This window comes from Vibrio sp. 1180_3 (genome assembly GCF_029478545.1).
Classification (GTDB): domain Bacteria; phylum Pseudomonadota; class Gammaproteobacteria; order Enterobacterales; family Vibrionaceae; genus Vibrio; species Vibrio aestuarianus.
The window spans coordinates 56,838-113,102 of record NZ_SJFM01000014.1; the positions used below are offsets into that span (position 1 = coordinate 56,838).

A 56,265-nucleotide genomic window follows, 5' to 3' on the forward strand; every position below is an offset into this window, starting at 1 on the left:
GTTCAACAAGGACTTGATGCATTTATTTCTGGTGAAATATCAGAACGAACTACCTATTCAGCAAGAGAGCAGGGTATTCATTATTTTTCAGCCGGGCATCATGCAACAGAGCGTTATGGTGTTAAGGCTTTAGGAGAATGGTTAGCGAGAGAATATGGTTTTGAGGTTGAGTTTATCGATATCGATAATCCTGTGTAGTCAGCTTGTTGCGTGGTTGCATAAAATAAAAAAGAGCGAGTGGATACTCGCTCTTTTCTGACTAGATTTGTTATTCGCGTTCGTGCAATGGTTTGAAATCACGCATTTTTTGACCTGTGTAAAGTTGGCGAGGACGGCCAATTTTATTGTCAGGGTCGCTGTGCATTTCGTTCCAGTGTGCAATCCAACCAATAGTACGAGACATGGCGAAGATAACGGTAAACATAGAAACTGGGATACCGATAGCTTTTAGGATAATGCCTGAGTAGAAATCAACGTTCGGGTAGAGTTTTTTCTCAACAAAATATTCGTCAGAAAGTGCGATGCGTTCAAGCTCCATCGCCACATCCAATAATGGGTCTTGGATGTTCAACTCTTTTAGAACTTCATGACAAGCTTCACGCATTACCGTCGCTCGTGGATCATAGTTTTTATACACTCGGTGACCAAAGCCCATTAAGCGGAATGGATCATCCTTATCTTTTGCTCTCACCACATACTCAGGAATGTTATCTACGCTGCCAATTTCTTCAAGCATGCGCAAACAAGCTTCGTTTGCACCACCATGAGCTGGTCCCCATAAAGAAGCAATACCAGCGGCAATACACGCAAATGGGTTAGCACCTGAAGAACCCGCTAGACGTACGGTCGATGTAGACGCATTTTGCTCGTGATCAGCGTGCAGGGTAAATATTTTATCCATCGCACGAGCCACTACAGGGTTGACTTCATATTCTTCACATGGCGTTGCAAACATCATGTGCAGGAAGTTTTCCGCATAGTTTAGATCATTCCGTGGGTAAATAAACGGTTGACCAGTTGAGTACTTGTAACACATGGCTGCAAGTGTTGGCATTTTAGAAAGCAGGCGGTAAGCCGCTATCTCACGGTGTGTATCATTATTAATGTCGAGTGAATCGTGGTAGAACGCCGCAAGCGCTCCAACCACACCGCACATAACAGCCATTGGGTGAGCGTCACGGCGGAAACCGTGAAAGAAACTCGCAATTTGTTCATGAACCATCGTATGGCGAGTAACGATCTTTTTAAACTCTTCGTATTGTTCACGATTTGGAGCTTCACCATAAAGAAGAATGTAACAAACTTCTAAGTAATCGGCGTTATTGGCTAACTGATCGATAGGGAAACCACGGTGCAATAACACCCCTTTACCACCATCAATATAAGTGATTTGAGATTCACAAGATGCAGTGGCAAGGAAACCAGGATCAAAAGTGAAGTATCCGTTGGACCCCAGTTTACGAACGTCGATTACTTGAGGGCCTACTGTCCCATCCATAATCGGCAGTTCGATTGGCGCTTTGCCTTCGATATGAAGGGTAGCTTTCTTATCTGCCATAACAATCTCCTTTGTTTATTATTTAATCCGTCCAGGATGTTTGTGTGACATTTTTTTACGTGTGTTCGGGGTTAAAGTCAATTTTTCTCCTCTGATGTGTGCACTTGTTTAGATTTTTTGGACATATAAAGTTAAAAATCTGTTCTGTGTAGCAAAAATTGTTACATCAATTGTATTAGAATGTTGCCAGCCGTATAGTGGCACTGCAAATTTTGGTGAAAACCTTATAAATTCAAGGCTAAAAACAATTGTGAGGTAGTGTGTTTAGTCTTGTTGTTAACAATGTTTTTACATTTAACCGCGCTGATTCCGCGGCTTGTTGTTAAATTAATGTTAACTTTTGTGGGTTTGGAACCAAATTTCATCTATAACTATAAATGCTCAATGGAGCTGAGTGAGCAAGCCCGTGAAAGAAAGAAAGTCAAGACCTGTTAATTTAGATTTACAGACCATCCACTTTCCGATCAGCGCAATCGCATCTATCCTACATCGTGTGTCTGGGGTGATCATGTTTGTTGCAGTCGGAATTTTGTTGTGGTTACTCTCCCTCTCGTTAGCCTCCCCTGTAGGTTTTATGGAAGCCAGCAACATTGTTAACGGCTTTTTTGTGAAATTTATCTTGTGGGGAATATTAACTGCACTGTCATACCACATTGCTGGTGGTATTCGCCATTTGCTGATGGACCTCGGCCATTTTGAAGAGCTAGAGTCTGGTGCAATGAGTGCAAAAGTTACGTTTATCGTAACCGCAGTGTTGTCAGTTTTAGCGGGGGTTTTGGTATGGTAAAACACGTTTCTTCAGTTGGTCGCAACGGGGTGCATGATTACCTACTCATCCGTGCTTCTGCGATCATCATGACGCTTTATACTATCTACCTAGTGAGCTTTTGTGCTTTCTCAGGAGATATTTCTTACGTCTCTTGGACGCAGTTCTTTGGTGGTACATTTACTAAAGTCTTCACAATGCTAGCGTTAGTCTCAGTCCTAATTCATGGCTGGATAGGCCTATGGCAAGTACTAACGGATTATATCAAGTGTTCTAAGTTACGCGGTGGTTTGCAGCTTGTGGTTATCGCCGTGCTATTTGGATACTTCTTCTCTGGCTTATTTGTATTGTGGGGTGCGTAAGTGACTATTCCAGTTCGTGAATTTGATGCCGTTGTAATCGGTGCAGGTGGTGCTGGCATGCGTGCTGCACTGCAAATTTCAGAGCAAGGCCTATCATGTGCTTTGCTGTCAAAAGTTTTCCCAACTCGTTCTCATACGGTATCAGCTCAAGGTGGCATTACTGTAGCGCTAGGTAATGCGCATGAAGATCACTGGGAACAACATATGTACGATACAGTGAAAGGCTCGGATTATATCGGAGACCAAGATGCTATCGAATACATGTGTAAAAATGGTCCAGAATCAGTTATCGAACTTGAGAAAATGGGACTACCTTTTTCTCGTTTTGATAATGGTACTATTTATCAACGTCCGTTTGGTGGCCAGTCGAAGAATTTCGGTGGTGAACAAGCGGCTCGTACTGCCGCTGCGGCTGACCGTACTGGTCACGCTTTGCTCCATACTCTATACCAACAAAATATCAAACATAAAACGACCATTTTCTCTGAATGGTACGCCCTTGATTTGGTGAAAAATGAAGATGGTGCAGTGCTTGGCTGTACAGCACTGTGTATGGAAACGGGTGAAGTTTGCTACTTTAAAGCAAAAGCGACAGTTCTTGCGACAGGCGGTGCTGGCCGTATTTATGCGTCAACAACTAACGCGCACATCAACACCGGTGACGGCGTGGGTATGGCGATCCGTGCTGGCGTTCCAATGCAAGATATTGAAATGTGGCAATTCCACCCGACAGGTATCGCAGGCGCAGGTGTGCTTGTAACTGAAGGCTGTCGTGGTGAGGGTGGTTACCTGCTAAATAAAGATGGTGAACGTTTTATGGAACGTTACGCACCAAATGCTAAAGATTTGGCTGGTCGTGATGTTGTTGCTCGTTCAATGATGATTGAGATCCGTGAAGGTCGTGGTTGCGATGGTCCATGGGGACCACATATCAAATTGAAACTCGATCACTTAGGTAAAGAAACGTTAGAGTCTCGCCTACCTGGTGTTTGTGAATTATCACGCACTTTTGCTCACGTTGATCCGGTCAAAGAACCAATCCCAGTCATCCCAACTTGTCATTACATGATGGGGGGGGTTCCGACTCAAGTTTCAGGTCAAGCTATCAAACAAGACGCTAATGGCGCAGATGTAGAAGTTCAAGGTCTGTTTGCGTGTGGCGAGATTGCTTCTGTTTCTGTTCATGGTGCGAACCGTTTAGGTGGTAACTCGTTACTTGATTTAGTGGTCTTTGGTCGAGCGACAGGCTTACATTTGGGTGAAACGCTTAAGAAACAAGCTGACGCAAAACCTGCTACTGAAGCTGATATTCAAAAATCTCTTGAACGCTATAATCGTTGGGAAAATAGTACTGGTGGTGAAGACCCTGCACAAATTCGTAAAGATCTTCAACAATGTATGCAGAATAACTTCTCAGTATTCCGTGAAGGTGAAGCGATGGCAAAAGGTTTAGAAGAGCTTAAAGTCATTCGCGAACGATTAAATAATGCGTACCTTTCTGATAAGTCAACCGAGTTCAACACTCAGCGTATTGAGTGTTTAGAGCTAGAAAACTTAATGGAGACGGCATTCGCTACTGCGGTTGCTGCCAACTATCGTACTGAAAGCCGTGGTGCTCATGCGCGTTTCGATTACCCAGATCGTGATGACCAAAATTGGTTGTGCCATTCAATTTACAATCCTGAGACAGAAACTATGTCGAAGCGTAATGTAAATATGGAACCCATTTACCGTGATGCATTTCCACCTAAAGCACGTACGTACTAAGGAGAGGGCGTTATTATGAAATTGAAATTCTCTATATACCGCTACAATCCAGATGTCGATCAGAAGCCATACATGAAGGATTACGTGCTGGAAGTGGAAGAAGGCTCTGACATGATGGTGTTGGATGCGTTGATCTTACTGAAAGAGCAAGACCCAACCATCGCTTTCCGCCGTTCATGCCGTGAAGGGGTTTGTGGTTCTGATGGTTTGAATATGAATGGTAAAAATGGTTTGGCTTGTATTACTCCGCTGTCGGCGTTGTTAAACAAAGACACCATTGTCATTCGTCCTCTGCCTGGTTTACCAGTAGTACGTGACCTGATTGTCGATATGGCTCAGTTCTATGAGAACTATGAAAAAGTTAAGCCATATTTAGTGACGGATGGAAACTTACCGCCTGCACGCGAGAATCTTCAGTCACCAGACGAACGTGCCCACCTAGATGGTTTGTACGAATGCATCATGTGTGCATGCTGTACAACATCGTGCCCATCTTTTTGGTGGAACCCGGATAAATTTATCGGCCCTGCTGGTTTGCTTGCGGCGTATCGTTGGTTAATTGATAGTCGAGATACTGCAACAGATGAACGTTTATCTAATCTTGATGATGCATTTAGCGTTTTTCGTTGCCATGGCATCATGAATTGTGTAAGTGTTTGTCCTAAGGGATTAAACCCGACGAAAGCAATTGGGCATATCAAATCTATGCTTGTTAATCGCTCGGTTTAAAATGAATAAAATTGCAGGTCTTCGGACCTGCCTTTAATAGCTCGGCATAGACCGAAGCAAACGTGAAAACTACTGGTTAAGGGAAAATATGCACAACGGCGTGATGAAGGCATGGCTCGAGTCTTCACACTTGGCTGGCGCCAATGCAACTTACGTAGAGGACCTCTACGAACTGTATCTAAGTGATCCCGATCTGGTAAGTGAGGAGTGGAAACGTGTTTTTGATGGATTGCCTGCGCAATCTGACAATGTGGTAGAACAACCACATTCACGTGTCCGTGACTACTTCCGACGACTCGCTAAAGAAACAAAGCATTACAATGTCCAAGTTAGTGATCCTGATGTCGATGCAAAGCAAGTAAAAGTCTTGCAGCTAATTAATGCTTACCGCTTCCGCGGTCATGAAGCTGCCCAGCTTGATCCCCTCGGTCTTTGGCAACGTCCACCTGTTGCTGAATTAGACCCGTCATTTCATAATCTCAACGAAGATGATCTCGAAGAAACTTTCAACGTCGGTTCTTTTGCTATTGGGCAAGAAACCATGAAGTTGAAAGATATTCATCAAGCCCTGAATAAAACCTATTGCGGATCTATCGGTGCAGAATATATGCACATGACAGATACTGAGCAAAAACGTTGGATTCAGCAGCGTTTAGAGTCTGTGGTTGGTCAGCCATCCTTTACTCAAGATGAAAAACGAGTATTCCTTGAAGAACTTACAGCGGCTGAAGGGCTTGAGCGTTATCTTGGTGCGAAATTCCCCGGTGCTAAGCGTTTCTCACTCGAAGGTGGTGATGCGTTAATTCCAATGATGAAAGAACTGATTCGACATGCTGGCGGTAATGGCATGAGGGAAGTTGTGATTGGAATGGCTCACCGTGGTCGTTTGAATATGCTAGTCAATGTCCTGGGTAAAAAACCTCAAGATTTATTCGATGAATTTGCTGGTAAGCATGATGAAACGTGGGGGACGGGTGATGTTAAATATCACCAAGGTTTCTCGGCTGATTTTGCCACTCCAGGTGGTGATGTGCATTTAGCACTAGCATTCAACCCATCTCACCTTGAGATCGTTAACCCTGTTGTTATTGGTTCTGTTAGAGCTCGTCAAGATCGCTTAGGTGATGAGGATGGCTCAGCGGTGTTACCGATTTCAATTCATGGAGATTCTGCGGTCGCAGGACAAGGTGTCGTTGCTGAAACCTTTAATATGTCTTTGGCGCGTGGTTACTGCGTTGGTGGTACGGTACGTATCGTCATTAATAACCAAGTTGGTTTTACGACTTCGAACCCTCGTGATACGCGTTCGACTATGTACTGTACTGACATCGCAAAAATGGTCCAAGCACCTATTTTCCATGTGAATGCTGATGACCCTGAAGCCGTTGCTTTTGTTACGCGCATTGCGCTTGATTATCGCAATGAGTTTAAACGTGATGTGGTTATTGACTTAGTCTGTTACCGACGCCATGGCCATAACGAAGCTGATGAACCTAATGCAACGCAGCCTTTGATGTACCAAAAGATCAAGAAGCATCCAACACCACGTAAGCTTTATGCTGATGTGTTAATTGAACGCGGTGAATTCGATATAGAAACGGCTACTCAATTAGTCAATGAATATCGTGATGCTCTTGATCATGGCGAAGTGGTCGTGAAAGAGTGGCGTCCAATGGCGCTGCATTCGGTTGATTGGTCACCGTATATTGGCCATGAATGGGATATGCCTTGGGATAGCCAAATTGACCTGGGGCGTTTAAAAGAGCTAGGCAACAGAATTTGTCAGTATCCAGAAAGCCATAAGCTGCAAAGCCGTGTTGATAAAATATACAACGATCGTCAAGCGATGGTAAACGGTGAAAAGCTGTTGGACTGGGGTATGGCTGAAACACTTGCTTATGCGACATTAGTCGATGATGGCAAGCGCATTCGTATTTCTGGGCAAGACTCTGGGCGTGGTACTTTCTTCCATCGCCATTCGGTATTGCATAATCAAAGCGATGCAAGCACCTATATTCCTTTAGCCAATATTCATGACAAGCAAGGCCCGTTTGAAGTGCTCGATTCTGTTCTTTCTGAAGAAGCTGTATTGGCATTTGAGTATGGCTATGCAACAGCAGAACCAAGCGGCCTAACGATTTGGGAAGCGCAGTTTGGTGACTTTGCTAATGGTGCTCAAGTTGTTATCGACCAGTTTATTTCTTCTGGTGAACAAAAATGGGCGCGCTTGTGTGGCTTAACTATGCTTCTGCCTCATGGTTATGAAGGCCAAGGTCCAGAGCACTCATCAGCCCGTTTAGAACGTTACTTGCAGCTATGTGCAGAACAAAACATGCAGGTTATTGTTCCATCAACGCCAGCTCAGGTTTACCACATGCTACGTCGTCAAGTGGTTCGTCCGATGCGTCGACCGTTGATTGTAATGTCGCCGAAATCTTTGCTACGTCATCCGCTATGTACATCAACGCTTGAAGATTTAGCCGAAGGTTCATTCTTACCAGCAATTGGTGAAATTGATAACCTTGATGCAGCTAAAGTGAAACGTGTGGTGTTCTGTTCAGGTAAAGTTTACTACGACTTACTTGAGCAACGTCGTAACAACGAACAAGATGATGTTGCGATCGTGCGGATAGAACAGTTGTATCCATTCCCTAAAGAGGAAGTGGAAGCAGCCATTGCTCAGTACACTAATGTTGTTGATTACGTATGGTGCCAAGAAGAGCCACAAAACCAAGGTGCTTGGTACAGTAGCCAACATAACTTCCGTTCTGCCATTCCAGCAGGTGCTGATCTGAAATATGCAGGGCGTCCAGCATCTGCTTCACCAGCGGTTGGTTATATGTCAGTACACTTGAAACAACAAAAAGCGTTGGTTGAAGACGCTCTGACCCTAGCTTAAAGAACTAGAAGTAAAAGGAAGATACAGATATGACAATTGAAATTCTGGTTCCAGATCTACCTGAATCAGTTGCAGATGCAACCGTAGCAACATGGCACAAAAAGCCAGGCGAAGCGGTTGAACGTGATGAAGTTATTGTTGAAATTGAAACTGATAAAGTTGTGCTTGAAGTTCCCGCTCCTGAAGCTGGTGTACTTGAAGTCATTGTTGAAGAAGAAGGTGCAACAGTACTTTCTAAGCAGTTGTTAGCTAAGTTGAAACCAGGCGCAGTCGCTGGTGAACCAACAAAAGATACAACGAGTGATACAGAGCCTTCACCTGATAAGCGCCACAAAGCAACGTTAACCGAAGAGAGCAATGACGCTCTAAGCCCTGCAGTTCGCCGCTTGCTTGCTGAGCATGGTTTGGAAGCTAGTCAGGTTAAAGGTAGCGGGGTTGGCGGACGTATCACTCGTGAAGATATTGATGCTCACCTAGCGAATGCGAAAAAGACAGCTCCAATGGTTGAAGTTGCTCCAGTGCAAGCTGCCGCACGTAGCCAAAAACGCGTGCCAATGACTCGTTTGCGTAAGCGTGTTGCTGAGCGCTTATTGGAAGCGAAAAATAGCACCGCGATGTTAACGACATTCAACGAAGTGAACATGAAACCGATCATGGATCTTCGCAAGCAGTATCAAGGCTTGTTTGAAGAGAAGCATGGTATTCGTCTTGGCTTTATGTCGTTTTATGTCAAAGCGGTGACTGAAGCGCTCAAGCGTTACCCTGAAGTGAATGCTTCTATTGATGGTGAAGAAATTGTTTATCATAACTATTTCGATATCAGCATGGCTGTTTCTACACCACGTGGTCTTGTGACGCCAGTCTTAAAAGATTGTGATACATTGAGCCTTGCTGAAATTGAAAAAGGCATCAAAGAGCTTGCAATCAAAGGTCGTGACGGCAAGTTAACGGTTGAAGAATTGACTGGTGGTAATTTTACTATCACGAATGGCGGTGTGTTTGGCTCGTTGATGTCGACGCCAATCATTAACCCGCCACAAGCTGCAATTCTTGGTATGCACAAAATCCAAGATCGTCCTATGGCTGTCGATGGTAAAGTAGAAATTTTGCCAATGATGTACCTAGCTCTATCTTACGATCACCGTCTTATCGATGGACGTGAATCGGTTGGTTTCCTTGTGACAATCAAAGAACTACTTGAAGATCCAGCTCGTCTATTACTAGATGTTTAAGCTGAGTTTTCAACACTGGCGGCTGTAACAGTCGCCAGTAACCTTAAGGCTAAGCATGCTCACGTTTAGCCTTCATTTAAGCAAGAGTACCAATACCTTCGCTTAATTTGAGAAGCACCCTACAGACGTACAGCACAGCAGAGGCTGTCGCTTTATGGAAATAATAAATCCCTTAAGGGATAAACAAACGGAATAACATAATGAATTTGCATGAATATCAAGCCAAACAGCTGTTTGCAGAATTCGGTTTGCCTGTACCAGAAGGTTACGCCTGTGATACGCCACAAGAAGCTTTTGAAGCTGCGGGTCGTATTAGTACAGCCAAAAAAGTCGTCAAATGTCAGGTACACGCTGGTGGTCGCGGTAAAGCGGGCGGCGTTGAGTTGCATGACACCAAAGATGGTGTTAAAGATTTTGCCCAGAAATGGCTAGGCAAGAATCTTGTCACTTACCAAACAGATGCAAATGGTCAGCCTGTATCTAAAATTTTGGTAGAAGAAGCTTCAAACATAGCGAACGAACTTTACCTTGGAGCGGTTGTCGACCGTTCATCTCGTCGTATCGTATTCATGGCATCTACGGAAGGTGGTGTCGAGATTGAAAAAGTGGCAGAAGAGACACCTGAACTGATTCATAAAGCCGCGATTGATCCACTTGTAGGACCGCAGGCTTACCAAGGCCGTGAACTGGCATTCAAACTTGGGCTTGAAGGTGATCAAATCAAGCAATTTGTAAAAATCTTCATGGGTCTTGGCAATATGTTTGCACAATATGACCTTGCCCTGCTTGAGATTAACCCGCTTGTTATTACCGCTGAAGGTAATCTGCTTTGTCTAGATGGTAAAATTAACATCGACTCTAACGCGATGTACCGCCAGCCAAAATTACGTGAAATGCATGATCCATCGCAAGAAGATGAACGTGAAGCTCATGCAGCTCAGTGGGAACTTAACTATGTCGCTCTTGAAGGCAACATTGGTTGTATGGTCAATGGCGCCGGTCTTGCGATGGGAACGATGGACATCGTTAACCTGCATGGCGGCAAACCGGCAAACTTCCTAGATGTTGGTGGTGGCGCAACAAAAGAGCGTGTAACAGAAGCATTTAAGATCATTCTTTCTGATTCAAACGTTAAAGCCGTGCTTGTTAATATCTTCGGTGGCATCGTTCGTTGTGACCTGATTGCTGACGGTATCATTGGCGCTGTAGAAGAAGTGGGTGTTACGGTTCCTGTCGTTGTGCGCCTTGAAGGTAACAACGCGCCGCTAGGCTCTCAAAAGCTGGCGGAAAGTGGTCTAAACATCATTGCTGCGACTTCTCTAACTGAAGCTGCGGAAAAAGTAGTTGCTGCGGCGGAGGGCAAATAATGTCGGTACTAATTAATAAAGATACAAAAGTTATCTGCCAAGGGTTTACTGGTGGACAAGGTACGTTCCACTCAGAACAAGCGATTGCCTACGGCACTCAAATGGTCGGTGGCGTTTCTCCTGGCAAAGGTGGCCAAACCCATTTAGGTCTTCCAGTATTTAATACAGTACGTGAAGCTGTTGAAACAACTGGCGCGACAGCCTCTGTTATCTATGTTCCCGCTGCTTTTTGTAAAGATGCGATCCTAGAAGCGATTGATGCAGGCATCAAACTGATTGTTACTATCACGGAAGGTATCCCAACTCTTGATCTTCTCGATGTAAAAGTACGTCTGGACGAATCTGGCGTACGAATGATCGGCCCTAACTGCCCAGGTGTTATTACACCGGATGAATGTAAAATTGGTATTATGCCAGGCCATATTCATAAGAAAGGTAAAGTCGGTATTGTATCTCGCTCAGGTACTTTGACTTATGAAGCAGTAAAGCAAACCACGGATGAAGGCTTTGGCCAATCAACCTGTGTTGGTATTGGTGGTGACCCAATTCCAGGCTCTAACTTTATTGATATTCTTAAACTGTTTGAAGAAGATCCGGAAACTGAAGCGATTGTTATGATCGGCGAAATTGGTGGTACCGCGGAAGAAGAAGCGGCGGCATTTATTAAAGATAATGTGACTAAACCGGTTGTTTCTTATATCGCTGGTGTAACGGCTCCTCCAGGTAAACGCATGGGCCATGCGGGGGCGATTATTTCTGGTGGTAAAGGTACGGCAGAAGATAAATTTGCGGCTCTTGAAGCGGCTGGCGTTAAAACAGTAAAAAGTTTGGCGGATATCGGTAAAGCACTTCGTGAAGTGACTGGCTGGTAGCTCTCTCACTACTGACTGAGCAATAAACCCCAGATAAAATCTGGGGTTTATTATTTTTATAGGTAAGGGTTTTAGCGTTTTACAAATTGACTACACATAAACATACAGCTTGCACTGATCACAACGGAAGGACCAGCTGGTGTATCAAAATGCCATGAAAGAGTTAAACCACCTAGTACAGCTAATGCTCCAATAACGGAAGCAATGAAAGCCATTTGTTCTGGAGTGGTGGACAAACGTCTGGCGGTTGCTGCAGGTATAATCAGTAGCGATGTCATGATCAAGGCACCAACAAATTTCATACCCAAAGCGATAACAACACCAATCAGCAGCATTAAAATGAGTCGCATCAGATCGACGTTGATGCCTTCGACAAAGGCCAGCTCTTCATTCACTGTGGTTGAAAGTAATGGTCGCCAAAAAATCAATAATAAAATACTGACAGCAATGACACCTGACCAAATAAACATGAGGTCTGTGGTATTAACCGCGAGTAAGTCACCAAATAGATAACTCATTAGATCAATGCGTACATTATCAAGAAAACTCACGGCAATTAAGCCAACAGATAATGAGCTGTGTGCCAAAATACCAAGTAATGTATCAGTGGCCACCAACTGCTGTTTTTGCATAGTAACAAGAATGATGGCAAGACCAAGGCAGCAAGCGAGTAACGCTAGATAAAGGTTTATATCTAATAAAAAGCCAAGCGCCAATCCCATTAAAGAGGCGTGTGCTAGTGTATCGCCAAAGTAGGCCATCTTACGCCAAACAACGAAAGAACCTAGTGGTCCGGCAAGAATAGCAATACCGATGCCTGCAAGTATTGATGGGAGAAGAAATTCAATCATGATGGTGACCGTGTGAATGATTAGGGCAGCAAGTCGCATCGCCCTTTACTGGTTGACCGGCTAAGTCATGGTGATGATGCTCATGCTGATGGTGGTAAAACGCAAGCGTTTCACGGTTACTTGTACCAAACAGAGCTATGTAGCTTGGGTGCTGCGTGATCGCTGCAGGAGAGCCAGAGCAGCAAATATGATGATGTAAGCATATGACATCATCAGTTTTAGCCATCACTAAATGTAAATCGTGTGAAACCATAAACACACTGCAACCAAAGCGGTGGCGTATAGCATCAATGAGGTCATAGAGATCGATCTGGCCTTGAACATCAACGCCTTGGGCTGGTTCATCCAAAATTAGCATATCAGGTCGTTGTAAAAGGGCGCGAGAAATTAAAACTCGCTGAGTTTCTCCCCCGGATAACTTATGCATATCGTTATTTAGTAAATGTTCAGCGCCAACCAGTCTCAGCGCATCTAATAACTCTTGCTTACTGAAATTGCCCGCTAAGCTTAAAAAACGTTTAACTGGTAAGGGTAACGAGTCATTGAGCTTTAGTTTTTGTGGAACATAGCCAATTTTAAGTTTTTTTGCCCGAGTAATCGTACCGCTGTTTTGTTTTTGCAGCCCTAATAAAACTTTGACGAGTGTTGATTTACCTGCACCATTGGGACCGATCAACGTTGTAATTTTGCCTTTTTCCAGACTAATGCTGATATTGTCTAAAACACGACGATCATTAAAGTCTACGCAAATATCTTGCAGTTGAATTAAGCTGGACATGAATGGAACTTATTTGCAATTAGGAAGTGTTATAATGTAACATTTCGCTCTCTTTAACGCTATATACCGAATGGAAAAACCACCATGTTGCGTCAAATCGCCTACTGTTTATGCTTAGCTACCTTATCACCACTGGTTTGGGCTAATACCGTTTTGACAAGTATTAAACCGATTCAAATGATCACCTTTGAACTGACTAAAGGCGTCACAGAACCAACGGTATTACTTGGTTCCAACACATCACCTCATGATTACGCAATGCGCCCGTCTGATGTAAAAAAGATAAGAGCAGCCGATTTAGTGATTTGGTATGGCGAAGATTTAGAGCCATTTTTAAGTAAAACCTTACAAGCACATCATAACGTCTTAACCATTAGTCAAATACCTGAACTAAAGTTAAGAGAATTCTCTGGTGATCACCATGACCATGACCATGATGGACATAACCATGGAACTCATGATCCTCATTTTTGGCTTGGGGTTGAGCAAGCTAAACAGGTCGCTAGTGCAATCACAGAGCGCTTAAAGAGCACTGATGTAGATAATGCGCTGCTATACCAAGCTAACTTAGAAAGTTTCTTAAATGAAATAGCTATCACTAACCGAAATATTGTTCAGCAGTTGAGTTCGGTTAAACATAAAGGTTATTACGTTTTTCATGATGCTTATGGATATTTTGAGCAACAATATCAGTTAAATAATATGGGTCACTTTACCGTTAGCCCAGATCGAAAACCTGGGGCTAAGACCCTGATCAACATTAAAAATTCACTTGCGAAAAATGAAGCTAAATGTGTTTTTTCAGAGCCACAGTTTACTCCAGCTGTTATCGATACCGTGACTCGAGGTAGCCAAGTGAATAGCGGTGTGCTCGACCCGTTGGGTATGGATATAGATGTGAAAAGTGGCAGCTATTTTGAGTTGCTGAACCAGTTGAGTAATAGCATTTATGGCTGCTTGTCTGAATAGATGCACGCTGTATTGTTTGTTGTACATTTACTTGTGGTCATTTTCACTAAATATTATTGTTTTATTTGTTCCTTAACTTCAAAAAATTATAAGTTTAGCTAGAATAGTTGATAATTATCGTCGCAAAAAAACGTTTAATGATTAGGCGTATCATCGATTAAGGCTCTGCTGTTGAAAGGAACATTTTTGTATTCCAAATATTTGAGTCAGGTTTTGTGCTTACTACTTCTGTTATTGGCGTCGTATGCACAAGCCCTGGACAAAGCCCCTTCGATTTTTTACCCCTTGCCAACCCAAGCTCAAGGCAAAGTCTTTGTTGCCCAAAACTTATTCTTGGGTGATGAAGGGGGGATATGGATACACGATGTTCATGGTAAAGTGGTGTTCTTTGATGGACAAAATATCCTTCCTCGTCGCGGTTCAGTACTGGCACAAGACAGCGGTCACATTGCTTATTTCGATAATGCTTTTTGGTCTTACGTTGAGAATGAAGTTTATCGTACTTACCCTGCCCAACACCGAGAGCTTGTTTTCAGCCTCACAGCCGGTTCAGTTATAAAAAATATAGGTGCTTCTAACGGTTTTATTTGGTTAACCGATGACGCACATTTTTACACCTATAATATCCAGACAAAAAGAATTGATACTTATCCGTTGTCGGATATGTATCAATTCAACCAAGTCAGTCAATTGACAATCAATGATGCTAAATTTCTATTGTCAAAGTGGGTGCTAGCAACCAATGCTGGTGTTTATTTATCTGATGGCGAAAGATTTTCTCATGTATTGAGCTCGAAGAAGCATTTTATTGAAAAGCTTTATTTTTCTGCAAAAAACAGAGAGCTTATCGTTGGTACGCTGAACGGAGCGCTCATTATCGATATGAAAAATCCAAATTCCCAACAACCAAAACGGATTGGATATTCACACGTATTATCATTGGCTGAAACCGACAACGAATATTGGGTTGGTACCGAAGATGGTCTATTCGTCTACTCATTTCTGACCAACAACGTAGTTAAATTGGAAAGTAATGATCAAGACAGCAATGGTTTGCCAGGTAATCAAATTTACTCTTTAGTCAATGATTTACAAGGTGGTATTTGGATAGCAACGGATAAAGGAATTCGCTATTTTTCGCTTTTTGGGTTTCGTTTTGAACGCAACCAGCAACCACAGTTAATTCATAATCAAATTAAGAAAATTGTTCCGCGGTTAGATAAAAAAGGCTACTGGGTATTAACCAATCAAGGTCTCTACCAATTCGATAGTAATTGGAACAAGATTAAGCTTTTGTTCAACCTGCCAATAAATGATTTTGTGCAATTGAGTAACACATCGTTATGGCTTGCCACCCATGAAGGTCTTGTTGTCTATAACTTAGAAACCGAGGCGGAGGAATCCTCTCATTTGCCCTTGAATCTACGCACGGCAGGTATCCTACACCTAACCCTTGATAATAACGGTTTATTGTGGGGAGCGAATGAGAACCAACTGTGGTCCTATGATGTTGGTGCTAATACGTTGACTAATTACGGTATCGATTGGTTTGTTGACGCCTTTCTGCCGGCTAAAGTGACCTTATTAAAAGCGACTCAGCGTGGTCTGTTTATCGGGACAGACCATGGTGTTTATACCTTAAATCAAGGTAAGATCGTTTTTCGACGGCCAACAAGTGGTTATGGGCGCAGTGTTAATATACTTGAAGGGAGCAATGGGGATATCTGGTTTGCGAGTAGTTACGGTTTGTTTAACCTTTCTCATGACAGGAATGAATTTAATTCAATCCCTTTGGCCGAGGATAATATCAGCCCTAAATGCTTAGCCGAATCACAAGAAGGAATATGGCTTACTTCATCGAATGGTATCTCTCTTTATAATCGACAAGGTGATATAAAAAAACACTATGCTGCACCTCACGGTCTTATTCATAATGAATTTCAAAGTGGGGTTTGTACATCAAGTATTATTGATAATAAAGCGTGGTTGTTGTCTGGTTCCCGTTTTGGTCTGCTTAGGGTCTCACCGGATAAACTTGTTACGGCTACCCCCCCAAATACGTCGATTATTTTTAGCCAAATAAGTATCGATCATACGCCAGTGATGATTGGTCGTAGCCGTTTTCACCCTCTAGAACTGAAATATGGTAGCTCGATTAGTTTTTTATTTGGTTCTTTACCTGAATCCCGAACCCAATCGCTTGAATTTCGTATTGAAGGCGATGGCCAGTGGCAACCGCTAGAGGGTTCGCAATTAACGCTGGATCATTTACTTCCTGGTGACTACCGAATTTTAGTTAGAGACCACACTCAATATCCACAAAACAGCACAATGAACAGCTTATCATTTGTTGTTGCTAAGCCGTGGTATCTTTCATCATGGGCAATCTTGTTTTACAGCATTATAGTATTGGGCTGTGTTGCTGTAGCCTCTTTATGGCGTTCGCATTGGGTGGCGAAAGCGAACAGAGAATTGAAATCACAAGTGGCATTGAAGACGGAACAATTACGCCATCAAAGTAAAATTGTACTCACTAACAACCACCAATTACGTAAGCAGCTACAAATTCGACATGTTTTTGTGGAACAGATGCTAGATTCAATTTCACCTACTCTAGATCAGTTGATTTATCGTACCCAACTCAATCAACTTGGTCGTTTAGAACGTCTTGCACAAAAAGTGAAACGAGAACTTACGCTATTACGGAATGTGAGAAGTGATAAAGCTTCCACTCAGCAAATTTATGATTTATCGATCATTCTTAACTCATCAATCGACAGTTGGCGAGATGAATTCGATAAAGCCGAAATCACATTAGTCGTAAATAATGAGCTCAAGCAATCTTATATTGAATCTGAAAGCTTTAATTTTGATTTAATTTTCAATACGTTACTGTCTGATGCTGTTAATCGTCTATATCGCAATCAATCATTACAGATCCACTGCTATGAGCGTGAAAGACGTTTATTTGTTGTTATTATTGATAGTGGTGATCAAATGATGAACTCAAGCGTTGACGGCTCTACTTCCGGTTTTGAACAAGAAGAGTTACATCAATTAATGCGATCTTCAGGTGGTGAAATCCATATTTTTTCTTCTTCAGAGCGAAACTTGACAGAGCTTTCTTGGCCTAGTGTGGATTTATTAACAGAAGAGTCTGAAGCCATTGAACTGGAAGATGCCGCAGAGAAGGTAACGATTGAGCCGCTGGAGAAAGAGTGGCTCAAAAAAGTTGAACTGCTGATACAGCAATACTATTCCGACCCTGACTTCAGTACATCATCGGCCGCTAAGCTCTTATTTGTTTCAGAGAGAAGCCTTCAGCGACGTTTTAAAGCTGTTACTGGAAAAACCTTCAAAGAGTATTTGAATGAGGTTCGCTTAGAAAAAGCATGTCAGCGTTTATTAGCTGGTGAAAAAATATCTCAAGTTGCTTTCGACAGCGGCTTTAATGATCCCTCCTACTTTAGCCAAAGATTCAAACATCACTTTGGTTTATCTCCGACTCAGTTTATTGATGACAACGAGTAAAAAAACTAACCCCATAAGCTTAGCGAGCTCAAGAACGTTTTGTAGCGAGCATGATGATTGAAAATAGATATAGATATGCCTAAGAGTATGTTGATTGAATTGTCGTATTCGAAGAGAAAGTTTTGGTGTGATGATAAAAAAAATATCGTGGTATAGCCGGGGGGACTATACCACGGGCACCAAAGGTGCCTTCGCTTGCTGCCGGAGTGATATGAGTTAGCCTCACATCACCTCTGGATTCATATCAAAGGAGAAGTTTCCTTTCGATGGGTTCACTATATGACTAATCACTTATTTCACTTATAAAATTAACGACAAGATGCCATAAGAAAAGCGACATAGTTCGATATTTTCATAACATTATGATTTTAAATATAAAAATAGAAAGGTCGTAAGCATGAGTTCATTTTTTTGTTCATTTGTTATTTTATGAAAAGGTCAATTTAACGTTTTTGACGTGGTACGTTTTAACAAAAGCAACGTTTTGATTTGCGCAATCTTTGATTTCACTCAAGAACATTAGTCGTATCAACGTGTATTATTCATGTTAATAAAAATATTTCTCATTACCACTACCATTGAGAGTGCTATAAATGAAACTATCTCAATTAAAAGCAGGGGAAAGCGCAAATATTACGGCGTTTTACCAACTTCCAAACGATGTTCGCAAAAAATTGATGGTGATGGGATTGTTGCCTCAAACTGCGGTGACTTTAGTTCGACGAGCTCCAATGGGAGACCCACTTCAAATTGAAGTAAGAGGAGTGTCATTAGCTGTGCGTGAAAAAATCGCAGCTTGTATTGAGGTGGAGAAAGCTTAATGCAATATCAAATTCTAACCGTTGGTAACCCCAATAGTGGAAAAACAACACTATTTAACGGCCTGACAGGTGCAAAACAACAAGTCGGTAACTGGGCTGGTGTAACCGTAGAGAAAAAAACAGGCCACTATTCTCACTCTGGTGACGAATTTAAATTAACCGATCTGCCGGGTATCTACGCTTTAGATAGTGGTAATGACAGTAATAGTATCGATGAGTCTATTGCCTCTAGAGCGGTATTGACTCATCCAGCGGATCTCATTATCAATGTTGTCGACGCGACTTGCCTTGAACGTAGCTTATACATGACGCTGCAACTTCGTGAATTAGGGCGTCCGATGATTGTCGTTTTGAATAAAATGGATGCTTTGAAGCGAGAGCGACAACGCCTTGATATTAAAAGACTTGAAAAGATATTGGGTTGCCCGGTATTCATGCTGTCGGCTACCAGTAAAGAGCAGGTCAATAGCTTCAAAGAGAAATTGCACAAATTATTACTGCAAGGTGTTGCTCTTAAAGAACTGGTACTTGACTATGGTTTGGCATTTGAACGATCAATTGAAAAATTATCGACAGCTTTTCAGCATCAAGAAGTGGTTGCGCGTGCATTGGCTATTCGTGCTTTAGAAAATGATCTGTTGGTGATTAATAGTTTACCTGAGTCACAGCGTGCTCTTGTTCGTAGAGAGCAAACATCAAGTGGTTTAGATATCGACCTACATGTTGCTGATACCAAATACACTTTTTTACATGAGCAATGTAAAAAAATCCGTCAAACGGAAGGGAAGTTAAGCCATAACTTCACTGAAAAAGCCGATAAATTCATTTTAAATAAATGGATTGGTGTACCATTTTTCTTTGTAGTCATGTATCTAATGTTTATGTTCTCTATCAACATTGGTAGCGCATTCATTGAATTTTTTGATATCGGGGTCGGTGCATTATTGGTTGATGGTGGGCATTATCTACTGGATGACCATTTACCAATTTGGTTAGTTACTGTGCTTGCTGATGGTTTAGGTGGTGGTATTCAAACGGTTGCCACCTTTATTCCTGTCATTGCTTGTTTATATCTTTTCTTGGCTATTTTGGAGAGCTCGGGCTATATGTCTCGTGCCGCATTTGTGCTGGATAAAGTAATGCAGCGTATCGGTTTACCAGGAAAAGCTTTTGTGCCGTTAGTCCTAGGCTTTGGTTGTAATGTTCCTGCGATTATGGCAACCAGAACATTAGATCAAGAGCGTGAGCGTAAATTGGCCGCGTCAATGGCACCGTTTATGTCTTGTGGTGCACGCTTACCTGTATATGCATTATTTGCCGCGGCCTTCTTTCCTGAAAGCGGTCAGAATGTGGTCTTTGCGCTTTATTTATTGGGTATCTTGGCGGCAGTTTCCACTGGGCTTATTTTGAAGCACACACTTTTTCCTGGTTCCAGTGATAGTTTAGTGATGGAAATGCCTGACTATGAGATCCCTACCATACAAAACGTGCTGATCAAAACGTGGCAAAAATTAAAACGTTTTGTTTTAGGCGCAGGGAAAACCATTGTTGTGGTCGTGACCATTTTGAGTTTCTTAAACTCAATTGGTATCGATGGTAGCTTTGGCAATGAAGACAGTGACAATTCAGTATTGTCTAAAGCGGCGCAAGTTGTGACTCCAGTATTTGCACCTATAGGTGTTAATCAAGACAACTGGCCTGCAACGGTAGGTATTATCACGGGCATTTTTGCCAAGGAAGCGGTAGTCGGTACTTTGAATAACTTGTACACATCAGCCGCCAGCGATGAGGGTGAGTATAACCTTGTAGCAAGTCTGCAAGAGGCAGTAATGTCGATACCTGAAAACTTAATGGGGTTAAGTTTTTCTGATCCATTAGGTATTGAAGTTGGTGACTTAACGGACAGTAACGCTATTGCAGAAGAGCAAGCGGTAGATGCTTCAATTTTTGGCAACCTAAAGCACCATTTTGTGACCGGTCATGCAGCGTTTGCTTATCTGATTTTTATCTTACTTTATACGCCTTGTGTCGCGGCAATGGGAGCTTATGTGCGTGAGTTTGGTATGAAATATGCCCGTTTTATTGCGATTTGGACCATGGGGTTGGCCTACGGTAGTGCGACATTGTATTACCAAGCTAGCCACTTTATGCAGCAACCTGTGAAAAGTTCACTTTGGATCGGCGCAATAGTCATCACGAGTCTATTGATATACCAAACACTGAAGATTCGTGGGCGCAAATTGCAGTCGTTACTGGAGATACAAGCCGCATGATATTGACTGAGTTAAAAGGTTACATTGAAGAGAATGGTATTGTCAGCCGTGCTGACCTCGCCAAGAAATTTTCAATGAGTGAGGATGGGGTAGATGCAATGCTGAATGTCTGGATTAAAAAAGGGATTATTTCACGCACCATCGATACCAACAAAGCGCATCATGTGACAAGGGTGCGTTATGCACTGAACCGCAATGATGGCTTATCACTAACGGTAACTTTGTAACTTCGTTAATGGTTCGATTTTTAAAAGCCGCTGAATTATCAGCGGCTTTTGTGTTTAAGCTTTATTAAAAATTGAACTTAATGAAAGTACATTCTGTATTCTTCTCAATAGTTCGTACTGCTCTTGCTCGGTGCGCATTACGCCTTGAGTATTTCCCCAAATAGGACCAGGCCAAGCAATATCACTTTTGAAGCGAGCGATATGGTGAATATGAAGTTGAGGCACCATATTACCTAGTGCACCTAGGTTTAATTTGTCGGGGCAAAATGTTGCTTCAAGTGCTTGGCTAACCGCCTGTGATTCAAGCAAAAATTGCTGTTGTTCGTGCATGGGTAAGTGGTGTAATTCTTTTAAGTTTGCTCGTTTAGGGACGAGAATAACCCACGGAACCGCGTTATCTTTGTGTAATAAAGCTAAGCAAAGAGGAAACTGACCTATTAACGAAGTATCTTTAGTCAGTTGAGGGTGAAGTTCAAAATCCATAGCGCTATCCAATATAAGTCGTGTTTTACTAGATAAAATAAAAGGCTGGCGTTTGCCAACCTTTTATATTTGTCACATCAAATAATTACATACGCTCTAGCGTATCTATACCTAGCAGTGATAAGCCTTGCTTGATGGTTTTCGCAGTAAGCGCAGCCAATTTTAGACGGCTTTGTTTGATGCTATCATCTTCTGCTACAAGGATCGGGCAGGCTTCATAGAAGCTAGAGAATTGACCTGCAAGTTCGAATAGGTAGCTACACATAACATGTGGCTGACCTTCACGAGCAACGGTTTGTACCGCTTCTTCAAATTGAAGTAGTTTAGCAATGAGGGCTTTCTCTTTTTCTTCAGTAACTTTGATTTCGCCAGTGAGGTTATCCATTGATACCCCAGCTTTTGCAAAAATAGATGCAACGCGAGTGTAGGCATATTGCATGTATGGTGCAGTATTCCCTTCAAACGCTAACATGTTATCCCAATCAAATACGTAGTCAGTGGTACGGTGTTTAGACAAATCGGCATATTTTACAGAGGCCATCGCAACTGTATTTGCGATATTGGCTTTCTCATCTGCAGCGAGATCTGGGTTTTTCGATTCAATTAGTTTTGCAGCGCGCTCTTGTGCTTCATCAAGAAGATCAGCAAGGCGTACTGTACCGCCCGCACGAGTCTTAAATGGACGTCCATCTTTACCTAGCATCATACCGAATGCGTGGTGCTCTAGAGTGACTTCTTCAGGTACATAACCCGCTTTGCGAACAATGGTCCAAGCTTGCATTAGGTGCTGATGTTGACGAGAGTCGATGAAGTACAAGACGCGATCCGCGCCCAAGGTTTCGTAACGGTACTTAGCACAAGCGATATCGGTTGTGGTGTATAGGAAACCACCATCACGCTTCTGAACGATAACGCCCATTGGTTCGCCATCTTTATTTTTGTATTCATCTAAGAATACAACTTGTGCACCATCGTCTTCTTTAGCTAAGCCTTTCTCTTTCAGATCGGCAACGATAGTTGGTAGCATGTCGTTGTACATACTTTCACCCATGACATCATCACGAGTTAAAGATACATTCAAGCGGTCATAGTTGCGCTGGTTTTGGATCATGGTGACATCAACCAGTTTCTTCCACATTTCAGCACAGTACGCATCACCACTTTGCAGTTTTACCACATAGCCACGCGCTTTAGCTGCGAACGCTTCATCTTCGTCGTACAGTTGTTTTGATTCGCGGTAGAAGGCTTCAAGATCAGACAGTTCCATTGATACTTCGCCTGACTCTTGCTGTACTCGTTCAAGGTTGGCGATAAGCATACCAAACTGAGTACCCCAGTCACCGATATGGTTAGCGCGGATCACTTTATGACCGAGAAACTCTAATGTACGAACCACAGCATCACCGATGATGGTAGAACGTAAATGACCAACGTGCATTTCTTTCGCAACGTTTGGTGCAGAGTAATCTGCAACGATGGTTTGCGTTTCAGCGGTTGCTACACCAAGGCGAGAATCAGCCAATGCTGCGTCTGCTTGTTTTGCTAGGAAAGCTTCATCTAGGAAGATGTTTAGGAAACCCGGACCTGCGATTTCAACTTTAGATGCGATACCGTCTAGGTTTAGAACGTCCAATACTTTCTGAGCAAATTCTCGAGGGTTAGTGCCTAGTCGTTTAGCAACGCCCATAACGCCGTTTGCTTGGTAGTCACCAAATTGTGGTTTTGCAGATTGGCGAACAGCTGCAGGGCTGCCTGCAGGTGCGCCAGCGGCTTCAAGAGCCTGAGATACTTTGTCATTAATAAGTGCTTGGATATTCACACGCGTGTCCTTCAATTCTGGGAATTGCAAAGGTATGCATTTTATTCACCGCATTGGGTGAATGCATATCTCGATTTTGTTCATAATTTGGCGCACATAGTACCAATTTTATTAAGGCGCTTACAGGGACTAAATTAGGAAATTTTCTACTTTTCAAACCGATCTTGGTACTATTGGGTGAAAATCATTATTTTGGACCGTTTAAATGTTTGAACCTCTCATTGATGCACAACTTCACCCTGAGCAGTTAAAACAAAATATCATTCAATTTATGCATAAAATTCAAGACCTAACTGAAATTTTGCATATTGATTTATCAAGCAATAAAGCCGACCACATCGCGTTGCGTATTAATGATCCTGACTTAGCAATATTGGCACATAAAGCTTGGCTTAATGAAGGAAGAGAGATTTCGAATGCTGAAATTAACGGGCGTCCTATTATTGTGCTTGAATTTTCATCACCATTACAGGTGTTAGGTTGGTCAATTGAGTGTCTAGAACTGCCTTATCCGGCTCCTGGAAAAATTTACCCACAGCAAACTTGGGAACACATCGAGTTTGTTGTGCAATCCAATGCGCAAACTGCTCAAGAATATCTGCATGACATACAGTCGCGTTATCCATCTCTGCAAGAGCAGTGGAATAAGCTTGAGTCAAAAGGGGTTAAAGTAAAATTATCGAGCCCAAAAGGAGAGGGGGAACGGTTGAATAACCCGACAGTTGCCTTTAAGTGGCAGGGGATATGTATTAAGTTACACCCGCATTCATTGAAAGATATCGTAGCGTCAGAGCAAGCATAACTTGCCCTGACTATTTTTGCTGCTAAATATATTAACCTAAATCGCAATCTTTAGGACGAAGCTGAAATTCTTCAATTGAGCCGATTTCTTGGCCTAAGCTCAGCGTTTCAGCATCGTGATGAGCATTGCCTTGCGAGTGCATAATCAAGCGGTTTGCTGTTCTTGGTTTTAATTCATTAACGATAAAGCGAATCATATCACTGCGACTGAGTAACTTAAGTTCTTCCAAGACCAACTCTCTTTGGTCAAATCCGGCATCTTTATTGCCAATGGCGACCCACAATCGTTGTGCTCGGCTACGTAGTGTTGGGTCTGGCGCTGAAATTTGATTCCACAGCCCGCGTTTACTGCTGTGCCATTGGTATTCATTAAGTTCAAGAAGCACCATGTAAAAAGCATTCAGAAATTCATCGACAGCGGTGATTAACTCGCTAGGAGCCGCATTAGGCGATTGTACATAAAGCACAATACCTGGGTGTCGGTTGAGTGGCATATTGCCCGTGCCGACCATATAACCAAGCTGTTGCTTGGTACGGATCTCATGGAAGAAAGTCGCTGACATCAGATGGTTTGCCAGTGAATATAAGGCGATATTGCGCGCTGAGGTGTCATCACATTGGTAGTACACCACTACCGCAGAGTCTTCTTGATCGCAATGAACTTCTCTTTGAAACGTCCCATTTTTTCCAAGCATGATCAGTGGGCGCAGTGACTCTCCATATTGTTGGTCTTTCACTCGCAATGCATTCTTCAATGTCTCGGCCATCGCTTGTGCATCTTTCCGTAACCAGTCTCCATACACGAACATTTCAACATGCAGCTGAGCTAAAATTTGATCAACAAAGTCACGTAACTCTTCTAACTTGATGTCTTTTAACGCCTCGAGTAGTACGGGATGAGGAGGGTTATTGGGTTGCAAAATCCCTGTCATGGCATTAAAAATCTGCGATATTGGGCGATCTTTAGTCGTATTACGCCAATTTCGCAAAAGTTGTTGTTTAATAGTTTTAAAACGACTCTCGCTGAAATCACGTTTGGCGAAGCGCTCTAAAATCATTTCCATCAATTGAGGTTGTTTTTGACTGAACCCCGAAATAGTTAATGTAACGCCACCTTGGTGTGCGTACATGTTGTAGTTCATGCCGGCGATTTCAGCTTGGTAAGTCTCTTTGGCAAGCGAATCTAAAAACATTTCAACGCATAGACGTGTTTTGACGATATTACTCGGATTTGCAACTGAAATCGGGCTATCAATGGCGATGTAAATTACCCCTTTAGGTACCCTAAATTCCCTATCTTGCAAGTGCCACAAACGAAAACCTGGTAACTCTTCAATAATTTCAGGATATTCTGACTGTGATGGTTCCAAATCTTTTGGGTCTAAGTCGTAACTAATGAATGGATTTTTCGGTGGTAGTGAGGTCGCTATATCAATGGGTGTTGAAAATAGTGCGAGCTGTGAGTCGGAAAAAGGCGTCACAGAATAGGGGGTAGAATACCATTTTACGTGTTTGCCATAAGCACCACCTTTGGCAACTAAAGTAGCTCGTAGGTTGCTAGGCGTTAGATACGAAAGCATTTGTCGTAGAAGTTGTTCATCGTAACCTGCCATCATGTAGTCACCATAAATGGTGTCTTGCGGCTTGTAATGCTGCATATTTACCACTAAATGGCTCACCATATCTAATGGTCGAGTGGTTTCTTGAAAGCGAAAAGCCGATTCAAGCACTGCTCTTTTTTCGTTATAGCGCCACTCATCTAGTCCTTGCTCGGCGATCAGGCTAATTTGGTTAAAGAGCGCTTGAATGATCACCTCAACATGATTTAGTCCCTCGCGGGTGAGACTAAAACTGACCGAAAACTCGCGATAGTTACTACCGCTAGCGCCTCCCCCTGCTGATAAAGAGGTGATCCAACCTTTTTCTTTTAGGGCTAGCATCAAGCTCCCTTCACCCTCATAACCGAGTAAATGAGCGAAGTAAGACAATGGTTTCACTTCATAAAAATCATCCATGCTTGGCGCTGGGAAGCTTAGTATAAGTTTACGAAGTTCCTTTAATGGCTCGATTTGGATAAATACCCCGGTATGCTCTTCCAACACAAAAGGTTCCGAGACAGATTTATGCCCAAGCTGCTGATTCAATATTGAAGAGAACTTTTCTTCTGCTAGCTGCTCAAGTTCATCTAGACTATGTGGGCCCGATAAAGCAAGCGTCATTAAATCGGCAGAGTAGTGTTGATTATGGAACTGGACGATTTCTTCGCGAATAGAAACATCATTTCTGTCACATAGAGTATCTAAATTACCCACCGAGAATTTCGCAAAGGGGTGCGCAGGGTTGATGGTTTCTTTTTGCACCTGGTACAAGCGGCGAGAGTCGTCGTTGAGTTTGAGTTTAAATTCAGAATCGACGGCTTGTCTTTCTTTATCTAAGGCTTCTTCATTAAACAGGGGAGCACAGAAAAATTGGCTGAAGCGGTCGAGGGCTTTTTCGAATGTATTCGGGCTGACATCGAAGAAGAAACAAGTATGTTCTGTTCCTGTCCAGGCATTATTGCTGCCACCATGTTGACTAATAAAACTTTGAAATTCGCCTACTTTCGGGTATTTTTCTGTGCCCAAAAACAACATGTGTTCGAGGTAGTGTGCAAGGCCTTCTCTATCTGATGGATCATCAAAATGGCCGACATTGACCGCTAAGGCCGCCGCTGATTTTTGCGCATCATCGGCTTGAATTAGTAACGTTCTCAACCCGTTGGTCAATGTTACATAGCGATAATGGTGAGTGTCGTTTGGGCTTAAATGCACGGTGAATCTCCACAGAAAATGCTATTCTAATTATGGCGTTGAAACTGTTTGGTGCAAACAGTAAGCAACGATTTTATGAACAAAATGTCATTTTAAGTCTTTGATCAACTTTAATAGACTGTTAACAAGGTCGAAGTCTTTGCTAGGTCTCCTGATATAATTGAAAATAATGCAGCGTAGACTGCCAACATGATAATCACTAGGAATGAGTAATGAAGATTTTTATTATGCGCCATGGAGAAGCTGAGCATTATGCCGCGAGTGACGCAGAAAGAGCCTTAACCGAAAGAGGGCAGCGCGAGTCAGTAGCTGTGGCCGTTGCTTGTGAGAAACAAGGTCTTCGTCACTTTGACAAGGTGCTTGTTAGCCCTTACTTAAGGGCGCAACAAACATGGGCATCTATCGCGTCATATTTTGAATCTGACGATGTGGTTACTTATGATGATATTACGCCCTATGGACAAGCCGATACGGTCTTTGACTATGTTTCAGCGTTAGTCGATATCGAGCAGTTAGAGTCAGTTTTATTGGTCTCTCACTTACCATTAGTCGGTTATTTGGCCGCAGAATTTGTCACCGATCTTGTACCACCGATGTTTCCGACCTCGGGACTGATCGGCATCGACTATGATCCGCACACTATGCAAGGAAAGCAGATGTGGAGTATCTACCCTTAATGAGGGCGGGTAAAAAACTCCCATAAGATGAATAACTAGGCTACGTTTGATCAATGAGAGTAACATTTATCATATGTAGCCATTATTTTGACTTTGTTGCTGGACTGAAAATTGCATCACAATGCTAATTCATTGTCATATATATCAATATTCATCAATAGATTGCTTGCTAGCCTATGAAATTCACACTCCCATTTGCGGATAGATTACCGTCAATACCACAACGTAGTATGCCTGCTATCGGTGCGCCGATTATGGTTTTGGCGACGTTGGCGATGGTTGTATTACCGATCCCCGCATTTTTGTTGGATCTGTTTTTCACGTTTAACATTGCCCTATCTATGGTGGTGCTATTGGTGACGGTTTATACCCGTAGGCCATTAGATTTTGCTGCGTTCCCTTCGGTGCTTCTTATTGCCACTTTGTTGAGACTAGCACTGAACGTTGCTTCCACTCGAGTCGTTTTACTGTACGGTCATGAAGGCCCAGGCGCGGCGGGTAATGTGATTGAAGCATTTGGTAATGTGGTTATTGGTGGTAATTATGCGGTTGGCCTAGTTGTCTTCTTAATTCTGATGATCATCAACTTTATGGTGGTGACTAAAGGTGCGGGCCGTATTTCAGAAGTAAGTGCTCGCTTTACCTTAGATGCATTGCCAGGTAAGCAAATGGCAATAGACGCTGACTTGAATGCGGGGTTAATCGATCAAGAGCAAGCTCGTGTACGCCGTTTTGAAGTCACCAAAGAAGCTGACTTCTACGGTTCGATGGATGGTGCGTCAAAGTTTGTTAAAGGGGATGCGATTGCTGGTATCCTTATCTTATTTATTAACATTATCGGTGGGTTATCCATCGGTATGGCTCAGTATGGCCTAGGCTTTAAAGAAGCCATTGAAATTTATACCTTGTTGACCATTGGTGATGGTTTGGTTGCTCAAATCCCATCGTTACTATTATCGATCGGGGCAGCCATCATGGTGACTCGTCAAAATACTGATGAGGACATGGGTGAGCAGGTTATTTTTCAGTTGTTCGACAACCCTAAAGCTCTGACCATCACCGCAGGTATTTTGGGTGTAATGGGTATTGTCCCGGGAATGCCACACTTTGCGTTTTTACTATTGGCAGCCTTGGCTGGTGGCGGTGCCTATTTAATGCAGCGCAAACAGAATAAAGCGGCAGAAGAGAAACAATTGCCCGCTAAAGTTGATAGCGATACGCCTACACAAAAAGAGTTGTCGTGGGATGATGTTCAACCCGTTGATGTGATTGGTTTAGAAGTCGGTTACCGTTTGATCCCACTGGTCGACAGGGACCAAGGTGGCGAGTTGTTAGAGCGAGTAAAAGGTGTCCGTAAAAAGCTGTCTCAGGACTTTGGGTTTTTGATTCCAGCGGTGCACATTCGCGATAACTTAGAGTTAACTCCAAACAGCTACCGAATAACATTGATGGGCGTAGCCGTTGGCGAAGCAGAAATTCGTCCCGATCAAGAACTTGCGATTAACCCAGGGCAAGTTTACGGCGTCATTGATGGCGAGCGCACGGTTGACCCTGCTTTTGGCCTTGAAGCCGTGTGGATCAGAGAAGATCAACGTGAACATGCTCAAGCGTTAGGTTACACCGTTGTTGACTCTTCAACCGTTCTCGCTACACACCTTAGCCAACTTCTCACAAATAATGCTTCACAGCTTATCGGTCATGAGGAAGTGCAAAATCTCATCGAAATGCTTGGGCGATCAGCACCGAGATTGGTGGAAAACTTTGTCCCTGACCAACTGCCACTTGGTACCGTCGTAAAAGTGCTGCAAAACTTACTCAATGAAGCTATTCCTATCCGAGATATCAGAACCATTATTCAAACATTGGCTGAGTACTCAGGTAAGAGTCAAGAACCTGACATATTAACTGCAGCGGTTCGGATCTCATTAAAACGTTTAATTGTTCAAGAAATCAATGGAATAGAGCCTGAGTTGCCAGTGATTACACTCATTCCTGAGCTGGAACAAATATTGCATCAGACAATGCAAGCATCGGGCGGAGAGTCTGCGGGTATTGAACCTGGTTTAGCGGAACGCTTACAAGCTGCACTCAGCCATGCAACGCAAGAGCAGGAATTAAAAGGTGAACCTGCGGTGTTACTAACCTCAGGCGTACTTCGTTCGACATTGGCGAAGTTTGTGAAAAACACAATACCGAATTTGCGTGTGCTCTCTTACCAAGAAATACCTGACGAGAAACAAATTCGAATTGTTCAAGCCGTCGGAAACTAACGGAACAGCCGCTAACTGATACATAAGGCTTTGCCCCTTAAACACGGATATCTGCTTTGAAAATAAAACGATTTTTTGCCAAAGACATGCGTACCGCACTGCTTCAAGTAAAAGAAGAACTTGGCGCAGAAGCGGTGATCATGTCGAATAAAAAAGTCGCGGGTGGTGTAGAAATTGTCGCCGCTGTTGATGGTGAGCAGCCAGCGCAACAAAACAGTAACAAGCGTTACAGTTCTCAGCCTAGGGCGCAGGGATATACCCAGGTCACCCCGTCATTGAATAATGCTAATACATCTCGCGAACTCGATGATGATCGCGTCAGTCTGCAAAATAGTGCAGATACTGGGCGTTCAATGACCAAGCGTTTCGCGAATATGCTTAAGCAATACAGTACACCGGGAAGCTCTGATTCTGAATATCGTTCAGAGAATGAAGATTCCTTGTCGGCATTGCTACAACGTCAGTCGGGCTCTAAACATTCGAATACAGGGCGAAATAGCCCAGAGTTAAATGCTGACTCACCACTCGCGAAATTGATTGCTGAAGACAGAAGATCGGCATCTCGACCAGCACCAAAATTAGATCCATCCCGCTACGATCGCCAACAAGTTAAAGAGCAGAATGCTGCAAACCCTGAGCTTGAGAATATGCGTGAAGAAATGACGTCGATTCGACGCTTATTAGAACATCAAGTGTCTGGTCTCATGTGGCAAGAAGTCGAACGTCGTGAGCCACTGCGAGCGATGTTGATCAAAAGACTTGAGCGAATGGGTGTTTCACAAGAGTTAGCGGATCAACTGGCTTGTTATATTCCAGAAGATACGCCACCACCAAAAGCGTGGAAAGCGTTACTTGGCTTAGTGGCTGATCAAGTCCCTGTTTCTAAACAAGATATTTTAAAGCGTGGTGGCGTGGTCGCGTTGCTAGGGCCTACGGGGGTGGGTAAAACTACCACGATTGCAAAACTGGCGGCTCGCGCAGCGATGGAATATGGCGCAGACAATGTCGCACTCGTTACTACTGATACTTACCGTATTGGTGCACATGAGCAACTTTCCATTTATGGAAGAATTATGGGATGTCCTGTAAGAGTTGCTAAAGATTCCAATGAGTTAGCCGATGTAATATATCAGCTACGTAATCGTCGCCTAATTTTAGTTGATACTGCTGGTATGGGGCAACGTGATGTTCGATTATCCGAACAGCTCGATACCTTGATGCAAGAGAGTAGCGAAGTGATTCATAGTTATCTTGTATTGCCAGCTACGGCTCAAAGAAAAGTACTACAAGAAACCATTGAGCATTTCAGAAGGATACCTCTTTCTGGGTGCATTATGACTAAACTGGATGAATCATTGAGTTTGGGTGAATTTGTGAGTGTTGTCGTTCAAAATGCGTTACCCGTCGCTTATATCGCGAATGGTCAACGTGTACCCGAAGATATTGTGATTGCACAGCCGAAATACATGGTCGCAAAGGCAAATGAATTGCTAGAGAAGTCGACAGAAAATGAACCTCATTACTGGAGCAGTGACTCCGAGAGATTCTAGGCGGCGGACAGATATGGCGAATAATATGATATATGACCAAGCGAGCGGTTTACGCCGCTTAACTCAACCGTCACTTACCAAAGTCATCTCAGTGACGGGTGGTAAAGGTGGTGTTGGTAAATCTCACGTGACACTCGGTATGGCGATCTGTATGGCTCGTCAGGGTAAGAAAGTCATGGTTTTGGATGCTGACTTAGGTCTTGCTAATGTGGATGTCATGCTTGGTATCCGACCGAAGCGAAACTTAGGGCATGTACTCGCGGGTGAGTGTGAATTAAAAGATGCCATTGTTGAGGGCCCTTTTGGTATTCGAATTATCCCAGCGACATCGGGTACACAATCAATGACAGAGTTGTCACATGCGCAACATGTTGGTTTAATACGTGCCTTTGGCAGCTTAGAAGATGAGATGGATATCTTACTCATTGATACTGCAGCCGGTATCTCTGATATGGTGGTGAGTTTCTCTCGTGCAGCGCAAGATGTGGTTATTGTGGTGTGTGATGAGCCAACTTCTATCACAGATGCATATGCACTGATCAAACTTTTGAGCAGAGAGCACCAAGTTCAACGCTTTAAGATTGTCGCTAACATGGTCAGAAGCTATCGTGAAGGTAGGGAATTGTTTGCTAAATTAACTTTAGTGACAGAAAGATTCCTAAATGTGAGCCTCGAGCTTGTCGCTTGTATACCTTTAGATGATAAAGTACGCCAAGCCGTTAAAAGACAAAAGATTGTCGTCGATGCATATCCACGCTCGCCAGCGGCACTTGCAATTAGCTCACTGGCGAACAAAGCATTAACTTGGCCGATTCCTAGAACACCAAGTGGACATCTAGAGTTTTTTGTAGAGCGTTTACTCAATAGAACAGAAAGTGTAGGGGAACCATTCGGTGAATAAAGCGCTTACTTATGACCAACACGGAAACCTTAATAGCCAACAAGCATTTTTGGAAAAATACTCTGTATTGGTAAAGCGTATTGCACACCACCTGATTGGACGCCTGCCGCCCAACGTATTAGTCGAAGACTTAATACAAGCGGGTATGATCGGCCTACTTGAAGCACAGAAAAATTATGATGGGACCAAAGGTGCAAGCTTTGAAACCTATGCAGGGATTCGAATTCGTGGGGCAATGCTTGACGATATTCGACGTGGTGATTGGGTACCACGCTCGGTTCATAAACACAATCGAGAAATTACCCAAGCTATTTCAGTACTGGAAGGTGAGCTGAATCGAGAGCCATCTGATACCGAAGTTGCAAAGTTTTTGGGCATGTCATTAGATCAGTACCATACTGTATTGACTGATATTAATTGCTCACGAATTGTCGGTATTGAAGACTTAGGCATTTCAGATGATGCAATTTCCCCTTTAGATGACGATGAAGATAACTCGCCATTTAAGGGAGTTGCAGATGAATCGTTTCGTAAAGCATTGGTTGAATCAATAAAATCACTTCCAGAACGTGAAGCTTTAGTACTTTCGCTCTATTATGATGAAGAGCTAAACTTAAAAGAAATTGGTGAAGTACTTGGGGTTAGCGAATCTCGCGTTAGCCAAATACTAAGCCAATCTATGCAGCGACTAAGAGTAAAGTTAAGTTCTTGGACGCAAAATGACTAATATCACTGATTTCGAGCTCAGTGGAGGCAATTTTGAATAAAAACATGAAGATCCTTATTGTTGACGACTTTTCAACAATGCGCCGTATTGTTAAGAATCTACTTCGAGATTTGGGCTTCAATAATACCCAAGAAGCAGACGATGGCCTGACAGCGTTGCCTATGCTTAAGAAAGGTGATTTTGACTTTGTTGTTACTGACTGGAATATGCCAGGTATGCAAGGCATCGATTTGCTGAAAAACATTCGAGCAGATGCAGAGCTAAAGCATTTACCTGTACTTATGATTACGGCAGAAGCAAAACGTGAACAGATCATCGAGGCTGCGCAAGCTGGTGTTAATGGCTATATCGTAAAACCATTTACGGCTGCTACGCTTAAAGAAAAACTAGATAAAATTTTCGAGCGTTTATAAAGCTTTTTTGCCATAGGCAAAAGGTATTCTATTCATTTTACGCGCGAAAAGGCCAATCGGATGATTTCATTAGAACAAGCAAAAGAGCTCGTTCAGCTACTAGAAAATGAACAGCAAGAACAGGCAGATCTGCTACTTAAAGACATCTATGACAATGCAAGCAATCCAATGCTGCAAGAAATAGGGGCTTTAACTAGGGAACTGCATGATTCTTTGAAACAGTTCAGTATTGATGAGCGAATGACGCAAATTGCCAATGACGAAATCCCAGATGCAAGGGACCGCCTTCAATACGTCATTGATAAAACAGAAGTGGCTGCGAATAAGACAATGGATGCAGTGGACAGATGCATGCCGATAGCCGACAACCTCCATGAAGGGTTGCTTCAAGTTCGTCCTCAGTGGAACGAATTAATGCATGGACGCATTGATCTCAACGAGTTCAAAGCGCTTTGCCACCGTATTGATGCATTGTTGTCACAAGTTGAAGGCAACAGCAGCGAATTACGTGGTCAGCTAACTGAGATTTTGATGGCGCAAGACTTTCAAGATCTGACAGGTCAAATAATTAGACGTGTAATTACTTTGGTTAATGAGGTTGAGGGTCGTCTTGTTGAAATCCTCACAGCCTTTGGTACTAACCAAATAGAACAAGAATCGGATAAGAAGAAGAACGCTTCAATCGATCCTGAAGGTCCAATACTGAACCCTCACGAAAGAGAAGACGCGGTTTCATCTCAAGACGAAGTCGATGACTTGTTATCGAGTCTTGGTTTTTAGGGGTAACGTATGAGCTACGAATTAGACGAAGACATTCTTCAAGACTTTTTGGTTGAAGCGGGTGAAATTCTAGAATTGCTGTCAGAGCAATTGGTTGAACTTGAAAACAACCCTGAAGACAAAGATTTATTAAATGCAATTTTCCGCGGCTTTCATACCGTGAAAGGGGGCGCAGGGTTTCTTGCTTTAACGGAGTTGGTTGAAACTTGCCACGGTGCTGAAAACGTATTTGATATCTTGCGTAATGGCCAAAGAAGTGTGACATCTAGCTTAATGGATACGATGTTGCGTGCTTTGGATACCGTTAATGCACAGTTCAGTGCTGTTCAAGAAGGGGAACCCCTTGAAGCCGCAGATCCTGTTTTACTCGATGAACTGCACAAACTTTGCCGACCTGAATCTGAAGATGAAGTCGAACAAGTCGTAGCTGATGCTGTTGTTGAAGACGAGCCCGTCATTGAAGAGTCACAGCCGGAAGCCACTGCTTCAGCCAATATTGTCGATTCAAATTCTATCGATGAAATTACTCAAGACGAATTTGAGAAATTACTGGATGAATTACATGGTAAGGGCACGGCACCTAACGCAGTTAGCTCTGCTCCAGCCGCAACACCAGAAGTAAAAACACCAAGTGTAAGCACGGCAAGCGGTGACATCACCGATGATGAGTTTGAAAAATTGCTTGATGAGCTGCACGGTGCAGGAAAAGGGCCATCGGTAGATGAGCCTAAAACCGTTTCTGAAACCCCAGTAACTCCTACAACACCAGCTGCCAAGCCAACGCAAGGCGCTAGTGATGATTTGATGAGCGATGCTGAGTTTGAAAAACTACTCGATGAGCTACATGGTTCTGGTAAAGGGCCTTCTGTGGAAGAGCTGGAAATGGCGACCAAGCCTGCCGCTGCGAATGTGCAGCCTACAGAGCCTGTAAAACCAAAAGCACAAGTTGCAAAACCAGCCGTAGAGCCAGCACCTAAAGTTACCGCAGAACCTGCGAAAGCTGCAACTGCTGTTGTTACTGATAAAAAAGAAGTCGCACCGGCCGCTGCTAAAAAAGCGCAGCAAGCGGAAGCGACTGTCCGAGTTGATACCTCGACACTTGATATCATCATGAACATGGTTGGTGAGTTAGTATTAGTTCGTAACCGTTTGCTTAGCCTTGGCCTAAACAGTAATGATGAAGAAATGGCCAAAGCCGTGTCTAATCTTGATGTTGTGACTGCTGATTTACAAGGTGCGGTAATGAAGACCCGCATGCAGCCAATCAAAAAAGTGTTTGGTCGTTTTCCTCGAGTTGTTCGAGACTTAGCACGTAGTTTAAACAAAGACATCGTGTTGGAAATGCGAGGAGAAGAAACGGATCTCGATAAAAATTTAGTTGAAGCGCTTGCCGATCCATTGATCCACTTAGTGCGTAACTCGGTTGACCACGGCGTTGAAATGCCAGACGATCGTGTAAAAGCTGGTAAATCTCGTACTGGTAAGGTTATTTTGTCTGCTTCTCAAGAGGGTGACCATATCGAACTCGCTATCGTTGATGATGGTGGTGGTATGAACCCAGACGTTCTACGTGGTATCGCGGTGAAACGCGGTATGATGGATGAGGATGCAGCATCTCGCTTATCAAACAAAGAGTGTTTCAACCTTATCTTCATGCCTGGTTTCTCAAGCAAAGAAAAAATTTCAGATATTTCTGGGCGTGGTGTGGGTATGGATGTTGTTAAAACAGCAATCAATACACTAAACGGCTCCATTGATATCGATTCTGAAATGGGCAAAGGCACAAAGATCACCATTAAAGTTCCTCTGACGTTAGCGATTCTGCCGACTCTAATGGTGGGTGTTGCTGGGCATCCGTTTGCACTTCCTTTGGCGAGCGTTAATGAAATCTTCCATTTAGATCTTAGCCGTACCAATATTGTTGATGGTCAATTAACTATCATTGTGCGTGAAAAATCGATACCACTTTTCTATCTGCAAAACTGGTTAGCTCCTCAGGCCGGTAAAGTCGAATTACGTAAAGGTCATGGCCATGTTGTTATTGTACAAATTGGCAGCCAACGAGTCGGCTTTGTTGTTGATGCACTAATTGGTCAAGAAGAAGTGGTCATTAAGCCCTTAGATAAGCTGCTTCAAGGTACGCCAGGTATGGCGGGAGCCACGATCACTAGCGATGGTCATATTGCACTGATATTAGATGTGCCAGATTTGCTTAAGCAATATGCGGCGGCTTCGCGGATATAATTTGAGCACTCAAGAATAAGGATACCCATGGCGATTAGAGTATTAGTCGTTGATGATTCAAGCTTTTTTAGACGTCGAGTGAGTGAGATTATTAACTCAGAAACTCGTCTTGAAGTCATTGATGTCGCTACCAACGGTAAAGAAGCTGTTGAAAAGGCGAGAAGCTTAAAGCCAGATGTCATCACAATGGATATTGAGATGCCTATCATGGATGGCATCACTGCTGTTCGTGAAATAATGGCACAGAACCCAATTCCAATTTTGATGTTTTCTTCACTCACTCATGATGGGGCGAAAGCCACTCTGGATGCGTTAGATGCGGGTGCATTAGATTTCTTACCGAAAAAATTTGAAGATATCGCACGCAATAGAGATGAAGCAGTTGCTTTGTTACAGCAGCGTGTTATCCAAATTGCATCTAAAAAAGGGTTGTTAAGAAGACCGCTGGTTTCACGTCCAGCAGTGTCAGCAGCGACATCTTTATCGAGTAGATCTCCATCACCAACAACGTCTCATACGCCAAAACCAACGAGTGCACTGGCTCGTTTTAAAGCGTCAGGTAAAAAATATCAATTGACAGCGATTGGTACGTCTACCGGTGGTCCTGTTGCATTACAAAAAATTCTCACTAAGTTACCCGCTAATTACCCACACCCAATTGTGCTTATTCAGCACATGCCAGCTACGTTTACCGCTGCTTTTGCAAGTCGGTTGAACTCTCTGTGTAAAATTGAAGTGAAAGAAGCGCAAGATGGCGACGCATTAAAACCTGGAGTTGCTTATTTGGCTCCTGGTGGTAAGCAAATGATGATCGAAGGACGCCCGGGTACTGCAAAGCTGCGTATTCTTGATGGTGGCGAACGGATGAATTATAAGCCTTGTGTTGATGTAACCTTCGGTTCTGCCGCGAAGATCTACGCTGATAAAGTGTTATCGATGGTATTAACGGGTATGGGGGCTGATGGCCGTGAAGGTGCTCGTATGTTGAAAAGTGCTGGTGCGACAATCTGGGCTCAGGATGAAGAAAGTTGTGTGGTGTATGGTATGCCACAAGCGGTTGCTAAAGCAGGGATTTCGACTGAAGACTTACCGTTAGAGCGTATTGCTGAACGTATGTTGGTTGAAGTTGGTCTTGCATAAAGGAAGTTCAATGATTGTATGGAGCGTTGCAAATCAAAAGGGCGGTGTGGGTAAAACAACCACAACGATTACGCTTGCCGGTTTGCTGAGTCAGCAAGGAAAAAGAGTGTTGCTGGTTGATACCGATCCTCATGCCTCGCTTACCACATACTTAGGGTATGACTCTGACGATGTACCTGCCAGTTTATTCGATCTATTTCAACAACGTGAACTTACCGAGAAGAGTGTTACCCCTCTGATACTGAAGACTGATATTGAAGGCATTGATATTATTCCTGCGCATATGTCTTTAGCGACACTTGATCGCGTGATGGGTAATCGTAGTGGTATGGGCTTGATTTTAAAGCGCGCGCTTCTCGCGTTACGCGATAATTATGATTATGTGCTAATAGACTGCCCACCAATTTTAGGCGTGATGATGGTCAATGCGCTAGCCGCGAGTGATCGTATCCTTATTCCCGTTCAAACTGAGTTTCTGGCGATGAAGGGGCTTGAGCGGATGATTCGCACTTTGGCCATCATGCAAAAATCACGCAGCCGTTTATTCAAAGTGACGATAGTGCCAACCATGTACGACAAGCGGACTCGAGCTTCTCTGCAAACCTTGAATCAGTTGAAAAAAGATTATCCAGAACAGGTATGGAGCTCTGCGGTACCGATTGACACTAAATTCCGTGACGCAAGTTTGAAACGCTTACCCGCTTCTCATTTTGCAGAAGGAAGTCGTGGTGTGTTTGCTTATAAACAGTTGCTAATATATTTAGAGAGGCTAGCTATAGATGAGTAGTGGGCCATTATTATCGAGCGAGCAAGCACTTGATGACTACTTTACCGCTTTGCTAGATGAAGAAGCTGTAGAGCTTGATGTACAAGATTTACAGCAAGAAGAGCCAGTAAGCATCGAAATTGAACCTGAATTATCGACATCGATTCAATCTGTGCCTGAAAAAAGTCATTTTCACTCTGAAGTTGCAGAATTTGAATTACCAAATTTAGATGATGTACAGCGCTTACTGAGCCAGCTTGAATCAAGTAACCCTGTAGCAGAGTTAGATCTTGAAGAAATTATGGAGCAAAACACCGCACAAATTTCTTTGAAAACTGAGCCTGTTATTGTCGAGCCAGTGGTAGAACCCATAGAAGAAATTCAAGAATGGGATACTGTGGATACCGAGAGTGCGAAACCTGATATTAATCTTGAGTCGGATGTTGAGACAGAGATTAATATTGAACTCGAAGCTTCAGCTATTGATGCTGTTCAGCCAAATAATACCACTGAGCATGAGCTATCGTTAGAGACACAAACAGGGGCCGATGGTGTGGCTGCGTGGCAAAGTACGCAGAGAACACAAGACTTTCAAGTACTTTATTTTGAAGTCAATGGTGTCACATTTGCCGTTCCACTTGATGAGCTTGGTGGCATTCACCGCATGGGCTCGCTGAATCATCTTATCGGACGACCGGCTTGGTATTTAGGATTACAAACCAATAAAGATAACCAACTAGATGTTGTCGACACTGCAAAATGGGTGATGGCAGAAAAACTGTATGACGATTCTTATAAAGAGGGTTATCAATATATTGTGATGCTTGGTGAAAGTATGTGGGGATTAGCAAGTACTCAACTTATGGGTACTGAGTTACTGAGCACGGAAAAGGTTCGCTGGCGAGAATTAGCGGGGAAACGCCCGTGGCTTGCTGGAATGGTAAAAGAAAAAATGTGCGCTTTGATCCATGTTGAAGCATTGATAGCTATGCTTAATGCAGGACTTGATGTAAAAGCACTAGAGAAATAATACATTTATGTCGGAATCGACTTAGAGAGGAAAAGGTATGTCTCAGACTAACGAAGTGGAAGTAAGAAAAGATAAGTCTAATGACGAAGTGCTTCAGTGGGTGACGTTCCAACTAGAAGAGGAAACATATGGAATTAATGTAATGCAAGTACGTGAAGTACTTCGCTATACAGAAATTGCTCCTGTTCCTGGAGCTCCAGATTATGTTCTCGGTATCATTAACCTACGAGGTAACGTTGTTACCGTTATCGATACTCGCTCTCGCTTTGGCTTAATGCAAGGTGAGATCACCGATAATACACGTATCATCGTGATTGAGTCTGAGCGTCAAGTGATTGGTATTTTGGTTGATAGTGTTGCTGAAGTTGTTTATCTACGTTCTTCTGAAATCGATACTACGCCAAGCGTTGGTACTGACGAAAGTGCGAAGTTTATTCAAGGTGTGAGTAACCGCGATGGCAAACTGCTGATTCTCGTTGATCTGAATAAACTGCTAACAGAAGACGAGTGGGATGAGATGGCTCATCTATAATGAATGAAGCGATGCTGTTCAGTGCACCTATTTTAGCGGGTGGTGCGGTATTAGTTATTTTGCTGCTGTTGCTTGTGGTTATGCGAGTAAAGTACAGTCTTACTCGGCAAATAGAGCATCAGAGGCAGCATGCCCGTTCTTTAGAGAAAGAATTACAAAAAGGTAACAAACAGCTGTTAGAGGTTCGTTCTGTTGTGCTTGGTCTTGGTCAGAGAGTGACAGAGCAACAAGATGTTATCCAGCACTTAAATGAGCGCATTATTGAGTTAGAGCACGTTGATACCGATGGGCGTTTATACAGCCGAGCCACAAAAATGGTGCAGCTTGGTGCTGATATTAATGAGCTAATAGAGCAGTGTGAATTACCAAAAGCTGAAGCTGAACTGATGATGTCGCTACAAAAGAAATTGGCAGGGCAAGAAAGTGTTCCACCACTCAGCCGTTCTCCTGAAGGTAGGCGACCTGTTCGCAATGAAAAACGTACTGTACGTAAATAGTCGGTAGTAAAAACTAAAGAAGGAAGCTATTGGCTTCCTTTTTTAGTTTTTACTACACAAGATTTTCGATAAATCAAAATGTAGCCATAAAGTAGTAAATGAGACAAAAAATAATTAAAAATTAACAGTTTCTTACTTAGATTCGTGATTCGTAATGGTCTTATTGTATTTTGTCTTTTGCGCTGTGTGGTAATATAGCGACTCAAATTTTTTGACATAGATGCACATGCTTGAAGTAAATGACCTAACTGCCATTCGAGATGACAGAGTTCTATTTGAAACACTGAGCTTTGTTATTGATGCAGGAGAACTGGTACAAATTGAAGGTCGCAACGGTACGGGGAAAACGACATTGTTGCGCATTATTGCTGGTTTAGGTGATAGGGATGAAGGCTCTATTTTATGGAATGGCGAGCATATTGAATCGGCTCGTGATGAGTACCATCAAGATCTACTTTTCCTTGGTCACCAAACGGGCGTTAAACGCGATCTCACCGCGTTTGAAAACCTTCATTTTTATCAATCAATACATTCTTCAAAAGCAGAAAAAAATGATATTTATCAGGCGTTAGCCCAAGTGGGTTTAGCTGGTCGCGAAGATGTTGTGGTTGCCCAACTCTCTGCGGGACAACAACGCCGTGTTGCACTAGCTCGTTTATGGTTAAGTGAACAAAAGTTATGGATTTTAGATGAACCATTAACAGCGATTGATAAGCAAGGCGTTAAGGTGCTAGAAACATTATTCCTAACGCATGCGCAGCAAGGCGGAATAGTGATTTTAACGACTCACCAAGATATGTTTTCAGACTACCCGCAATTACGCAAAATTAAGTTGGGAGATTAACCGTGATCTCAGCCATAGGTATGGTCGTTCGTCGAGAGTTACTGATAGCGTTTCGTCGCCAAGCGGATATCTTTAATCCACTGTGGTTCTTCATTATCGTGATTACATTATTTCCGTTGAGTATTGGACCTGAACCCAGCTTATTGGCACGCATTGCTGCTGGTATCGTATGGGTGGCAGCGTTGTTATCTGCACTGTTATCGCTAGAACGGCTGTTTCGAGATGATTTTCAGGACGGCTCACTAGAGCAAATGATGTTACTGCCAGTTCCTCTGCCTATTGTTGTCATAGCAAAAGTGGTGGCTCATTGGCTATTAACAGGTCTGCCATTAATTTTGATCAGTCCATTGCTTGCGGTGCTACTTTCACTGGACTTTAATACTTGGCTTGCTGTTGTCATGACCTTGGTCATAGGCACACCCACGTTAAGTTTTATTGGGGCTATTGGTGTAGCTTTAACGGTCGGCCTGCAAAAAGGTGGGGTTTTACTAAGCTTACTGGTTCTACCGCTGTATATCCCAATTTTGATCTTTGCTACATCGGCGATTGATGCCGCTGCGTTAGGAATGACGTATAACGGTCAACTTGCGATTTTAGGAGCAATGCTGATGGGGGCAATAACACTTACTCCTTTTGCCATCAGCGCTGCATTAAGAGTCAGCGTCAACTAATTTTATCTGAGTTAACCATATCTGGGCCAATTTCAGCTCAGTGTACAAACAATAAACTGAGCAGACACATGTTCAGGAGCAATGAAGTGAGAGTGAGATAACAATGTGGAAATGGCTACATCCCTACGCTAAGCCTGAATCTGCTTACCAACTTTGCGGTAAGTTACTACCTTGGTTTGCGATAAGTGCGTTGATATGTTTAGTGGTCGGTAATGTTTTAGGCTTAGCTTATGCCCCTGCTGATTATCAACAAGGTGACAGTTTTAGGATCATTTATATCCATGTTCCTGCTGCTATTTGGTCTATGGGCATCTATATGTCGATGGCAATTGCGGCGTTTATCGGCCTTGTTTGGCAATTGAAACTGTCTAATATGGCGGCTGCTGCCATGGCTCCGATTGGTGCAGTGTTTACCTTTATCGCTCTGATTACTGGTGCGGTGTGGGGAAAACCAATGTGGGGGACGTGGTGGGTATGGGATGCACGTCTGACTTCAGAGCTTATCCTTCTATTTCTCTACCTAGGTGTTATCGCGCTCTATCACGCGTTTGATGATCAAAAAACTGCTGCGAAAGCCGCCGGTTTATTGGCGATTGTTGGTGTTATTAACTTACCAATCATCCACTTTTCTGTGGAATGGTGGAATACGTTGCATCAAGGTGCAACCATTACCAAATTTGAAAAACCGTCAATATCCAATGACATGTTGTGGCCATTGTTACTCAATATCTTTGGTTTCGCTTTCTTTTTTGCCGCCGTTACTATGATTCGTTTGCGTAACGAAATCATTAGCAAAGAAAGTCATCGCCCGTGGGTTATCGAACTCGCAACCAGCAAAATTAAGAAAGGTATTTAATATGCATTTTGATTCATTTAGTGATTTCTTAGCGATGGGTGGTTACGCCGGTTACGTTTGGAGTGCTTTTGGTATCACTTTTTTATCGATGCTAATTCTGTTAGCCGTTAGCATGAAACGTGGAAAAACCTTATTACAAGACGTGCAAGCAAAAGTGGATCGTCAAGCAAGAATTGATGCCGCTAAGCATATGGAGAATACACTATGACCCCAAGACGTAAAAAAAGGCTAACGATTATTTTGGCACTATTCATCGGGGTTGGCGCCACTATTGGCTTAATGCTGTACGCACTAAATCAAAATATGGATCTTTTCTATACGCCAACAGAGCTAGTTCAAGGTAAACCGGACGGCACGAAACCTGAAGTCGGTCAACGTTTACGCATTGGTGGCATGGTTGTCGTGGGGTCAGTGACTCGTGACCCTGAATCATTAAGAGTGAGTTTTCAGTTACACGATGTTGGACCGAATGTAACGGTCGAATATGAAGGCATTTTGCCTGATTTATTCCGTGAAGGTCAGGGGATTGTTGCTCAAGGTGTGCTTAAAGATCCAACCACAGTCGAAGCTTTTGAAGTGCTAGCAAAGCATGACGAAAATTACATGCCACCAGAAATAGCAGAAGCGATGAAAAAGACACATCAGCCGCTAGACTATACGGCGGAACAGAAACAAGGAAGCGCTCAATGATTGTTGAAATTGGACATTTTGCCCTTATTGTCTCTCTAGGGCTTGCAATTTTATTGAGTATCTTGCCTTTGGTTGGTGCGTCTCGCAGCAATACCATGCTGATGAATACTGCGCGTCCACTAGCGTGGGGTATGTTCCTATTACTGCTGCTTTCGTTTACTGTCTTATTGTGGGCATTTTATGTCAATGATTTCACCGTGCAATATGTGGCCAGTAATTCAAATAGCCAGTTACCGTGGTATTACCGATTAACTGCAGTATGGGGAGCCCATGAAGGTTCGTTGTTACTTTGGGTATTGATCCAAGCAATTTGGACGGTAGCCGTGGCTTCTTTCAGCCGTGGTATGCCACAAGAATCGGTTGCACGGGTACTTGCTGTCATGGGCTTGATCAGTGTTGGCTTCTTACTGTTCATTATTGTTACCTCGAACCCGTTTTTACGCACGCTGCCTTACTTTCCTGTTGATGGGCGCGATCTCAACCCATTATTACAAGACCCTGGGTTGATTATCCATCCACCGATGCTTTACATGGGTTATGTTGGGTTCTCGGTTGCATTCTCATTTGCTATTGCTTCATTAATGACTGGACGCCTTGATACAGCGTGGGCTCGTTGGTCTCGCCCATGGACAACCGCTGCATGGTTATTTCTAACACTTGGCATCGCTCTTGGTTCATGGTGGGCTTACTATGAACTTGGCTGGGGCGGCTGGTGGTTCTGGGATCCTGTAGAAAACGCATCGTTTATGCCATGGTTAGCAGGTACGGCTTTAATGCACTCTTTAGCGGTGACAGAAAAACGTGGCACGTTTAAAGCATGGACCGTTTTACTGGCTATTTCCGCATTTTCACTCAGTTTGCTCGGCACTTTTTTAGTACGTTCCGGCATCTTAGTGTCGGTACACGCTTTTGCCTCCGATCCTTCTCGTGGGCTATTTATTCTGGGGTTCTTAGTCTTTGTTATCGGCGGCTCACTGCTGTTATTTGCATTGAAAGGCGCATCAGTGCGGGTTCGCGGCAACTTCGAATTGGTCTCGCGCGAAAATGCATTACTTTCTAACAACATCCTCTTGATAGCTGCACTGGTTGTGGTACTTGTGGGAACATTGCTGCCATTGGTGCATAAACAGATTGGTCTTGGTTCGGTTTCTATCGGCGCGCCTTTCTTTAATATGTTGTTTGCGTGGTTAATGGTGCCATTTGCCTTCTTACTGGGGATTGGCCCTCTTATCCGTTGGAAGCGAGATAATTTCTCGAAGCTATTAAAGCCAATGTTGCTGTGTGGAACCGCTGCACTCGTTATTTCGGCTGCTATGGTTTATCTATTGTCCGAGCACTTTAGCCTAATGGCGTTTATGGGGTGGGTGATGGCGCTGTGGATTATTTTGCTACATGGTGTAGAGCTGTATGAGCGAGCGACACATCGCCATACTTTCTGGGACGGTGTGAAGAAGTTGCAACGCAGTCACTGGGCTATGATGCTAGGACATATTGGCTTGGCTGTTACCGTCATTGGTATTGCGATGGTACAAAACTACAGTATTGAGCGCGATGTGCGTCTTGCTCCGGGGGAGTCATTCAAAATTCAGCAATACGATTTTTATTTTGAGGGTTTAAGAGATAAAGATGGCCCGAACTATGACGGTTATATTGCAGACTTTGAAATCACTCAAGATGGCAAATATGTCAATACATTGCACGCTGAAAAGCGTTTCTACAGAACTGCTAAATCGATGATGACAGAAGCAGCCATCGATCGTGGTGTTACTCGTGATCTTTACATCGCAATGGGTGAAAGATTAGAAGATGGCCATTCTTGGGCAATTCGAATCTACTATAAGCCGTTTGTTCGTTGGATTTGGGCTGGAGCATTGTTGATGTCTTTTGGTGGCGCGATTGCGATCAGTGATAAACGTTACCGCTTTAGAAAAAATACCCAGCAGGAGGCCTAAATGAACAAAAAGATTTTATTTATTCCACTGCTTGCTTTTCTTGGTTTGGTTGCGGTGTTCACCACCCAATTAGTGAAAAATACCGAAGGGGATGATCCAACCAAATTGGAGTCAGTCCTGATTGGTAAGCAGGTACCAGAATTTCGTTTGGAAGATCTGGCCGAACCAGGCAAACTTTATGATCAGTCCGTTTTTAAAGGTGAGCCACTGCTACTTAATGTTTGGGCGACTTGGTGTCCAACTTGTTATGCCGAGCATCAATACCTTAATAAGTTAGCCAGTGATGGTGTGAAAATTATCGGTCTGAACTATAAGGATCAACGTGACAAAGCGGTTAAATGGTTAAATGAGCTGGGCAATCCTTACTTGATTAGCTTATTTGATGGTAATGGTATGTTAGGGCTCGATCTTGGCGTATATGGTGCACCGGAAACGTTCTTAATTGACTCTGATGGTGTGATTCGTTACCGCCATGTGGGTGATGTTAACCCAACCAACTGGAAAGATACCTTGCAGCCGATGTATCAAAAACTGCTTGAGGAGGCAAAATGATGAAGCGCTTTGTTCTATCAATCCTTGCCAGCTTAGCCTTGGTCTTATCCGTTCAAGCTGCGATTGAGGTGTATGAATTTGATAATACGCAGCAAGAGCAGCAGTTTAAAGACCTAAGCAACACGTTACGTTGCCCTAAATGCCAAAATAATACGATTGGCGACTCGAATGCCGCGCTTGCTCAGGACTTGCGCCATAAAGTGTACGAAATGACAAAACAAGGCAAATCAGAGCAGGAAATCGTTGATTATATGATCGCACGCTACGGCAACTTTGTGACATATAACCCACCATTCACGGTAGCAACCTCCATTTTATGGTTGGGGCCATTGGCCGTGGTGGTGTTTGGTTTTGGGTTTATCGTCTTAAGAACCCGTCGCAGTAAAGCTTCTGTCACAGAGCAAGCTGAAAATTGGGATGCCCAAAAGGAAGCGAGACTAAAGCAGTTACTAGAAAATGAAGCTCTTGATGAGAAGAATGGAGACAAGCAATAATGGCGTTTTTTTGGTTATCGACCCTCATTCTTACCTTCATCGGTTGTGTGTTTATCATACTGCCTATTATCAAACAAAAATCTAATGATGATGTGGCATTGCGCGATGAACTGAACAAAGCTCTTTTTAAAGATCGCCTATCTGAGCTGCAAGTAGAAACAGAAGAAGGGCTTGTGGATAATGAACAAGAACTGATTTCAGATCTAAAACAGTCCTTGCTTGATGATATCCCGGCTGAGTCTAAAGTGAATGGTTCTTCTTATATCTCACCAGCGTTGGTACTCATTCCATCAATTTTACTGGTGGTGGTGCTAAGTTACGCTGTTTATATAAAATTAGGTGCTGCCGATCAGGTCGAGCAGTGGCAGCAAGTAAATGCTAACTTACCTGCATTATCGAAAAAGCTAATGTCACCCAATGGGGAAGCGTTAACTGATGATGAAATGGAAGATCTAACGCTGGCTCTGCGCACACGTCTCCACTATCAGCCAGATGATGCAACCGGTTGGTTGCTGCTTGGGCGTATTGCATTGGCAAATAGAGATATCGAAACCGCGATTGGTTCAATGAAAAAAGCGTATCGTTTAGAGCCTAAAGACGCCGATGTGAAGCTAGGTTATGCGCAAGCATTGATGTTGTCTCAAGATGAAATTGATCAAAATCAGGCTCGCTCAATACTCACAGGGCTAGTTCAGCAAGACTACGTTGATTTGCGTGTCTTTTCATTACTTGCATTTGATGCCTTTGAGCGTCAGGATTACCCAGCAGCGATCAAATACTGGAGCTTAATGCAGAAGATGATCGGTCCCCAAGATAGTCGTTATGAAATGTTGGCGCGCAGTATTGAAAGTGCTCAAGGCAAAATGCAGCAACCTGATACTGATGGTGTTTCCGTGCCAGTCACTATTGCATTGGACAGTTCAGTAACCTTGCCGCAAAATGCTGTCTTAATTGTTTCAGTACATAGCGCTGATGGCGCACCTATGCCAGTTGCCGCTGCACGTTATCCACTTTCGCAATTTCCACTTAAAGTGGCGTTGGATGATAGTAACAGCATGGTGCAAGGACGTCAGTTGTCCGATTTAGCACAATTTATCGTTCGAGTTCGTGTTGATAGTGACGGTAATGTCAGCACAAAAACTGGCGATTGGTTTGGCGAGAGTGCGGTTGTTGAGATGGGGCAGCCCGTCGAAGTTGTAATTAATAAGCAATATTAACTACAACCGAATATACTTAGAACAGGATAGGCCGATGCAGTCATCGGCCTTTTTACATGGAAATTGAATATGATAAGCCGAATAGGCCGAGCCACATATCTTACTCTACTATTTTTCCTTCTGGTAGGATGTACTAGTGCACCAGATTCAAATTCACCGCAATTAAGTGAATCCAGCCTTGAAGATCCATTCGAAAGTTTTAATCGTTCAATGTGGACTATTAACTACGATTACCTCGATCCTTATATAGTTCGTCCGATCTCCATTGCTTATGTCGGTTACATTCCGGTGCCAATAAGGAATGTCATTGCCAACGTGTTATCTAACCTTGATGAGCCATCAAGCGTTATCAATAATTTACTAATGGGTAATGGTGAAAAAGCCGTTGACCACTTAAATCGTTTTTGGCTGAACAGTACACTTGGCCTACTTGGTATGATAGATATCGCTTCTGAAGCAGGCATCACCAAACATAATGAGAAAGCATTCAGTGACGCAGTAGGGCACTATGGAGTAGGGAATGGCCCCTATGTAATGATACCTGCTTATGGTCCCTATACTATCCGTGAAGTAACGGATGTCGTAGACGGTATGTATGTCCCGTTATCCTATCTGAATATATGGGCAAGCTTAGGTAAATGGGCATTTGAGGGAATGGAAAAACGGGCGTTGCTCGTATCACAAGAATCGACACTTGAGAATTCACCAGATCCATACTCGTTGACACGTGATGTCTATCTACAAAGACAAGATTTCAAAGCCGAGATTGACAACCAACCCTTTGATGAATCAGAAGAAGATTACCTTGATGATTATTTAGAAGAAGGTTTTTGATTGTCCGTATATTCGATGTCGGTATGGCATACAACTATGCCGACATCACTCTACCGCTGAAATACTCATTAGCAACAATATATTCTGTATTACGAATTAATTCGTCTTGCATTTCAACCCAATGAATTTGCTCACCAAGATCGCTATTTGATGTGGCTACTACGCCCCCAACTCTTATATTGAAAGGGGTTAGCTCTTTGGCCCAACTTTGGGTAAAGCCAGACACCATTGAATTCGCATTTTCAATCCCCGACAAGTCATACTCTTCATTTTGTGAAACCACATTAACAATTACCCCATGCTTATTGCTTTGGCACATTCGCTCAGCACTGACTTGACCAAAGATAAACAGCGTTGATGCCATCATGGCCAGTTTCTGGATGAACAGCTCGGCATGCTGTTCCCCTATCAGAGATGGTAAAGGGGTATTTGGCCAGTTATTGACCAGAACATCTGGTGCACTTTGGTACGTATCATTAATATAATCAAGAAGTTGATTGATGCTATCTAAGGAGTAGTCCGGCGTATGATAGTAATGCACATCGTTCGATATCGCATGGCAACGAGTGAATGTTTCCATTAGCCCATTTTCATCTTGGTCACATAAAATAATTTTTGCACCTAAGTGGGCAAAATGAACAGCCAGAGTACTGCCTAGTATTGAGCTTGCTGAAGTGATTAATACAATTGCACTTTTTATATCCATTGGGTGCCTCACCCTATTATTTGTGTTGTCGTTCTCGATGGATTTCGTCTGTATAGGATGGTTGATTAGTTATGGTCGCGATGTGAATAGCATCAAATAACGCGCTCTGAAGAGGTATGGTGTGCTGTTTTTTTGCTCGGTCTCACATTCTGCAATGGATAATGTCGTTTGGTATTGCATCTAAGACACTAAACTTGAGTACGGATCTGATCGTGTCGATGTGCGACCGCTAACTGAACGTATAAATCTGCAGCAAGCAATTCAGTTTTAGGTGCTGATAGATGACGCCGTTCATGCCCAGACAAGTTCAAATAAACCTCTTCCGGGAAATTATGTGTATCTTCAGGTAAATAAGTGAGCACTTCAGGCTTTAAGTAATGACTCAGCTTAGCACTAGCTAGCCCACCGTGATGAAACAATTCGGCTTGCTTTGCGGAAACCGTGTAGGACGTAGAGTCAGAACGCAAGGCTTGAGGATCGCAGAGCTCAAACCTTTTACGTAGTAATTCATCGCTAGTGGGCGGGTTCTCTACTCGCTCCACTGGGGTATTATCACGAACATCGTTAGAGAACATTGACAAGATGAGAGCAAAATCAGCCCGACGCCCTTGCTGTACGGCATGACTGAGGCCTGTGCCGAACTGAAGCTCGTTAATAATACTGGCTTTATCTAATGTATGTACTTGCATTTGCCTCTCCAACCGATGCACTTTTAACGGCTAGGATGCAGATAACTTTAGATTAAATAATAAAAAAGCCTGCGGGGAAGCAGGCTTTTCATATGACTAAATGTAAATCCTAGGGGAAAGGATTATTTTGCTAGGTTTTCTGCTACGAATGCCCAGTTTACCAGTGCCCAGAAACCGTTCATGTAATCAGGACGTAGGTTGCGGTAATCAATGTAGTAGGCGTGTTCCCATAGGTCAACCGTCAGCAGTGGTGTTACACCTTCTTCAGTTAGCGGTGTCGCTGCGTTTGAAGTGTTAACGATATCTAGAGAACCGTCTGCTTTTTTAACCAACCAAGTCCAAGAAGAACCAAAGTTGTTGATTGCAGAGTCTGTGAATTTTGTTTTGAATGCTTCAAAAGAACCAAATGCAGCATTAATTGCGTCAGCAACAGCGCCAGTTGGTTCACCGCCTGCGTTTGGCGCTAGACAGTGCCAATAGAAAGTGTGGTTCCAGATTTGAGCTGCGTTATTGAAAACACCACCAGTAGAAGTTTTGATGATTTCTTCTAGAGATTTGCCTTCGAATTCAGTTCCAGGAATAAGACCATTTAGCTTAACAACGTAAGTGTTATGGTGCTTACCGTGGTGGAAATCTAGAGTTTCAGCTGAGATATGTGGTTCTAGAGCGTCTTTAGCGTAAGGAAGAGCTGGTAATTCAAATGCCATTGCTCGATTCTCCATAGTGGTAGAAAGAGTTTTCTCTTTCGGTTGCTTCCAATGTTATTGTGATATTCGTCGATATGACTGACTTGCAAATCATTTTAGCAACTTTTTACTTTATTAAAACCCTAATTTTTAAAAATTGTTGCATTATCGTGAGTATAAAAGTTTAGCGTCACGGTTAAGTTGCTATTGATAGTTTTCATATTTTAAAGTTTGGCTTATGAGCAAAACTGGTGAATGTGGCTATTTCAACGAAAATACCCCGCATATCCACAAATAATATGTGCTTTATATTCTCCACTAATGATTTAGAATGGCGTAAAGACAATCTCCATCCATGAAGAGGAAGCAATGGAAACTATCGACAAAATCAAACAGCAACTTGAAGAAAATACTATCCTTCTGTATATGAAAGGTTCTCCAAAATTACCAAGTTGTGGATTTTCTTCTCAAGCGGCACAAGCTTTAATGGCGTGTGGCGAAAAGTTTGCTTATGTAGATATTCTACAAAACCCAGATATCCGTGCTGAACTTCCTGTATATGCACAGTGGCCAACGTTTCCACAGTTGTGGATCGAAGGCGAGCTTATCGGTGGTTGTGACATCATTCTAGAGATGTTCCAAAAAGGCGAATTGCAGCCATTGATCAAAGAAGCAGCAGTACGTGCAGGAAATGAAGAATAACACTGTACAAAATCACAGTTTTTCTTGATTTTTTAAGGCCACATTGGTTAATGTGGCCTTAATTGTATTTGCCGAATGTGTTTATGACTCGTTTATTTATTGCCGAAAAGCCAAGCTTAGGGCGAGCGATTGCTGATGCCCTGCCTAAGCCGCATAAAAAAGATCAAGGTTTTATTCGTTGCGCCAATGGCGATATCGTAACTTGGTGCATCGGGCATTTACTAGAACAAGTTGAGCCAGACGCTTACGATCAACGCTTCAAAAAATGGAATATGCTCGATCTACCGATTATTCCGGCACAATGGCAACTTCGGCCGCGTAAAACATCGAGCAAACAACTGACGGTTATTCGTAAGCTGCTAAAAGATGCCACACAAATCATTCATGCCGGTGACCCAGATAGAGAAGGGCAGCTACTGGTTGATGAGGTGATTGACTATTGTAAAGTCAGCCAAACCAAGAAAGACCAAGCATTACGCTTGCTTATAAGTGACTTAAACCTACCAGCCGTGCAACGTGCTTTGAACCAGATGCGCAGCAATCGAGATTTTATCCCACTTTCGGTTTCAGCTCTGGCTCGTTCACGAGCTGACTGGCTGTACGGCATGAACATGTCTCGCGCTTATACACTACTTGGGCAAAAAGCGGGTTATCAAGGTGTATTATCGGTTGGGCGAGTGCAGACGCCGGTACTTGGCCTGGTAGTGAGAAGAGATGAAGAGATCGAAAATTTTATTCCTCGTGACTACTTCACTCTTGATGCTCTTATTCCGTATCTAGACGGACAGGCGGCTTTTGACATTCGTGCTCGTTGGAAGCCCAGTGAAGCTTGCCTACCATGGCAAGATGAAGATGGACGAATTTTAAATCGTAAACTTGTCGAAAATGTGGCTAACCGAATAGCAGGGCAACCGGCCAAAGTGATTGAGTCTGAGCAAAAGCAAACTAAGCAAGCTCCACCTTTACCGTACTCGCTCTCTGCACTGCAAATTGATGCTGCAAAACGTTTCTCCATGAGTGCTCAGCAGGTGCTCGATACGTGTCAGTCATTGTACGAAAAGCATAAATTAATCACTTATCCACGCTCTGATTGCCGATATTTACCATTGGAGCATTATGCTCAGGCATCCTCAGTCACTCAAGCGATTGCTAATAATGCCAAAGATCTTACCACCGCCGTAAATGGTGCAAATTTATCACTGAAATCGAAAGCATGGAATGATAAAAAAGTGGAGGCTCACCATGCGATTATCCCCACCCCAAAACAGGCATCTGTGAACGCATTGTCGAGCTATGAGATGAATGTCTACCAGCTTATCGCACGTCAATATTTAATGCAGTTTTACCCAGCAGCGATTTATGCAGAAGCTAAATTGGTATTTGATATTGCTGGTGGGATCTTCATTGCGAAAGGGCGGCAACTGATTTCTACAGGCTGGAAAATACTTTTAGGCAAAGTGGAAGAAGATGATGGTGGTGTGGATAGCGTCCCTCCCTTAAATGAAGGCACGGTTCTTACATGTCGAGAGGGAGAGATTAAAGATCGGAAAACCGAGCCACCGCGTTATTTTACAGAAGCGACATTACTGCAAGCCATGACCGGTATTGCTCGTTATGTCGAAGACAGCGAACTAAAGAAAATTCTGCGTGAAACCGATGGCTTAGGCACAGAGGCAACCAGAGCGGGTATTTTAGATACATTATTTAAGCGCCAGCTATTAACACGAAAAAATAAGTTGATCATGAGCTCCGCGGCTGGGCGAGGGTTAATTCATGCATTGCCTAATGAATCGACTTACCCTGATATGACTGCCCATTGGGAGCATCAACTGCATGCGATGGCAGAACGAGGCCAAGCCTATCAGCCGTTTATGCAAGTGCTGCAAGAACGCATTACTCATATCATGGAACAGGCTAAGTCAGGGCCTGTGCCAGAATCGCTGCGTTCTTTACCAAAAGTAGAACGCCCTGCTTTTAAGCGCAGCCGTGCAAGTCGTAAAGGTAAGGCTGCCTCCAAATTATGAGGCTGTATGCAGCATCCACCTATCTTTTCGACCTAAACAACTTCAGACGATAAATAGTGGCTTGGCAGTTTGTGGATCGCGATTTTTAGCGCATTGAAACAACGTTCATCAATGGCTGTATGTAAATTTTCTTCCATGATCTGTAGGGTTTTAGGAATGGGAATCGCTCCACGATAGGGTCTTTCGGCAGTAATGGCATCGAAAATATCGGCAGTGGTAATGATACGTGTCATAAGCGATATTTCGTCACCACTGAGCCTTTTCGGATAGCCAGTACCATCGAGCTTTTCATGATGTGCACCTGCGATTTTCGCTAGTGATTGGAAAGGGGAGATCTGCAATAAAATTTGTTCAGTTAAAGCGGAATGAGTTTTTACCGCTTCCCATTCTTCATCATTAAGCTTATCTGGCTTGTCCAAGATGGTATTGCTAATACCGAGCTTGCCTAGGTCATGTAATAAAGCCGCTCGTTTTAGCCATTTGCGTTCATTTTCTTCGATGCCTAGCTCTTCGGCAATCAGGTCAGTATAAACCGCAACGCGTTCGCTATGACCTGCGGTATAAGGGCTTTTAGAGTCAACTATTTTTCCAAATGCGGTAACGATGCAGTCAAAATATTCGTCATTTACCGAAATGCTGACTTGTGCGGGGGCTAGGTTCATGACTCTTTGGCAAATATCATTTGCATTGAGTCCTTGGCAAAACGCCAGTTGTTGTGAGACAGAGACAAAAGCATCGACTAGCCGCGGATCAAACCACTTTCCGCTGCGGGATTTCACTTCGTCCAATGCGGTACTCAAATCATGCTCAAATTGGAATACATCGACCACTTGTGCTAAAAGAGCGATGCGCGAATAAAGCGGAATTTGCTCGTGTTTTAATTGCTCTGGTTTACCACTTCCATCCCAATGTTCATCTAAACTGTGCACACCTTGAGCAACATCTTCACTGAAGCGAAGTTCTCGCGCCACTTCTGCACCGCGAGTGCAGCGTGTTTCAATCAATTCTTGTGCGTAGTTAGTACCATTTTTCAGGATATCGATTGTAGTTGAAATCCGAGTCATCCAGCTTTGTCCTGCTCCCGCATTTTTCACGACAAAATTAATGGCGCTAGATAAGCTTGTACCGACAGTTTTATAACTACGTTTAAATGTAATGTCATCAGCCAGATAGAGTTCACAAATGCGTGCGGCATTACTACTACATCCAGCATCTTTAAGCAGTAGAGTGAAGAATAGATCATAGAGTTGATGTTCCGTTAACCCAATCTCTTCACCAATGTGCATGCCTATCCAACAGCATCGTATGCAGTGCTCAGGGGGTTGCCCTTCCGTCATATCCAATGCCATGGTCAGTGCGAGCATTAACTCTGATAGCGACATTACGGGGTCAATAGTCGTTTGCATGCTTGTCCTTAGATCGGTAAGAGATTCATTTTATCTTTAGATCGATTATGTTTTGGCTTTTAATGATTATTGATGAAGAGTCACCGTTTGTGAACAAACTTTAGTTTAGTACTAAGTTTTTACTCACTTTTTCCCAAGGATATGAAATAAAAAACCCTGCAGGATGATATCGCTACAGGGCTTTGCTTACTTAGATAATAATTTTATATTCACTACGATTGGCAGGCAACTAGTCGTTTCCACCAGTGCTCTGCTGTGCCCGGCTCAACGTTATACAAGTTGTCGGCTTGAGACTCGTATTTATTACCTTGATGAGAAACAAGGGCTTTATTCATATAAATACCATTCCCTGTGGCAGGGTTATAACTTTGATATGCAGGCATATCACCACAGTCTTCGGGCACAGTGCCACCGTCATCTGAAGTAACAGTAACGGTGTGGCTTACGGTATTATCCTTACCTTCGTTGTCAGTAACTGTTAGCGTGAAAACATTTTCGCCCTTATTTTCTTCGCTAAAAGTCATGTTTAAAATGGGTTGAGTTAACGTCATTGGCATATCATTCCATGTCCATTGATAGCTAACAATAGAGCCATCCTCATCGGAGGATCCTTGACCATCTAATGTGATCGGGTCAGTGATGTTAGCGCTATTTGGGCCGTCAATAATAGCCGTTGGGGCTTGATTTCCACCACCTTGACAACTGTCGACCAATATCCAACTTGAATCACTGCTAGGTACTGAAGATGTGTACCATTGAGCTTCGTAAACCGAACCCTGATAGCTCATCAAATCATTTTTTTCTACATGATTAAAATCACCACCTTCCCAATCTTTTCTCGGCCAGTTTGGGTATTCATTAACCTCGCCACACTCAGGCACCTCACTCACGGTGACGATACGGGGTTGTGATGTTTGTAAGCCTTCTTGGTCTGTTACCGAATAATGAAGTGGATAAATTCCAACAACACTAGTATCAACAGAACCATCGATTTGTATTTTGTTGGTCAAATCGCCATCTTCTCTATCATAGGCGGTAACACCATTTTTGGCATCAAAAAGAGTGCCAACTGAAATCTCAATATGTTCTATACCTGATATAATCGGTGCGGTATTGTTACCTTCATCGCCATGAATGAAAGGACCGTATGTATTAACAAATTGGCTATCATAACCAATGTTATTGGAGTCTTTTCCCATATCCCAGTTGATAGACCAAGTCATAATGCCGCGTAGAGGTAAGCCTTCTCTTTCTAACTTATCGAATGCATCAAATAAGTCTTGAGGATTTAATACTTGTCCGTTATTTGCTGCATCTTTATTGGCAGGAATACCATAAACTAGCTTGTCATTTGGTATTTCAATAAAGCCATCAGAAGTGGACCCCGATGGTTGGACACATAAGCTCATTTCTTAAGTGATTGACCCAGCTCATGCTGCGTATCTTTGCCTACCGAAGTAGGCCTCATCAGGAGTGAGGTTATTCAGTCCTTGATGGTTA

The 56,265-nt window shown here is 43.1% G+C and carries 51 protein-coding genes (1 of these 51 cut by a window edge); 40 read left to right on the plus strand and 11 right to left on the minus strand.

Annotated features, from left to right (window positions below; translation table 11 throughout):
- Positions 1-198: the final stretch of a Nif3-like dinuclear metal center hexameric protein gene (locus EYW48_RS10660; protein ID WP_053311825.1), read on the plus strand. The gene continues 561 nt to the left of window position 1, outside the view; 198 of the gene's 759 nt are visible here — the last part of the coding sequence; its start codon lies beyond the left edge, outside the window; the stop codon is at positions 196-198.
- A 70-nt stretch (positions 199-268) separates the two neighbouring features.
- Here EYW48_RS10660 and EYW48_RS10665 read toward each other — a convergent pair whose 3' ends face one another.
- Positions 269-1,558 carry a citrate synthase gene (locus EYW48_RS10665; RefSeq protein ID WP_053311824.1) on the minus strand — a complete coding sequence of 430 codons (1,290 nt, stop codon included), beginning with the start codon at positions 1,556-1,558 and terminating at the stop codon, positions 269-271.
- Positions 1,559-1,952: 394 nt separating this feature from the next.
- Between EYW48_RS10665 and sdhC the strand changes: the two genes are divergently transcribed.
- From sdhC to sucD, 8 genes are all read left to right on the plus strand, one after another.
- Positions 1,953-2,345, plus strand: a complete 393-nt coding sequence (gene sdhC, locus EYW48_RS10670) for a succinate dehydrogenase cytochrome b556 subunit (protein WP_053311823.1) — start codon at positions 1,953-1,955, stop codon at positions 2,343-2,345.
- A complete protein-coding gene (gene sdhD, locus EYW48_RS10675; RefSeq protein ID WP_053311822.1) occupies positions 2,339-2,686 on the plus strand; it encodes a succinate dehydrogenase, hydrophobic membrane anchor protein in 348 nt (115 codons plus the stop codon). The genes sdhC and sdhD overlap by 7 nt, the downstream gene beginning before the upstream one ends.
- Complete coding sequence (gene sdhA / locus EYW48_RS10680) at positions 2,687-4,453, plus strand: succinate dehydrogenase flavoprotein subunit (RefSeq protein WP_053311821.1); 1,767 nt, start codon at positions 2,687-2,689, stop codon at positions 4,451-4,453.
- Between the two features lie 15 nt (positions 4,454-4,468).
- Entirely contained in the window at positions 4,469-5,182 is a 714-nt protein-coding gene (locus EYW48_RS10685) for a succinate dehydrogenase iron-sulfur subunit (protein WP_053311820.1), read from the plus strand.
- A gap of 88 nt (positions 5,183-5,270) precedes the next feature.
- On the plus strand, positions 5,271-8,081 hold the full coding sequence (gene sucA, locus EYW48_RS10690; protein WP_168521483.1) for a 2-oxoglutarate dehydrogenase E1 component: 2,811 nt from the start codon (positions 5,271-5,273) through the stop codon (positions 8,079-8,081).
- A 29-nt stretch (positions 8,082-8,110) separates the two neighbouring features.
- Positions 8,111-9,313, plus strand: coding sequence for a 2-oxoglutarate dehydrogenase complex dihydrolipoyllysine-residue succinyltransferase (gene odhB / locus EYW48_RS10695; protein ID WP_053311818.1), 1,203 nt, complete (start codon positions 8,111-8,113; stop codon positions 9,311-9,313).
- A 200-nt stretch (positions 9,314-9,513) separates the two neighbouring features.
- The gene (gene sucC, locus EYW48_RS10700; RefSeq protein ID WP_053311817.1) at positions 9,514-10,680 is read left to right on the plus strand and encodes an ADP-forming succinate--CoA ligase subunit beta; all 1,167 of its coding nucleotides are present in this window, start codon (positions 9,514-9,516) and stop codon (positions 10,678-10,680) included.
- A complete protein-coding gene (gene sucD, locus EYW48_RS10705; RefSeq protein ID WP_053311816.1) occupies positions 10,680-11,552 on the plus strand; it encodes a succinate--CoA ligase subunit alpha in 873 nt (290 codons plus the stop codon). The genes sucC and sucD overlap by 1 nt, the downstream gene beginning before the upstream one ends.
- A gap of 71 nt (positions 11,553-11,623) precedes the next feature.
- On the opposite strand, the gene znuB is transcribed toward sucD, so the two are convergent.
- Both znuB and znuC read right to left on the minus strand, forming a co-directional pair.
- Positions 11,624-12,403, minus strand: a complete 780-nt coding sequence (gene znuB / locus EYW48_RS10710) for a zinc ABC transporter permease subunit ZnuB (protein WP_176245486.1) — start codon at positions 12,401-12,403, stop codon at positions 11,624-11,626.
- Positions 12,396-13,181 (minus strand): zinc ABC transporter ATP-binding protein ZnuC, encoded by a 786-nt coding sequence (znuC, locus tag EYW48_RS10715; RefSeq protein WP_176245485.1) that lies wholly within the window; start codon positions 13,179-13,181, stop codon positions 12,396-12,398. The genes znuB and znuC overlap by 8 nt, the downstream gene beginning before the upstream one ends.
- A gap of 84 nt (positions 13,182-13,265) precedes the next feature.
- Between znuC and znuA the strand changes: the two genes are divergently transcribed.
- The 5 genes from znuA (at position 13,266) to EYW48_RS10740 (ending at position 21,002) form a co-directional block, all read left to right on the plus strand.
- Positions 13,266-14,150 (plus strand): zinc ABC transporter substrate-binding protein ZnuA, encoded by an 885-nt coding sequence (znuA, locus tag EYW48_RS10720; RefSeq protein WP_176312158.1) that lies wholly within the window; start codon positions 13,266-13,268, stop codon positions 14,148-14,150.
- Between the two features lie 186 nt (positions 14,151-14,336).
- Positions 14,337-17,681: an AraC family transcriptional regulator gene (locus EYW48_RS10725; RefSeq protein WP_277432391.1), complete on the plus strand. Its 3,345-nt coding sequence runs from the start codon at positions 14,337-14,339 to the stop codon at positions 17,679-17,681.
- Positions 17,682-18,274: 593 nt separating this feature from the next.
- Positions 18,275-18,502, plus strand: coding sequence for a FeoA family protein (locus EYW48_RS10730; protein WP_053311811.1), 228 nt, complete (start codon positions 18,275-18,277; stop codon positions 18,500-18,502).
- Positions 18,502-20,775, plus strand: coding sequence for a Fe(2+) transporter permease subunit FeoB (gene feoB, locus EYW48_RS10735; protein ID WP_277432392.1), 2,274 nt, complete (start codon positions 18,502-18,504; stop codon positions 20,773-20,775). The genes EYW48_RS10730 and feoB overlap by 1 nt, the downstream gene beginning before the upstream one ends.
- Positions 20,772-21,002, plus strand: a complete 231-nt coding sequence (locus tag EYW48_RS10740; RefSeq protein WP_053311809.1) for a FeoC-like transcriptional regulator — start codon at positions 20,772-20,774, stop codon at positions 21,000-21,002. The genes feoB and EYW48_RS10740 overlap by 4 nt, the downstream gene beginning before the upstream one ends.
- Before the next feature lie 54 nt (positions 21,003-21,056).
- On the opposite strand, the gene EYW48_RS10745 is transcribed toward EYW48_RS10740, so the two are convergent.
- Positions 21,057-21,485 (minus strand): HIT domain-containing protein, encoded by a 429-nt coding sequence (locus tag EYW48_RS10745; RefSeq protein ID WP_053311808.1) that lies wholly within the window; start codon positions 21,483-21,485, stop codon positions 21,057-21,059.
- Between the two features lie 85 nt (positions 21,486-21,570).
- Entirely contained in the window at positions 21,571-23,304 is a 1,734-nt protein-coding gene (gene argS / locus EYW48_RS10750) for an arginine--tRNA ligase (RefSeq protein ID WP_261915271.1), read from the minus strand.
- A gap of 205 nt (positions 23,305-23,509) precedes the next feature.
- Here argS and EYW48_RS10755 point away from each other — a divergent pair, with 205 nt between their 5' ends.
- The gene (locus EYW48_RS10755) at positions 23,510-24,106 is read left to right on the plus strand and encodes a VOC family protein (RefSeq protein ID WP_261917503.1); all 597 of its coding nucleotides are present in this window, start codon (positions 23,510-23,512) and stop codon (positions 24,104-24,106) included.
- Between the two features lie 31 nt (positions 24,107-24,137).
- Here EYW48_RS10755 and EYW48_RS10760 read toward each other — a convergent pair whose 3' ends face one another.
- Positions 24,138-26,915: an insulinase family protein gene (locus EYW48_RS10760; protein ID WP_277432393.1), complete on the minus strand. Its 2,778-nt coding sequence runs from the start codon at positions 26,913-26,915 to the stop codon at positions 24,138-24,140.
- A 212-nt stretch (positions 26,916-27,127) separates the two neighbouring features.
- On the opposite strand from EYW48_RS10760, the gene sixA reads away from it, so the two are divergent.
- From sixA to EYW48_RS10875, 23 genes are all read left to right on the plus strand, one after another.
- The gene (gene sixA / locus EYW48_RS10765; RefSeq protein WP_172532352.1) at positions 27,128-27,592 is read left to right on the plus strand and encodes a phosphohistidine phosphatase SixA; all 465 of its coding nucleotides are present in this window, start codon (positions 27,128-27,130) and stop codon (positions 27,590-27,592) included.
- A 176-nt stretch (positions 27,593-27,768) separates the two neighbouring features.
- A complete protein-coding gene (gene flhA / locus EYW48_RS10770; RefSeq protein ID WP_053311803.1) occupies positions 27,769-29,862 on the plus strand; it encodes a flagellar biosynthesis protein FlhA in 2,094 nt (697 codons plus the stop codon).
- Positions 29,863-29,918: 56 nt separating this feature from the next.
- Positions 29,919-31,412, plus strand: coding sequence for a flagellar biosynthesis protein FlhF (gene flhF, locus EYW48_RS10775; protein ID WP_053311802.1), 1,494 nt, complete (start codon positions 29,919-29,921; stop codon positions 31,410-31,412).
- Positions 31,413-31,425: 13 nt separating this feature from the next.
- Entirely contained in the window at positions 31,426-32,313 is an 888-nt protein-coding gene (locus EYW48_RS10780; protein ID WP_053311801.1) for a MinD/ParA family protein, read from the plus strand.
- Positions 32,306-33,040: an RNA polymerase sigma factor FliA gene (locus tag EYW48_RS10785; protein WP_053311800.1), complete on the plus strand. Its 735-nt coding sequence runs from the start codon at positions 32,306-32,308 to the stop codon at positions 33,038-33,040. Before EYW48_RS10780 ends, EYW48_RS10785 begins: the two co-directional genes overlap by 8 nt.
- A gap of 44 nt (positions 33,041-33,084) precedes the next feature.
- Positions 33,085-33,453 carry a chemotaxis response regulator CheY gene (gene cheY, locus EYW48_RS10790; protein WP_017052487.1) on the plus strand — a complete coding sequence of 123 codons (369 nt, stop codon included), beginning with the start codon at positions 33,085-33,087 and terminating at the stop codon, positions 33,451-33,453.
- 60 nt (positions 33,454-33,513) lie between these two features.
- A complete protein-coding gene (locus EYW48_RS10795; RefSeq protein WP_053311799.1) occupies positions 33,514-34,233 on the plus strand; it encodes a protein phosphatase CheZ in 720 nt (239 codons plus the stop codon).
- A 9-nt stretch (positions 34,234-34,242) separates the two neighbouring features.
- Positions 34,243-36,477, plus strand: a complete 2,235-nt coding sequence (locus EYW48_RS10800) for a chemotaxis protein CheA (protein ID WP_274681525.1) — start codon at positions 34,243-34,245, stop codon at positions 36,475-36,477.
- 27 nt (positions 36,478-36,504) lie between these two features.
- Positions 36,505-37,617: a chemotaxis response regulator protein-glutamate methylesterase gene (locus EYW48_RS10805; RefSeq protein ID WP_053311797.1), complete on the plus strand. Its 1,113-nt coding sequence runs from the start codon at positions 36,505-36,507 to the stop codon at positions 37,615-37,617.
- Positions 37,618-37,627: 10 nt separating this feature from the next.
- Positions 37,628-38,404 carry a ParA family protein gene (locus EYW48_RS10810; RefSeq protein WP_053311796.1) on the plus strand — a complete coding sequence of 259 codons (777 nt, stop codon included), beginning with the start codon at positions 37,628-37,630 and terminating at the stop codon, positions 38,402-38,404.
- Positions 38,397-39,413, plus strand: a complete 1,017-nt coding sequence (locus tag EYW48_RS10815; RefSeq protein ID WP_053311795.1) for a chemotaxis protein CheW — start codon at positions 38,397-38,399, stop codon at positions 39,411-39,413. Before EYW48_RS10810 ends, EYW48_RS10815 begins: the two co-directional genes overlap by 8 nt.
- 37 nt (positions 39,414-39,450) lie before the next feature.
- On the plus strand, positions 39,451-39,945 hold the full coding sequence (locus EYW48_RS10820; RefSeq protein WP_053311794.1) for a chemotaxis protein CheW: 495 nt from the start codon (positions 39,451-39,453) through the stop codon (positions 39,943-39,945).
- Entirely contained in the window at positions 39,945-40,442 is a 498-nt protein-coding gene (locus EYW48_RS10825) for a DUF2802 domain-containing protein (protein WP_053311793.1), read from the plus strand. Before EYW48_RS10820 ends, EYW48_RS10825 begins: the two co-directional genes overlap by 1 nt.
- Before the next feature lie 226 nt (positions 40,443-40,668).
- The gene (gene ccmA, locus EYW48_RS10830; RefSeq protein ID WP_053311792.1) at positions 40,669-41,286 is read left to right on the plus strand and encodes a cytochrome c biogenesis heme-transporting ATPase CcmA; all 618 of its coding nucleotides are present in this window, start codon (positions 40,669-40,671) and stop codon (positions 41,284-41,286) included.
- Positions 41,287-41,288: 2 nt separating this feature from the next.
- Complete coding sequence (gene ccmB, locus EYW48_RS10835) at positions 41,289-41,957, plus strand: heme exporter protein CcmB (RefSeq protein WP_274681524.1); 669 nt, start codon at positions 41,289-41,291, stop codon at positions 41,955-41,957.
- A gap of 103 nt (positions 41,958-42,060) precedes the next feature.
- Complete coding sequence (locus tag EYW48_RS10840) at positions 42,061-42,813, plus strand: heme ABC transporter permease (protein WP_168521513.1); 753 nt, start codon at positions 42,061-42,063, stop codon at positions 42,811-42,813.
- A gap of 1 nt (position 42,814) precedes the next feature.
- Positions 42,815-43,021: a heme exporter protein CcmD gene (ccmD, locus tag EYW48_RS10845; RefSeq protein ID WP_176245475.1), complete on the plus strand. Its 207-nt coding sequence runs from the start codon at positions 42,815-42,817 to the stop codon at positions 43,019-43,021.
- Complete coding sequence (gene ccmE, locus EYW48_RS10850; protein WP_053311788.1) at positions 43,018-43,503, plus strand: cytochrome c maturation protein CcmE; 486 nt, start codon at positions 43,018-43,020, stop codon at positions 43,501-43,503. The genes ccmD and ccmE overlap by 4 nt, the downstream gene beginning before the upstream one ends.
- A complete protein-coding gene (locus tag EYW48_RS10855) occupies positions 43,500-45,455 on the plus strand; it encodes a heme lyase CcmF/NrfE family subunit (protein WP_171980336.1) in 1,956 nt (651 codons plus the stop codon). Before ccmE ends, EYW48_RS10855 begins: the two co-directional genes overlap by 4 nt.
- On the plus strand, positions 45,456-46,007 hold the full coding sequence (locus EYW48_RS10860; protein WP_053311786.1) for a DsbE family thiol:disulfide interchange protein: 552 nt from the start codon (positions 45,456-45,458) through the stop codon (positions 46,005-46,007).
- Positions 46,007-46,501: a cytochrome c-type biogenesis protein gene (locus EYW48_RS10865; RefSeq protein ID WP_053311927.1), complete on the plus strand. Its 495-nt coding sequence runs from the start codon at positions 46,007-46,009 to the stop codon at positions 46,499-46,501. Before EYW48_RS10860 ends, EYW48_RS10865 begins: the two co-directional genes overlap by 1 nt.
- The gene (gene ccmI / locus EYW48_RS10870) at positions 46,501-47,718 is read left to right on the plus strand and encodes a c-type cytochrome biogenesis protein CcmI (RefSeq protein ID WP_053311785.1); all 1,218 of its coding nucleotides are present in this window, start codon (positions 46,501-46,503) and stop codon (positions 47,716-47,718) included. The genes EYW48_RS10865 and ccmI overlap by 1 nt, the downstream gene beginning before the upstream one ends.
- A gap of 69 nt (positions 47,719-47,787) precedes the next feature.
- On the plus strand, positions 47,788-48,552 hold the full coding sequence (locus EYW48_RS10875) for an MlaA family lipoprotein (RefSeq protein WP_171980335.1): 765 nt from the start codon (positions 47,788-47,790) through the stop codon (positions 48,550-48,552).
- 34 nt (positions 48,553-48,586) lie between these two features.
- On the opposite strand, the gene EYW48_RS10880 is transcribed toward EYW48_RS10875, so the two are convergent.
- From EYW48_RS10880 to sodB, 3 genes are all read right to left on the minus strand, one after another.
- Positions 48,587-49,258 (minus strand): SDR family oxidoreductase, encoded by a 672-nt coding sequence (locus EYW48_RS10880; RefSeq protein WP_277432394.1) that lies wholly within the window; start codon positions 49,256-49,258, stop codon positions 48,587-48,589.
- Positions 49,259-49,446: 188 nt separating this feature from the next.
- Positions 49,447-49,947, minus strand: a complete 501-nt coding sequence (locus tag EYW48_RS10885) for a VC2046/SO_2500 family protein (protein ID WP_274672057.1) — start codon at positions 49,945-49,947, stop codon at positions 49,447-49,449.
- Positions 49,948-50,069: 122 nt separating this feature from the next.
- Complete coding sequence (sodB, locus tag EYW48_RS10890; RefSeq protein ID WP_053311781.1) at positions 50,070-50,654, minus strand: superoxide dismutase [Fe]; 585 nt, start codon at positions 50,652-50,654, stop codon at positions 50,070-50,072.
- A gap of 348 nt (positions 50,655-51,002) precedes the next feature.
- Here sodB and grxD point away from each other — a divergent pair, with 348 nt between their 5' ends.
- Together grxD and EYW48_RS10900 are read left to right on the plus strand one after the other, a co-directional pair.
- Positions 51,003-51,335 (plus strand): Grx4 family monothiol glutaredoxin, encoded by a 333-nt coding sequence (grxD, locus tag EYW48_RS10895; RefSeq protein ID WP_277432395.1) that lies wholly within the window; start codon positions 51,003-51,005, stop codon positions 51,333-51,335.
- Between the two features lie 83 nt (positions 51,336-51,418).
- Positions 51,419-53,359 carry a DNA topoisomerase III gene (locus tag EYW48_RS10900; RefSeq protein WP_176245470.1) on the plus strand — a complete coding sequence of 647 codons (1,941 nt, stop codon included), beginning with the start codon at positions 51,419-51,421 and terminating at the stop codon, positions 53,357-53,359.
- A 32-nt stretch (positions 53,360-53,391) separates the two neighbouring features.
- Here EYW48_RS10900 and EYW48_RS10905 read toward each other — a convergent pair whose 3' ends face one another.
- Both EYW48_RS10905 and EYW48_RS10910 read right to left on the minus strand, forming a co-directional pair.
- On the minus strand, positions 53,392-54,765 hold the full coding sequence (locus EYW48_RS10905) for an HD-GYP domain-containing protein (protein ID WP_171980330.1): 1,374 nt from the start codon (positions 54,763-54,765) through the stop codon (positions 53,392-53,394).
- Between the two features lie 212 nt (positions 54,766-54,977).
- Positions 54,978-56,174 (minus strand): cellulose-binding domain-containing protein, encoded by a 1,197-nt coding sequence (locus EYW48_RS10910; protein ID WP_277432396.1) that lies wholly within the window; start codon positions 56,172-56,174, stop codon positions 54,978-54,980.
- Between the last annotated feature and the right edge of the window lie 91 nt (positions 56,175-56,265).

Coding starts and splice junctions, on each gene's coding strand:
- EYW48_RS10745 (WP_053311808.1), bottom strand. CDS start 21,485: ATGGATTTTGAACTTCACCCTCAACTGACTAAAGATACTTCGTTAATA.
- sdhD (WP_053311822.1), top strand. CDS start 2,339: ATGGTAAAACACGTTTCTTCAGTTGGTCGCAACGGGGTGCATGATTAC.
- ccmI (WP_053311785.1), top strand. CDS start 46,501: ATGGCGTTTTTTTGGTTATCGACCCTCATTCTTACCTTCATCGGTTGT.
- znuB (WP_176245486.1), bottom strand. CDS start 12,403: ATGATTGAATTTCTTCTCCCATCAATACTTGCAGGCATCGGTATTGCT.
- EYW48_RS10805 (WP_053311797.1), top strand. CDS start 36,505: ATGGCGATTAGAGTATTAGTCGTTGATGATTCAAGCTTTTTTAGACGT.
- odhB (WP_053311818.1), top strand. CDS start 8,111: ATGACAATTGAAATTCTGGTTCCAGATCTACCTGAATCAGTTGCAGAT.
- sixA (WP_172532352.1), top strand. CDS start 27,128: ATGAAGATTTTTATTATGCGCCATGGAGAAGCTGAGCATTATGCCGCG.
- EYW48_RS10755 (WP_261917503.1), top strand. CDS start 23,510: ATGTTTGAACCTCTCATTGATGCACAACTTCACCCTGAGCAGTTAAAA.
- flhA (WP_053311803.1), top strand. CDS start 27,769: ATGAAATTCACACTCCCATTTGCGGATAGATTACCGTCAATACCACAA.
- ccmA (WP_053311792.1), top strand. CDS start 40,669: ATGCTTGAAGTAAATGACCTAACTGCCATTCGAGATGACAGAGTTCTA.
- znuA (WP_176312158.1), top strand. CDS start 13,266: ATGTTGCGTCAAATCGCCTACTGTTTATGCTTAGCTACCTTATCACCA.
- EYW48_RS10795 (WP_053311799.1), top strand. CDS start 33,514: ATGATTTCATTAGAACAAGCAAAAGAGCTCGTTCAGCTACTAGAAAAT.
- EYW48_RS10865 (WP_053311927.1), top strand. CDS start 46,007: ATGAAGCGCTTTGTTCTATCAATCCTTGCCAGCTTAGCCTTGGTCTTA.
- EYW48_RS10800 (WP_274681525.1), top strand. CDS start 34,243: ATGAGCTACGAATTAGACGAAGACATTCTTCAAGACTTTTTGGTTGAA.
- EYW48_RS10780 (WP_053311801.1), top strand. CDS start 31,426: ATGGCGAATAATATGATATATGACCAAGCGAGCGGTTTACGCCGCTTA.
- EYW48_RS10860 (WP_053311786.1), top strand. CDS start 45,456: ATGAACAAAAAGATTTTATTTATTCCACTGCTTGCTTTTCTTGGTTTG.
- EYW48_RS10740 (WP_053311809.1), top strand. CDS start 20,772: ATGATATTGACTGAGTTAAAAGGTTACATTGAAGAGAATGGTATTGTC.
- EYW48_RS10840 (WP_168521513.1), top strand. CDS start 42,061: ATGTGGAAATGGCTACATCCCTACGCTAAGCCTGAATCTGCTTACCAA.
- EYW48_RS10855 (WP_171980336.1), top strand. CDS start 43,500: ATGATTGTTGAAATTGGACATTTTGCCCTTATTGTCTCTCTAGGGCTT.
- EYW48_RS10885 (WP_274672057.1), bottom strand. CDS start 49,947: ATGCAAGTACATACATTAGATAAAGCCAGTATTATTAACGAGCTTCAG.
- EYW48_RS10825 (WP_053311793.1), top strand. CDS start 39,945: ATGAATGAAGCGATGCTGTTCAGTGCACCTATTTTAGCGGGTGGTGCG.
- feoB (WP_277432392.1), top strand. CDS start 18,502: ATGCAATATCAAATTCTAACCGTTGGTAACCCCAATAGTGGAAAAACA.
- EYW48_RS10820 (WP_053311794.1), top strand. CDS start 39,451: ATGTCTCAGACTAACGAAGTGGAAGTAAGAAAAGATAAGTCTAATGAC.
- EYW48_RS10905 (WP_171980330.1), bottom strand. CDS start 54,765: ATGCAAACGACTATTGACCCCGTAATGTCGCTATCAGAGTTAATGCTC.
- EYW48_RS10810 (WP_053311796.1), top strand. CDS start 37,628: ATGATTGTATGGAGCGTTGCAAATCAAAAGGGCGGTGTGGGTAAAACA.
- sucD (WP_053311816.1), top strand. CDS start 10,680: ATGTCGGTACTAATTAATAAAGATACAAAAGTTATCTGCCAAGGGTTT.
- EYW48_RS10875 (WP_171980335.1), top strand. CDS start 47,788: ATGATAAGCCGAATAGGCCGAGCCACATATCTTACTCTACTATTTTTC.
- EYW48_RS10730 (WP_053311811.1), top strand. CDS start 18,275: ATGAAACTATCTCAATTAAAAGCAGGGGAAAGCGCAAATATTACGGCG.
- EYW48_RS10685 (WP_053311820.1), top strand. CDS start 4,469: ATGAAATTGAAATTCTCTATATACCGCTACAATCCAGATGTCGATCAG.
- sucC (WP_053311817.1), top strand. CDS start 9,514: ATGAATTTGCATGAATATCAAGCCAAACAGCTGTTTGCAGAATTCGGT.
- grxD (WP_277432395.1), top strand. CDS start 51,003: ATGGAAACTATCGACAAAATCAAACAGCAACTTGAAGAAAATACTATC.
- EYW48_RS10880 (WP_277432394.1), bottom strand. CDS start 49,258: ATGGATATAAAAAGTGCAATTGTATTAATCACTTCAGCAAGCTCAATA.
- ccmE (WP_053311788.1), top strand. CDS start 43,018: ATGACCCCAAGACGTAAAAAAAGGCTAACGATTATTTTGGCACTATTC.
- EYW48_RS10910 (WP_277432396.1), bottom strand. CDS start 56,174: ATGAGCTTATGTGTCCAACCATCGGGGTCCACTTCTGATGGCTTTATT.
- EYW48_RS10815 (WP_053311795.1), top strand. CDS start 38,397: ATGAGTAGTGGGCCATTATTATCGAGCGAGCAAGCACTTGATGACTAC.
- EYW48_RS10900 (WP_176245470.1), top strand. CDS start 51,419: ATGACTCGTTTATTTATTGCCGAAAAGCCAAGCTTAGGGCGAGCGATT.
- ccmD (WP_176245475.1), top strand. CDS start 42,815: ATGCATTTTGATTCATTTAGTGATTTCTTAGCGATGGGTGGTTACGCC.
- cheY (WP_017052487.1), top strand. CDS start 33,085: ATGAAGATCCTTATTGTTGACGACTTTTCAACAATGCGCCGTATTGTT.
- znuC (WP_176245485.1), bottom strand. CDS start 13,181: ATGTCCAGCTTAATTCAACTGCAAGATATTTGCGTAGACTTTAATGAT.
- sodB (WP_053311781.1), bottom strand. CDS start 50,654: ATGGCATTTGAATTACCAGCTCTTCCTTACGCTAAAGACGCTCTAGAA.
- EYW48_RS10665 (WP_053311824.1), bottom strand. CDS start 1,558: ATGGCAGATAAGAAAGCTACCCTTCATATCGAAGGCAAAGCGCCAATC.
- sucA (WP_168521483.1), top strand. CDS start 5,271: ATGCACAACGGCGTGATGAAGGCATGGCTCGAGTCTTCACACTTGGCT.